The 55,969-nt window shown below is 58.8% G+C and carries 60 protein-coding genes and 1 pseudogene (2 of these 61 only partly in view); 36 read left to right on the forward strand and 25 right to left on the reverse strand.

Annotated elements, in window-relative coordinates; all coding sequences use genetic code 11:
• The 3 genes from aceB to WG78_RS21505 form a co-directional block, all read left to right on the forward strand.
• Positions 1 to 1,429: the 3' portion of a malate synthase A gene (aceB, locus tag WG78_RS21495; protein ID WP_053939900.1), read on the forward strand. It extends 167 nt beyond the left edge of the window; 1,429 of the gene's 1,596 nt are visible here — the last part of the coding sequence; the start codon falls outside the window, past its left edge; its stop codon occupies positions 1,427 to 1,429.
• A gap of 276 nt (positions 1,430 to 1,705) precedes the next feature.
• On the forward strand, positions 1,706 to 2,209 hold the full coding sequence (locus WG78_RS21500; RefSeq protein WP_053939901.1) for a glycine zipper 2TM domain-containing protein: 504 nt from the start codon (positions 1,706 to 1,708) through the stop codon (positions 2,207 to 2,209).
• A gap of 104 nt (positions 2,210 to 2,313) precedes the next feature.
• The gene (locus WG78_RS21505; protein ID WP_053939902.1) at positions 2,314 to 2,952 is read left to right on the forward strand and encodes a histidine phosphatase family protein; all 639 of its coding nucleotides are present in this window, start codon (positions 2,314 to 2,316) and stop codon (positions 2,950 to 2,952) included.
• Between the two features lie 91 nt (positions 2,953 to 3,043).
• Here the strand turns inward: WG78_RS21505 and adk are convergent, their stop codons facing one another.
• The 6 genes from adk to WG78_RS21535 form a co-directional block, all read right to left on the reverse strand.
• Positions 3,044 to 3,700 (reverse strand): adenylate kinase, encoded by a 657-nt coding sequence (adk, locus tag WG78_RS21510; protein WP_053939903.1) that lies wholly within the window; start codon positions 3,698 to 3,700, stop codon positions 3,044 to 3,046.
• A gap of 137 nt (positions 3,701 to 3,837) precedes the next feature.
• A complete protein-coding gene (gene kdsB / locus WG78_RS21515) occupies positions 3,838 to 4,593 on the reverse strand; it encodes a 3-deoxy-manno-octulosonate cytidylyltransferase (RefSeq protein WP_053939904.1) in 756 nt (251 codons plus the stop codon).
• Entirely contained in the window at positions 4,590 to 4,775 is a 186-nt protein-coding gene (locus WG78_RS21520) for a Trm112 family protein (RefSeq protein ID WP_053939905.1), read from the reverse strand. Before WG78_RS21520 ends, kdsB begins: the two co-directional genes overlap by 4 nt.
• Positions 4,756 to 5,811 carry a tetraacyldisaccharide 4'-kinase gene (lpxK, locus tag WG78_RS21525; protein WP_053939906.1) on the reverse strand — a complete coding sequence of 352 codons (1,056 nt, stop codon included), beginning with the start codon at positions 5,809 to 5,811 and terminating at the stop codon, positions 4,756 to 4,758. Before lpxK ends, WG78_RS21520 begins: the two co-directional genes overlap by 20 nt.
• 7 nt (positions 5,812 to 5,818) lie before the next feature.
• Positions 5,819 to 6,244, reverse strand: coding sequence for an ExbD/TolR family protein (locus WG78_RS21530; RefSeq protein WP_053939907.1), 426 nt, complete (start codon positions 6,242 to 6,244; stop codon positions 5,819 to 5,821).
• An 18-nt stretch (positions 6,245 to 6,262) separates the two neighbouring features.
• Positions 6,263 to 6,880, reverse strand: coding sequence for a MotA/TolQ/ExbB proton channel family protein (locus tag WG78_RS21535; protein WP_053939908.1), 618 nt, complete (start codon positions 6,878 to 6,880; stop codon positions 6,263 to 6,265).
• Positions 6,881 to 7,415: 535 nt separating this feature from the next.
• Between WG78_RS21535 and xseA the strand changes: the two genes are divergently transcribed.
• The 12 genes and pseudogenes from xseA to WG78_RS21585 all read left to right on the forward strand — a co-directional run bounded on the left by xseA (position 7,416) and on the right by WG78_RS21585 (position 17,712).
• Positions 7,416 to 8,774, forward strand: a complete 1,359-nt coding sequence (gene xseA / locus WG78_RS21540; RefSeq protein ID WP_152969346.1) for an exodeoxyribonuclease VII large subunit — start codon at positions 7,416 to 7,418, stop codon at positions 8,772 to 8,774.
• 124 nt (positions 8,775 to 8,898) lie between these two features.
• Positions 8,899 to 9,996, forward strand: a complete 1,098-nt coding sequence (locus WG78_RS21545) for a PLP-dependent cysteine synthase family protein (RefSeq protein ID WP_053939909.1) — start codon at positions 8,899 to 8,901, stop codon at positions 9,994 to 9,996.
• 138 nt (positions 9,997 to 10,134) lie between these two features.
• Positions 10,135 to 12,138: a UvrD-helicase domain-containing protein gene (locus WG78_RS21550; RefSeq protein WP_053939910.1), complete on the forward strand. Its 2,004-nt coding sequence runs from the start codon at positions 10,135 to 10,137 to the stop codon at positions 12,136 to 12,138.
• Complete coding sequence (locus WG78_RS21555) at positions 12,135 to 12,458, forward strand: SH3 domain-containing protein (RefSeq protein ID WP_053939911.1); 324 nt, start codon at positions 12,135 to 12,137, stop codon at positions 12,456 to 12,458. Before WG78_RS21550 ends, WG78_RS21555 begins: the two co-directional genes overlap by 4 nt.
• A gap of 302 nt (positions 12,459 to 12,760) precedes the next feature.
• The gene (locus WG78_RS22790; RefSeq protein ID WP_161805180.1) at positions 12,761 to 12,904 is read left to right on the forward strand and encodes a hypothetical protein; all 144 of its coding nucleotides are present in this window, start codon (positions 12,761 to 12,763) and stop codon (positions 12,902 to 12,904) included.
• Positions 12,905 to 13,015: 111 nt separating this feature from the next.
• Entirely contained in the window at positions 13,016 to 14,224 is a 1,209-nt protein-coding gene (locus tag WG78_RS21560; RefSeq protein WP_053939912.1) for a lactonase family protein, read from the forward strand.
• Between the two features lie 118 nt (positions 14,225 to 14,342).
• The gene (rlmD, locus tag WG78_RS21565) at positions 14,343 to 15,644 is read left to right on the forward strand and encodes a 23S rRNA (uracil(1939)-C(5))-methyltransferase RlmD (RefSeq protein WP_053939913.1); all 1,302 of its coding nucleotides are present in this window, start codon (positions 14,343 to 14,345) and stop codon (positions 15,642 to 15,644) included.
• Positions 15,645 to 15,757: 113 nt separating this feature from the next.
• Positions 15,758 to 16,051, forward strand: coding sequence for a type II toxin-antitoxin system RelB/DinJ family antitoxin (locus WG78_RS21570; RefSeq protein WP_053939992.1), 294 nt, complete (start codon positions 15,758 to 15,760; stop codon positions 16,049 to 16,051).
• A gap of 12 nt (positions 16,052 to 16,063) precedes the next feature.
• Positions 16,064 to 16,315, forward strand: a pseudogene (locus WG78_RS22250) (type II toxin-antitoxin system RelE/ParE family toxin); the annotation flags it as partial.
• Between the two features lie 63 nt (positions 16,316 to 16,378).
• The gene (pnuC, locus tag WG78_RS21575; RefSeq protein WP_053939914.1) at positions 16,379 to 16,951 is read left to right on the forward strand and encodes a nicotinamide riboside transporter PnuC; all 573 of its coding nucleotides are present in this window, start codon (positions 16,379 to 16,381) and stop codon (positions 16,949 to 16,951) included.
• Positions 16,951 to 17,451 (forward strand): AAA family ATPase, encoded by a 501-nt coding sequence (locus WG78_RS21580; protein WP_053939993.1) that lies wholly within the window; start codon positions 16,951 to 16,953, stop codon positions 17,449 to 17,451. Before pnuC ends, WG78_RS21580 begins: the two co-directional genes overlap by 1 nt.
• Positions 17,452 to 17,469: 18 nt before the next feature.
• Entirely contained in the window at positions 17,470 to 17,712 is a 243-nt protein-coding gene (locus WG78_RS21585) for a DUF2164 domain-containing protein (protein ID WP_053939915.1), read from the forward strand.
• Here the strand turns inward: WG78_RS21585 and WG78_RS21590 are convergent.
• Complete coding sequence (locus WG78_RS21590; protein WP_053939916.1) at positions 17,709 to 18,125, reverse strand: DUF1801 domain-containing protein; 417 nt, start codon at positions 18,123 to 18,125, stop codon at positions 17,709 to 17,711. The genes WG78_RS21585 and WG78_RS21590 overlap by 4 nt on opposite strands.
• Positions 18,126 to 18,173: 48 nt before the next feature.
• Entirely contained in the window at positions 18,174 to 19,388 is a 1,215-nt protein-coding gene (locus WG78_RS21595; RefSeq protein ID WP_053939917.1) for an ROK family transcriptional regulator, read from the reverse strand.
• A 157-nt stretch (positions 19,389 to 19,545) separates the two neighbouring features.
• On the opposite strand from WG78_RS21595, the gene WG78_RS21600 reads away from it, so the two are divergent.
• The 6 genes from WG78_RS21600 to WG78_RS21625 all read left to right on the forward strand — a co-directional run bounded on the left by WG78_RS21600 (position 19,546) and on the right by WG78_RS21625 (position 25,747).
• On the forward strand, positions 19,546 to 20,427 hold the full coding sequence (locus WG78_RS21600) for a sugar phosphate isomerase/epimerase family protein (RefSeq protein ID WP_053939918.1): 882 nt from the start codon (positions 19,546 to 19,548) through the stop codon (positions 20,425 to 20,427).
• A gap of 43 nt (positions 20,428 to 20,470) precedes the next feature.
• Positions 20,471 to 21,109: a nucleoside/nucleotide kinase family protein gene (locus WG78_RS21605; RefSeq protein ID WP_053939919.1), complete on the forward strand. Its 639-nt coding sequence runs from the start codon at positions 20,471 to 20,473 to the stop codon at positions 21,107 to 21,109.
• Positions 21,110 to 21,201: 92 nt separating this feature from the next.
• A complete protein-coding gene (gene alsB, locus WG78_RS21610) occupies positions 21,202 to 22,146 on the forward strand; it encodes a D-allose transporter substrate-binding protein (protein ID WP_053939920.1) in 945 nt (314 codons plus the stop codon).
• A gap of 83 nt (positions 22,147 to 22,229) precedes the next feature.
• Positions 22,230 to 23,738: a sugar ABC transporter ATP-binding protein gene (locus WG78_RS21615; RefSeq protein WP_053939921.1), complete on the forward strand. Its 1,509-nt coding sequence runs from the start codon at positions 22,230 to 22,232 to the stop codon at positions 23,736 to 23,738.
• Positions 23,739 to 23,753: 15 nt separating this feature from the next.
• Positions 23,754 to 24,764 (forward strand): D-allose ABC transporter permease, encoded by a 1,011-nt coding sequence (alsC, locus tag WG78_RS21620; RefSeq protein WP_083459531.1) that lies wholly within the window; start codon positions 23,754 to 23,756, stop codon positions 24,762 to 24,764.
• Positions 24,761 to 25,747 carry an aldose epimerase family protein gene (locus tag WG78_RS21625; RefSeq protein WP_053939922.1) on the forward strand — a complete coding sequence of 329 codons (987 nt, stop codon included), beginning with the start codon at positions 24,761 to 24,763 and terminating at the stop codon, positions 25,745 to 25,747. Before alsC ends, WG78_RS21625 begins: the two co-directional genes overlap by 4 nt.
• A 224-nt stretch (positions 25,748 to 25,971) precedes the next feature.
• Here WG78_RS21625 and WG78_RS21630 read toward each other — a convergent pair whose 3' ends face one another.
• Positions 25,972 to 26,862, reverse strand: a complete 891-nt coding sequence (locus WG78_RS21630) for a 2OG-Fe(II) oxygenase (RefSeq protein ID WP_053939923.1) — start codon at positions 26,860 to 26,862, stop codon at positions 25,972 to 25,974.
• Between the two features lie 265 nt (positions 26,863 to 27,127).
• On the opposite strand from WG78_RS21630, the gene purB reads away from it, so the two are divergent.
• Together purB and WG78_RS21640 are read left to right on the forward strand one after the other, a co-directional pair.
• Positions 27,128 to 28,498 (forward strand): adenylosuccinate lyase, encoded by a 1,371-nt coding sequence (gene purB, locus WG78_RS21635; protein WP_053939924.1) that lies wholly within the window; start codon positions 27,128 to 27,130, stop codon positions 28,496 to 28,498.
• A 64-nt stretch (positions 28,499 to 28,562) separates the two neighbouring features.
• Entirely contained in the window at positions 28,563 to 30,053 is a 1,491-nt protein-coding gene (locus tag WG78_RS21640; RefSeq protein ID WP_053939925.1) for a YdgA family protein, read from the forward strand.
• A gap of 212 nt (positions 30,054 to 30,265) precedes the next feature.
• On the opposite strand, the gene mnmA is transcribed toward WG78_RS21640, so the two are convergent.
• The 4 genes from mnmA to WG78_RS21655 form a co-directional block, all read right to left on the reverse strand.
• Positions 30,266 to 31,324 carry a tRNA 2-thiouridine(34) synthase MnmA gene (mnmA, locus tag WG78_RS21645; RefSeq protein WP_053939926.1) on the reverse strand — a complete coding sequence of 353 codons (1,059 nt, stop codon included), beginning with the start codon at positions 31,322 to 31,324 and terminating at the stop codon, positions 30,266 to 30,268.
• The gene (locus WG78_RS21650; protein WP_053939927.1) at positions 31,321 to 31,779 is read right to left on the reverse strand and encodes an NUDIX hydrolase; all 459 of its coding nucleotides are present in this window, start codon (positions 31,777 to 31,779) and stop codon (positions 31,321 to 31,323) included. Before WG78_RS21650 ends, mnmA begins: the two co-directional genes overlap by 4 nt.
• A 120-nt stretch (positions 31,780 to 31,899) precedes the next feature.
• The gene (locus WG78_RS22795) at positions 31,900 to 32,067 is read right to left on the reverse strand and encodes a hypothetical protein (RefSeq protein WP_161805181.1); all 168 of its coding nucleotides are present in this window, start codon (positions 32,065 to 32,067) and stop codon (positions 31,900 to 31,902) included.
• A gap of 152 nt (positions 32,068 to 32,219) precedes the next feature.
• Entirely contained in the window at positions 32,220 to 32,783 is a 564-nt protein-coding gene (locus WG78_RS21655) for a pseudouridine synthase (protein ID WP_053939928.1), read from the reverse strand.
• A gap of 121 nt (positions 32,784 to 32,904) precedes the next feature.
• Here WG78_RS21655 and icd point away from each other — a divergent pair, with 121 nt between their 5' ends.
• Complete coding sequence (gene icd / locus WG78_RS21660; protein WP_053939929.1) at positions 32,905 to 34,128, forward strand: NADP-dependent isocitrate dehydrogenase; 1,224 nt, start codon at positions 32,905 to 32,907, stop codon at positions 34,126 to 34,128.
• Between the two features lie 229 nt (positions 34,129 to 34,357).
• Here the strand turns inward: icd and WG78_RS21665 are convergent, their stop codons facing one another.
• Positions 34,358 to 34,561, reverse strand: coding sequence for a cold-shock protein (locus WG78_RS21665; RefSeq protein ID WP_053939930.1), 204 nt, complete (start codon positions 34,559 to 34,561; stop codon positions 34,358 to 34,360).
• Positions 34,562 to 34,818: 257 nt separating this feature from the next.
• On the opposite strand from WG78_RS21665, the gene clpS reads away from it, so the two are divergent.
• Together clpS and clpA are read left to right on the forward strand one after the other, a co-directional pair.
• Entirely contained in the window at positions 34,819 to 35,130 is a 312-nt protein-coding gene (gene clpS / locus WG78_RS21670) for an ATP-dependent Clp protease adapter ClpS (protein ID WP_053939931.1), read from the forward strand.
• Positions 35,127 to 37,394: an ATP-dependent Clp protease ATP-binding subunit ClpA gene (gene clpA / locus WG78_RS21675; protein WP_053939932.1), complete on the forward strand. Its 2,268-nt coding sequence runs from the start codon at positions 35,127 to 35,129 to the stop codon at positions 37,392 to 37,394. The genes clpS and clpA overlap by 4 nt, the downstream gene beginning before the upstream one ends.
• 105 nt (positions 37,395 to 37,499) lie before the next feature.
• Here the strand turns inward: clpA and WG78_RS21680 are convergent, their stop codons facing one another.
• Together WG78_RS21680 and WG78_RS21685 are read right to left on the reverse strand one after the other, a co-directional pair.
• On the reverse strand, positions 37,500 to 39,131 hold the full coding sequence (locus WG78_RS21680; RefSeq protein WP_053939933.1) for a diguanylate cyclase: 1,632 nt from the start codon (positions 39,129 to 39,131) through the stop codon (positions 37,500 to 37,502).
• A 2-nt stretch (positions 39,132 to 39,133) separates the two neighbouring features.
• Positions 39,134 to 39,529: a response regulator gene (locus WG78_RS21685; protein ID WP_053939995.1), complete on the reverse strand. Its 396-nt coding sequence runs from the start codon at positions 39,527 to 39,529 to the stop codon at positions 39,134 to 39,136.
• A 193-nt stretch (positions 39,530 to 39,722) separates the two neighbouring features.
• On the opposite strand from WG78_RS21685, the gene WG78_RS21690 reads away from it, so the two are divergent.
• On the forward strand, positions 39,723 to 40,373 hold the full coding sequence (locus WG78_RS21690; RefSeq protein ID WP_053939934.1) for a response regulator: 651 nt from the start codon (positions 39,723 to 39,725) through the stop codon (positions 40,371 to 40,373).
• Positions 40,374 to 40,467: 94 nt separating this feature from the next.
• Here the strand turns inward: WG78_RS21690 and WG78_RS21695 are convergent, their stop codons facing one another.
• From WG78_RS21695 to ffh, 9 genes are all read right to left on the reverse strand, one after another.
• Positions 40,468 to 41,031 (reverse strand): hypothetical protein, encoded by a 564-nt coding sequence (locus WG78_RS21695; RefSeq protein WP_053939935.1) that lies wholly within the window; start codon positions 41,029 to 41,031, stop codon positions 40,468 to 40,470.
• A 162-nt stretch (positions 41,032 to 41,193) separates the two neighbouring features.
• Complete coding sequence (locus WG78_RS21700; protein ID WP_053939936.1) at positions 41,194 to 42,018, reverse strand: mechanosensitive ion channel family protein; 825 nt, start codon at positions 42,016 to 42,018, stop codon at positions 41,194 to 41,196.
• Positions 42,019 to 42,096: 78 nt separating this feature from the next.
• A complete protein-coding gene (gene xerD / locus WG78_RS21705; protein WP_152969347.1) occupies positions 42,097 to 43,023 on the reverse strand; it encodes a site-specific tyrosine recombinase XerD in 927 nt (308 codons plus the stop codon).
• Entirely contained in the window at positions 43,013 to 43,528 is a 516-nt protein-coding gene (locus tag WG78_RS21710; RefSeq protein ID WP_053939937.1) for a methylated-DNA--[protein]-cysteine S-methyltransferase, read from the reverse strand. Before WG78_RS21710 ends, xerD begins: the two co-directional genes overlap by 11 nt.
• A gap of 96 nt (positions 43,529 to 43,624) precedes the next feature.
• Positions 43,625 to 44,008, reverse strand: coding sequence for a 50S ribosomal protein L19 (gene rplS / locus WG78_RS21715; RefSeq protein ID WP_053939938.1), 384 nt, complete (start codon positions 44,006 to 44,008; stop codon positions 43,625 to 43,627).
• Positions 44,009 to 44,012: 4 nt separating this feature from the next.
• Positions 44,013 to 44,813 carry a tRNA (guanosine(37)-N1)-methyltransferase TrmD gene (gene trmD / locus WG78_RS21720; protein ID WP_053939939.1) on the reverse strand — a complete coding sequence of 267 codons (801 nt, stop codon included), beginning with the start codon at positions 44,811 to 44,813 and terminating at the stop codon, positions 44,013 to 44,015.
• A gap of 28 nt (positions 44,814 to 44,841) precedes the next feature.
• Positions 44,842 to 45,390 (reverse strand): ribosome maturation factor RimM, encoded by a 549-nt coding sequence (gene rimM, locus WG78_RS21725; protein WP_083459535.1) that lies wholly within the window; start codon positions 45,388 to 45,390, stop codon positions 44,842 to 44,844.
• 5 nt (positions 45,391 to 45,395) lie between these two features.
• Positions 45,396 to 45,647: a 30S ribosomal protein S16 gene (gene rpsP, locus WG78_RS21730; RefSeq protein ID WP_053939940.1), complete on the reverse strand. Its 252-nt coding sequence runs from the start codon at positions 45,645 to 45,647 to the stop codon at positions 45,396 to 45,398.
• A gap of 129 nt (positions 45,648 to 45,776) precedes the next feature.
• Positions 45,777 to 47,120, reverse strand: coding sequence for a signal recognition particle protein (ffh, locus tag WG78_RS21735; protein WP_053939941.1), 1,344 nt, complete (start codon positions 47,118 to 47,120; stop codon positions 45,777 to 45,779).
• 81 nt (positions 47,121 to 47,201) lie between these two features.
• On the opposite strand from ffh, the gene WG78_RS21740 reads away from it, so the two are divergent.
• The 9 genes from WG78_RS21740 to WG78_RS21780 form a co-directional block, all read left to right on the forward strand.
• Positions 47,202 to 48,011: a cytochrome C assembly family protein gene (locus WG78_RS21740; RefSeq protein ID WP_161805182.1), complete on the forward strand. Its 810-nt coding sequence runs from the start codon at positions 47,202 to 47,204 to the stop codon at positions 48,009 to 48,011.
• 74 nt (positions 48,012 to 48,085) lie between these two features.
• Positions 48,086 to 49,360, forward strand: coding sequence for an HlyC/CorC family transporter (locus WG78_RS21745; RefSeq protein ID WP_053939943.1), 1,275 nt, complete (start codon positions 48,086 to 48,088; stop codon positions 49,358 to 49,360).
• Positions 49,361 to 49,522: 162 nt separating this feature from the next.
• Positions 49,523 to 51,232, forward strand: a complete 1,710-nt coding sequence (gene pilB / locus WG78_RS21750; protein ID WP_053939944.1) for a type IV-A pilus assembly ATPase PilB — start codon at positions 49,523 to 49,525, stop codon at positions 51,230 to 51,232.
• A 78-nt stretch (positions 51,233 to 51,310) separates the two neighbouring features.
• Positions 51,311 to 52,540, forward strand: a complete 1,230-nt coding sequence (locus WG78_RS21755) for a type II secretion system F family protein (protein ID WP_053939945.1) — start codon at positions 51,311 to 51,313, stop codon at positions 52,538 to 52,540.
• A complete protein-coding gene (locus tag WG78_RS21760; protein ID WP_053939946.1) occupies positions 52,540 to 53,418 on the forward strand; it encodes a prepilin peptidase in 879 nt (292 codons plus the stop codon). The genes WG78_RS21755 and WG78_RS21760 overlap by 1 nt, the downstream gene beginning before the upstream one ends.
• Before the next feature lie 70 nt (positions 53,419 to 53,488).
• Entirely contained in the window at positions 53,489 to 54,106 is a 618-nt protein-coding gene (coaE, locus tag WG78_RS21765) for a dephospho-CoA kinase (protein ID WP_053939947.1), read from the forward strand.
• A gap of 164 nt (positions 54,107 to 54,270) precedes the next feature.
• On the forward strand, positions 54,271 to 55,029 hold the full coding sequence (zapD, locus tag WG78_RS21770) for a cell division protein ZapD (protein ID WP_053939948.1): 759 nt from the start codon (positions 54,271 to 54,273) through the stop codon (positions 55,027 to 55,029).
• A gap of 4 nt (positions 55,030 to 55,033) precedes the next feature.
• A complete protein-coding gene (locus WG78_RS21775; protein ID WP_053939949.1) occupies positions 55,034 to 55,219 on the forward strand; it encodes a DNA gyrase inhibitor YacG in 186 nt (61 codons plus the stop codon).
• Between the two features lie 95 nt (positions 55,220 to 55,314).
• Positions 55,315 to 55,969, forward strand: the 5' portion of a protein-coding gene (locus tag WG78_RS21780) for a GNAT family N-acetyltransferase (protein ID WP_053939950.1). 95 nt of this gene lie beyond the right edge of the window; only the first 655 of its 750 coding nucleotides appear in the window; the start codon lies at positions 55,315 to 55,317; its stop codon lies off the right edge, out of view.

Genomic DNA, 55,969 nt, shown 5'->3' on the forward strand with positions numbered 1-55,969 from the left:
CGCGGGCAAGCGCCCGGATTTTCTGGCGGAAACCCGGGCCATCCGCGAAGGCGACTGGACCATCGCACCGCTGCCCGCGGATCTGGCCTGCCGCCGCGTCGAAATCACCGGCCCAGTGGAACGCAAGATGATCATCAACGCGCTGAATTCCGGCGCCGACAGTTATATGACTGACTTTGAAGATTCCAATACGCCTAATTGGGATAACCAGATTCAGGGCCAGATCAATTTAAAGGCGGCGGTGCGGCGCGAATTGGCGTTTCGCAACGAGGCGGGCAAGGAATACCGGCTTAACGACAAGATCGCCACGCTGATCGTGCGCCCACGCGGCTGGCATCTGGACGAAAAACACGTCACGGTGGATGGCCAACGCGTTTCGGGCGGTGTATTCGACTTTGCGCTGTTTCTGTTTCATAACGCCAAAGAACAACTGGCGCGCGGCACCGGCCCGTATTTTTATTTGCCGAAAATGGAATCGCATCTGGAAGCGCGTTTGTGGAACGATCTATTTGTGCTGGCGCAGCAGGAAATCGGCATTCCCCAAGGCACCATCAAAGCCACAGTGTTGGTTGAAACCATTCTGGCCGCGTTTGAGATGGACGAAATCCTGTATGAATTGCGCGAGCATTCGGCGGGCCTGAACGCGGGCCGCTGGGATTACATCTTTAGTTGCATCAAAAAGTTTAAAACCGACCAATCATTCTGCCTGGCCAATCGCGCGCAAATCACCATGAATGTGCCGTTTATGCGCGCCTATGCGCTCAACCTGGTCAAGACCTGCCACAAGCGCAATGCGCCAGCCATTGGCGGCATGAGCGCGCTGATTCCGATCAAGAATGATCCGCAAGCCAATGAGAAAGCGCTGGCGGCCGTGCGCGCCGATAAAACCCGCGATGCGGGCGATGGCTTTGATGGGGGTTGGGTGGCGCATCCGGGCCTGGTGGCGCTGGCGATGGAAGAATGGGTGAAGGTATTGGGCGATCGTCCCAACCAGATCGACAAGCAACGTCCCGATATAAATACCCAGGCGGCTGATCTGCTCAATTTCCAACCTGAGCAACCGATCACCGAAGCGGGCCTGCGCATGAATATCGACGTGGGCATCCAGTATCTGGGCTCGTGGCTGGCAGGCAATGGCTGCGTGCCGATCCACAACCTGATGGAAGACGCCGCCACCGCCGAAATCAGCCGCAGCCAGGTGTGGCAATGGATCCGCTCGGACAAGGGCGTGCTGGACGATGGCCGCAAGGTCAGCGCCGACATGGTGCGCGCGATGATCCCGCCCGTGCTGGAGGCCATCCGCGCTGAACACGGCGACGCAGTATTCCAGCGCACGCCGTATGCGCGCGCCGCACAAATCTTTGAAGCAATGAGCACCAGCGATGAATTCGCCGAATTTTTGACGCTGCCGCTGTACGAGGAAATCTGATTACGCGTGTGATGGCGAAGGCGATTAAAAACGGGATGCCGCAATGCATCCCGTTTTTTTATTTAGCGGGCAAATGCCAGCTTGAACCGACTGGTCAAATGGCAGATGTCTGACTCTGCTATGCGAACGGCATTGTTTACACAGGCATTGTGCGCCGGTTAACGTGCCCATATATGTCACCGGGTAACAGAGTGTGAAAACGTGAATATTATGTCAGCGGCGTAAAGCATGATGCGTTTTAATGCCCTGTGCATTCCACTAAAGGGGGATAAAACCATGAAAGCCCAATTCGCTGTTATTGCTACATTGATTGCCGCTTCTGCCAGCGGTGTATTTGCCGAATCGTATCCGGATACCGCACGCGTGGTCAGCTCCACCGCCATCGTGCAACGCGTTAACGTGCCACGTCAGGAATGCTGGACCGAAACCCAGCAAGTGCAAACCCAGTCCAGCGGCGGCAATGGCATCGCCGGTTCCATCATCGGCGGCGTGGCGGGTGGTTTGCTGGGCCATCAGGTCGGCGGCGGTCGCGGTAATACCGCTGCCACCGTGGCTGGCGCAATTGGCGGCGCAATGCTGGGCGATAAGGTCGCCACCAGCGGCCAACAAGGCGAAGTGCAACAACAAGAAATCCGTAAATGTCGCAATGTTGAACAATGGCAAGATCAGGTCACCGGTTATCAAGTGACTTATGAATACAAAGGCCACACCTTTGTAACGCAATTGCCGCAACAACCGGGCGACAAGCTGCCGGTTTCGGTGAATGTTTCGCCGCGTTAATACTGCGTAATCGCCGGTGCAAGGATGACGTAACGCCTTGCACTTGCTACGCTGCTGAAGGGTCGCCCCATGGCGGCCCTTTTCGTTTGCCGCAGGAGCCATCGATGACCGCAACAACCCTCTGGCTGATCCGCCACGGTGAAACCGCCTGGAACGCCATCGGCCGCATGCAGGGCCATACCGATATTCCCTTGAATGAAACCGGGCTGGAGCAAGCCGACCTGTTGGGGCGCCAGCTTCAAAAAGACAACGCGCAAGCGCATTTTGCGGCGCTCTACGTCAGCGATCTGGCTCGTGCGCGTCAGACGGCGCAGCCAGGCAGTCATGCCATCGGCCTGGCGATGGAACTCGACCCGCAATTACGCGAACGCAATTACGGCATCTATGAAGGCCTGACGCGCGAGCAGATTGCCGAGCAATATCCGGAAGGCTTTGCGCATATCAAAGCGCGCACGCCAGATTATCAAATTCCCGAAGGCGAAAGCCTGGTGCAGTTCTCCGCGCGCACGCTGGATGTACTCGGCCGCCTGGCCAACAAACATCCGGATCAACAGATTCTGGTGGTGGCGCACGGTGGCATTCTGGATTGCGCCTATCGCGCCGCCACCGGCATCGGCCTGGAAGTGCCGCGCGGCCATGCCTTGCTGAACGCCAGCATCAACCGTTTAAGCTTTGAAGATGGCCATTTCCGTTTGCTGAGCTGGGGCGATGTAGCCCATCTGGACCCGGGCATTCTGGAATAAGCCATGTGACATGCGCGCGCCCTGCCTGATCAGGCGCGCAAAAAAACCCCGCCGTAGCGGGGTTTTTTACGTCGAAGCACAAGCAGAACGCTCAAGCGCCCAGTTGGGCAAAGATGCTGTCGCGCACAACATTTACGTCGCCCACGCCATTTACCTTGATGTATTTCGGCGCTTTGGCGTCGCCACTGGCGGCCAGTTTGCCGTAGTAGCCCAGCAGTACTTCGGTTTGCTCGTGATACACGTCCAGGCGTTTCTTGACGGTTTCTTCTTTGTCGTCTTCACGCTGGATCAGCGCTTCGCCGGTTTCGTCGTCCTGACCTTCCACCTTGGGCGGGTTGAACTTGACGTGATAGGTGCGGCCCGACGCCACATGCACGCGGCGGCCCGCCATGCGCTCGATAATGCTGGAATCCGGCACATCGATTTCGACCACGTAATCGATATCCACGCCTGCTTCTTTCATCGCTTCCGCTTGCGGAATGGTGCGCGGAAAACCGTCAAACAGAAAACCATTGGCACAGTCCGCCTCGGTAATCCGTTCCTTAACCAGACCGATAATGATGTCGTCGCGCACCAGGCCGCCCGCATCCATGATGGACTTGGCTTCAAGGCCCAGCGGCGTGCCGGCTTTAACGGCGGCGCGCAGCATATCGCCGGTAGAAATTTGCGGGATATTGAATTTTTCTTTGATAAAAGTGGCTTGGGTGCCCTTACCAGCGCCCGGAGCGCCAAGCAGAATCAATCGCATCGTGTATTCCCTGTTTGTAAGTGGATTATCTGGTTCAGATCAGACCTCGCGCGCTGCCCTGTCGTGATCGCGTGCGGGCGGGATCGTGCCAGTGGCCGATCCGCAAAGCGGAAGTCTGAAGCGGCAAAGTCGTTGGCCTACGCGTATAGCGCGCGGACCCGTTCCAGGTCTTCGAGGGTATCGACACCGGGGGCCGGTGCGTGCGGTGCAACATGCACGCCGATGGCGTAACCATGCCATAGCACGCGTAATTGTTCCAGCGACTCCCAATGCTCCAGCGGCGATGGAGCCAACTGGTTGTAAATACGCAAGAAACCGGCGCGATATCCGTACAAACCGATATGGCGCAGTGGCAAAAAATCATCCGGCAACGCATTGCGGCTCTGCGCAAAAGCATCGCGCGCCCACGAAATCGGTGCCCGGCTGAAGTAGAGCGCGCGCTGGTTTTTATCCAGCACGACCTTCACCACATTCGGGTTGAAAAAATCTTGCGGATCGGTGAGCGGATGGCACGCGGTGGCCATCGGCAAGCTCTGGTCGTCGCGCAACAAGGCGGCCACATCGTCCAGCAACGCCGGTTCGATCAGCGGCTCGTCGCCTTGCACGTTGATCACGATGGTGTCGTCGGGCAGTTGCAGGATATCGGCGGCCTCAGCCAATCGATCGGTGCCCGAAGGATGATCAGCGCGCGTCATGATGGCTTCGTGGCCAGCGGCTTTAACGGCTTCCAGAATGCGGATATCGTCGGTGGCCACCACGGCGCGGCTGGCGCCCGCCTGGGCCACGCGCTCGGCCACGCGCACGATCATTGGTTTGCCCGCGATATCGGCCAGCGGTTTGTCCGGCAGCCGTGTCGAGCGCATGCGCGCCGGAATCAGGGCCACATAACTCACGCGCGGACTTCCTCATCAGCGGGCAGTTCGCGCGCTTCGCTTTCCAGCATGGTGGGGATGCCGTCGCGGATCGGATAAGCCAGGCGGTCGCCCTTGCAGATCAGTTCCAGCCGGTTTTTGTCATAGACCAGCGGGCCTTTGCACAGCGGGCAAACCAGAATTTCAAGCAGTTTGGCGTCCATTATTGACCTCGTCGATTCGTGCCGTGAGCCAGTCGATCAGACCGGCATCGACCTGTGCGTGCACAGGCAAAACCCGGATTCTAGCATCGACCGCCGCAATTCCGGGCAGTGCCGCGAGTTTGACCGCATCTTTGGCGGTCACCAGAATCAGCCCGTCAGCGGGCAGATCGGACAACTGATAGTTGTGATGGTCTGGCATTGCATGAGGCGTAAAGCGCAAACCCAATCCCAACAACGTGGCAAAAAACCGTGCCGGATTGCCGATGCCGCACACCGCGTGCAGGGGCCCGGACGCCGCCATCTCGGCCGCGCTAAACGTTCGCGTGGGCTGGCTTAGCGCCTGAAACGCCCCCGGCTGCAGTTGCATGCCATAACTGCGTGCATGCCAGCCCGCGCCCGCGCCACCGTTGACCACCACCGCACCCACTTCCGCCAGACGCTGGCGGTTTTCACGCAAGGGGCCCGCCGGCAAAAGCCAGCCATTACCCAGGCCGCGCGCCGCGTCGATCACGCACAATTCCACATCGCGTTGCAGCGCGTAATGCTGCAGACCGTCGTCGCATAACAACACATTGACTTCGGGATGCGCCGCCAGCAACGCCTTGCCCGCATCGGCGCGACGACGCGCCACAAACACCGGCACGCCGCTGCCTTGCGCCATCAGCACCGGCTCATCGCCCACTTCGGCGGGGTTGCTATAGGGATCAACCGCCGTGGGCACGGTGGCGCTACCGCCGTAGCCGCGGCTGATAATGCCGGGCCGGTAGCCGCTGTCGCGTAATTGCTGCGCCAAAAACAGCGTCAGCGGCGTTTTGCCACTGCCGCCCACGCTGACATTCCCCACCACCACCGTCGCCACCGGCAAGCGCGTGCTGCCCATCAAGCCGCTGCGATACAGGCGACGGCGCAGCGCTGTGATGGCGGCGTACAGCAAAGCCAGCGGCACAAAAAGTAAAACCCAGCCAGACAGGCCGGGTTTGTACCATGCACGCTGTAACCGATCGGCAAAACCGGTCTGGCGTTTTTCTTCGATCATGCCGCGCTTACTTGCCGGTCTGGCTTTGCGTTGCGAAGGTCAGCTTGCCATAGCCTGCCAACCGCGCCGCTTCCATCACATTGACCACGCTTTGATGCGTCGACTGCGCATCGGCATCAATCACCACCATCGGATCGGCATTGCCACCGGCGGCCTTGCGCAGTTGCAGCGCAAAGTCATCCACCGTGGTAAAGCCGGTCAGTTGGTTGTTGATGCTGTACTGGCCGTTGGCCGCCACCGCCACATTAATGCTCTGCGGCTGGCTGTCGGCGGGCTTTTCAGCATTGGCGGTCGGCAGGTTGATCTTGAGTTCGGCAAACTTCGAATACGTAGTCGTTGCCATTACAAAAATCAAAATCACCAGCATGACGTCGATCAACGGAACAAAGTTGATCTCGGGCTCTTCGCGCCGTTGTCTTTTACGGAAATTCATACCTGGGCTCCTGGCCGCTTATTTGCCCAAGTCGCGAGCGCCGTGCACTACTTCCACCAGTTTGATGGCTTGTTGTTCCATCTCAACCAGATAGCCATCCACGCGGGTGCGGAAATAGCGATAGAACATCAGGCTGGGCACGGCCACCATAATGCCGCAGGCGGTGTTGTACAGCGCCACCGAAATACCATGCGCCAGTGCGGCCGGGTTGGAACCGCTGGCGGGCGATTGCGCGCCAAAGATTTCGATCATGCCGATGACGGTGCCAAACAGGCCCAGCAGCGGGGTGATGGCGGCGATGGTGCCTAGCGCCGACAAATAACGTTCCAGTTCGTGCGTGACCACGCTGCCGACTTCTTCAATCGACTCTTTCATGATTTCACGCGAGCTTTTCACGTTTTTCAGGCCAGCGGCCAGCACCTTGCCCAGCGGCGAGGTCGCGCTGACGCGCGAGATCATGTCGGCGTTAACGCCATTAGCGCGGTATTCCTGCACCGTTTTAGCCAGCAGGCCTTCGGGCAGCACCAGCGATTTACGCAGGCTCAGCAGGCGTTCGATGATGATGGTCAATGCCACGATCGAAGCAATAATGATCAAGTAGATCGGCCAGCCAGCGGCCTGAATGATCTCGAGCATAAATATCCCTGTGTGTGCGGCTGGAAACCGGCACGTTTTCCTGTTTGTGCAGAAGGACCAGCGTTGCGCTGCAGCCCGCTACAATGCGGGGTTCAGGCGGCGCTGGATGAAGTCGCGTAACTTTAGCCGGAATGACTGTGGGCGTGAAGCGCTGAATCGCTGCACGGACGTCAGACAAATACGGACGGACTGATGGCAAAGATACTGGACGGGTAACGGCGTCGGCACCGAGTCCGTTGACGGGCAGTTAGTTCCAGTTACTGACAACATATGTAGGACAAACGGTAACTGCCCGCCCTGTCGGGGTTTTTTTGCCTTACCCACATATCTTGTGGATAACTTTGTTAACAAGCTGCGCCAGCGCGCCCCGATTGCCCGCAAATACTGGCTTCGGGTCGAATTGCCTGCAAATTAAGCATTCGCAAGAACTGTTTAAAATCAATAGCTTGCGCAATTTATGTGAACTACAACCCGCAATCAGGCCGCCAAGCCTTGATCGGCTTGGGTTTTGTGGATTATTCGGAGAATTCCAGGCGTGTTACGCAATTTGTCAAGTCTCTCAAATGTTGTAGTGACGGTCACCGAGTTGAACCGCACCGTACGGGAATTACTGGAAGGTTCCTTACCGGTGTTGTGGGTGAGTGGGGAAATCTCCGGTTTCAAGCGCTACGGATCCGGCCATTGTTACTTCAGCCTGAAAGACGCCAATGCTCAGGTGCGCTGCGTGATGTTCCGAAACCGCGCGGCATTAATCGATTTTGAGCCGCGCGAAGGCATGCATGTAGAACTGCGCGCGGTGGTGTCGTTGTATGAAGCGCGCGGCGACTTTCAGCTGACCGTCGAAGCCATGCGTCCGGCGGGCCTGGGCGCCTTGTTTGAGGCGTTTGAAAAGCTGAAGGCCAAGCTGCAAGCGGAAGGCCTGTTTGCCGCCGAACGCAAACGCGCCCTGCCCACGTTTCCGCGCGCGATCGGCATCGTCACTTCGCCGCGCGCCGCCGCCTTGCGCGACGTGTTGACCACGCTGGGACGCCGCATGCCGGGGCTGCCCGTCATCCTGTATCCGTGCCCGGTGCAAGGCGCGGCCGCTGCGGGCGAGATTGTCGCCGCCATCCAGCGCGCCAGTTCGCGCGCCGAAGTCGATACGCTGATCGTGTGCCGCGGCGGCGGCTCGATCGAGGATTTGTGGTCGTTTAACGAAGAGGCCGTGGCGCGCGCCATTGCTGCCTGCAGCATGCCGGTGATTAGCGGTGTAGGCCACGAAACCGACTTTACCATCGCCGATTTTGTCGCCGACTTGCGCGCCCCCACGCCCACCGCTGCGGCCGAACTGGCCAGCCCCGATCGCAACCAGTGGCTTAACCAGTTGCAACAGCAACGCCGCCATCTGGAGCGCAGTTTTGAGCGCTTGCTGCAAATGCGCATGCAACGGCTGGACAGTCTGGCGCGCCGTTTGCGCCATCCGGGCGAAGCGCTGGAACGACAGCGCGAGCGGCTGTTTACGCTGGCGCAGCGTTTAAGCGCCGCGCCCACCCGCTTGATCGAACGCCGCCAGGGCCAGCTGGCGCAAGCAAAACTGCGGCTGGCGCATGCGCGCATCGATCACGGCTATTGGCAAAACCAGCTCAGCCATCGGCAGCAACGTTTGCAACGCGCGCTGGACCGCACGCTGGAACAACGCCAGGCGCGTCTGCACAACCTGGCGTCGCGCCTGGCCGCGCTCAACCCCACTGCGGTGCTGGCGCGCGGTTATGCGCTAGTGGAAAAAACCGACGGCGCCGTCATCCAGCAAGCGGCGCAATTGCATGCGGGCGATCGTATCCGCGTGCGTTTTGCCGACGATGCAGTCGAAGCCGCTGTCACCAGCAAACCGGCACAGCAGCAAGATCTGTTCTAGAACGTCAGTCATACATTTAAAACGGCCGCGCGCGCTGTGCTGGCGCAGCACGGCCGTTACTGCGCCTTGTTGCCACGCGGGCCGCGTCGCATAGTCAGCGCCATTCTGATTGGACACCCACCGCATGACCCCAGACCGCCTATGGACCGCGCAAGCGATCCAGACCATCGAAGCCGACTACACCCGTTCCGCCGACACCCATTTGATTCCGCTGCGGCTGGCGGGCTTTGTGGATATCAACTTTTATCTGAAAGATGAATCCAGCCATCCCACTGGCAGCTTGAAACATCGCCTGGCGCGCTCGCTGTTTTTGTATGCGCTGGCCAATGGCTGGCTGCACGCGGGGCGGCCGGTGGTGGAAGCCTCCAGCGGCTCCACGGCGGTGTCGGAAGCCTATTTCGCGCGACTGCTCGGTCTGCCGTTTATTGCGGTGATGCCTGCCACCACCAGCCCCGAGAAAATCGCCGCCATCCAGTTTCATGGCGGCCAGTGCCATCTGGTGGCCGATCCGACCCAGTTGATTGCCGAATCGCAACGGCTGGCCGCCAGCAGTGGCGGCCATTTTATGGACCAGTTTACTTATGCCGAACGCGCCACCGACTGGCGCGCCAACAACAATATCGCTGAGTCGATTTTTGGCCAGCTCAAACTCGAGCGCTATCCCGAGCCCAGCTGGATTGTGGCCAGTTGCGGCACCGGCGGCACGTCGGCCACGCTGGGCCGCTATGTGCGCTATCGCCGCCACGCCACCCGCATCGCCTGCGCCGACCCCGACAATTCGGTGTTCTTTGATGCGTTTGTCACCGGCCAGCGCGATCTGACGCTCACGTCGGGTTCGCGCATCGAAGGCATCGGCCGCCCGCGCGTGGAGGCGTCGTTTGTGCCCAGCGTGATCGACAGCATGTTTCAGGTGCCCGACGAGATGTCGATTGCCGCCACGCGCTGGCTGGCGCATGCGCTAGGGCGCAAACCGGGCGGCTCCACCGGCTGCCAGTTTGTGGCGGTGCTGGCGCTGGCGTGCCAGATGCAGGCGCGCGGCGAGCGCGGCTCGATCGTCACTTTGCTGTGCGATGGCGGCGAGCGGTATGCGCATTCCTATTACAACGACGCCTGGCTGAGCGCGCATCGCTACGATATCGCGCCCGCATTGGCCGCCATCGACGCCACCTGCCGCACCGGCGCGGCCCTGCCCGACTTGCTGGCGCGCCACGACCACGTGTAACCGCCGACGCGCAGCACGGCGCAACGCGGCTCGCCGCGGAATCCGCCACCGGTCATTCCGCTGGTTTTCTGGCTGTCGCCTCGCGGCGTCCCCGGTAAAATGGCGGCCGTCGTCACCTGCCCTCTTCCCCGGAATCGCATGCAACTGGATCATCTCAACCCGCCGCAACGCGCCGCCGTCAAATATCTGGACGGCCCCTGCCTGGTGCTGGCTGGCGCGGGCTCGGGCAAGACGCGGGTCATCACGCAAAAGATCGCCTATCTGATCCAGGCCGCGCAGATGGACGCGCGCAATATCGCCGCCATCACATTTACCAATAAAGCCGCGCGCGAAATGCAGGAACGCGTAGGCGGGCTGCTGCCGCCCGATCGCTTGCGCGGGCTGACGGTCAGTACGTTTCACTCGCTGGGCATGCGCATCCTGCGCGAAGAGGCCAAACATCTGGGCTATAAGCCGCAGTTTTCGATTCTGGATAGCGGCGATCAGTGGAAGATCATCGGCGATATCCTGGGCACCACCGATAAGCAACTGGTGCGCTCTACCATCTCGCGCATTTCCATGCTCAAAAGTGATCGCGTTTCGCCCGACCAGGCCTTACTGGGCGCGGATTCGGAAGGCGAATTGCATCTGGCCAAGCTATATCGCACCTATCAAGACACGCTGCAGGCGTATCAAGCCGTCGATTTTGATGACCTGATCCGCTTGCCGGTCGATCTGTTTGAGCAAAACCCCGATGTAACGCAAAAGTGGCAACAGCGTTTGCGCTATCTATTGGTCGATGAATATCAAGACACCAATACCACGCAATATTCGCTGCTCAAGTTTTTGACCGGCACGTCGGGCAAGTTCACCGCTGTGGGCGATGATGATCAGTCGATCTACGCCTGGCGTGGCGCTAATGTGGAAAATCTGGCGCTGTTAAAAACGGACTTTCCAGCGCTGGAAATCATCAAGCTGGAACAGAATTACCGCTCCGTCGCGCGTATTCTGCGATGCGCCAATGCGGTCATTTCCAACAACCCCAAATTGTTTGAAAAGACATTGTGGTCCGACCTGGGCATCGGCGATCCGATTCAGGTGATCGAATGCAAAGGCGAAGAGCACGAGGCCGAAATGGTCGCGATGAGCCTGCTAAACCACAAGTTTATCAACAACACCAAATTTGCTGATTACGCGGTGCTGTATCGCGGCAATCACCAGGCGCGGATTATCGAAACGCAGCTGCGGGAACATCGGATTCCCTATCAGATGGCGGGCGGCCAATCGTTTTTTGATCGCGCCGAAATCAAGGACATCCTGGCCTATTTGCGTTTGCTGGCTAACGAAGACGATGACCCGGCATTTATCCGCGCCATCACCACACCCAAACGCGGCGTGGGCAATGTCACGCTGGAAAAACTGGGCAATTACGCCAACACCCGGCAAATCTCGTTATTCCAGGCGGCATTTGAAGAAGGCTTTATTCATCAAGTGCAACCGGCGCAATACGAGCCGTTGCAAACCTTCTGCGACTTTATCAACCGGCTGCAACCGCGCGCCACGCGGGAAAGCGCTGGCGCGTTATTGCGCGAGATGCTGGCTGCCATCGATTACGAAACCTGGCTTTATGACAGTGACGATCCAAAACCGGCCGAAGCCAAATGGAAGAACGTGCTGGACTTCTGTGGCTGGGTCGACAAAAAAGGTGAAGAGCAAGGCAAAAGCCTGATTGAAATCTCGCAGACCATCGCCTTGATTACCATGCTGGAAGGCCGCGACGAAGACGAAGTGGACGCCGTCAGAATGTCCACCTTGCATGCGTCCAAAGGGCTGGAATATCCGCATGTGTTTTTGATTGGCTGCGAAGAAGATATCTTGCCGCACGCCAACTCGATTGAAAGCGGCATGGTGGAAGAAGAGCGCCGCTTGATGTATGTCGGTATTACCCGCGCGCAACGCAGTCTGACCATTTCTTATTGCGGCAAACGCAAACGCGCGGGCGAGTGGCAAATCTCCGAACCTTCACGTTTTTTGCGCGAATTGCCGGCTGAGGATATCCGCGTCACGGGCCGTATGGCCGCCGATAAAGGTAATCAGGTCACTCGTTCCGAAGGCCGCGCCATGCTGGCCGGAATGATGGCCAAATTAGGGGAGATGAAATGAAAGCAATCGCCGTCGATGCACACGTGGGTGAAGGCCAGTTTCCTGAATTTGCTCGGGGCACGCCGGTCACCTTGATCGCACCGAACGACAAATATCCGCACTGGTGGTCTTGCACCATTGAAGGGCATAACACCTATGTGCCCGACTATTACATCGTGGATGACAAGCTGGACCGCGGCTATAACCCCACCGAATTGCAAGCCGAACCCACCGATGAACTCGAAGTCTTTGCCATCAGTTACAGCTGGCTGGTGGCGCGCAATAACCGTACTGGCAAAGTGGGCTGGATACCGGCTGATAAAGTCGCCTCACCTTTGTAAACCTTTGTATATCAATACGCTTGCTCGTCAGTAAATGTGTATCGGATGTCCTGGAACCTACATCCGGCGTTGGCAATAACTGACGGCAAGCGCCTGGCCCCGAAAGCTCCCGTTAATGCTTTGCACCGTTTATCGGAAACGTCTTAAAACGATGCAACACAACGCATGTTTCTGGTGCGTTGCAAGGTGACAAACCGGTTAAAACGCGGTGTGATGGTTCTCACCAAGTCAGCCAGCACAGAGCCGACTGGATTCCACACAGCACGCGGAGCTGTTCATCGGTTTTGCTTACGGGGCATGTTATGTCGTTCTCATCCGTTCGTTTCTATCTGGTCCGTGAATGGCGCTGGTTTTGCTGGGCGCTGTCGTACAACTTTTTGCTGCGTTCCGAACCGCAACGCCGCGTCGCGTTTGATGAGATGAATCACCCGCCGCAGGCGCACTGACCGCGCTGAAGGCTACACGCTGATTGTGCCGGCGCTGCCCTGCAGTGCCGCAACGGTTGCCGCGCGCTGGCGCAATCGCAGATACTCGGCGCTCTTGTCTCTGGAGCCGCCATGACCTTCGCCCCCACCCTTGGCCGCTGGACCCAGCGCCTGTTACCGATTGCCGCCGCCCTGGGCGTTGCCAGCATTGTGCCCGCCAGCCACGCCGCGCCAGACCAACCCGCCGCATCCGATAGCCCGCCGGTGTTTGCCTATGTCGGCACCTATGCACCCAACGGCCAAGGCGTGTATCTGCTGCGCCAGGACCCGCAAACCGGCGCGTTGCAGCAAGTGGGCGTCTACCCCAGCGTGCCCAATCCGGCGCAATTTGCCATCAGTAAAGACACGCTGTACGTCGGCAGCGAATCGCCCAAACACGGCGAAGTGGCGGCGTATGCCATCGACCGGCGCACAGGCGCGCTGACACTGCGCAACCAGGTTGATGCCCAAGGCAAACAAACGGTGTATCTGGGATTGATCAACAACCAGCGCCAGCTGCTGGTGGCCAATTACGGTTCGGGCAGCGTGGCCCTGTTTGCGCTGGCGCAAGACGGCAGCCTGGGCGCAGCCAGCGATGTGCATCAAAGCGTTGGCCAACCCGGCGCGGCGCACCCCGCCGCAGCGGTGGAAGGCAGCTTTGCCGCCAGCGACCACAATGGCCCGCACGCGCATATGATCGCCGCCGACCCGAGCGGCCAGTTCGCCTTTTCCACCGACTTGGGGCTCGATCGCATCTACCAATGGCGCATCGACGCCGAGCACGGCAAGTTGCTGCCCAATGACCCGCCGTTTATCAACGCCAGTTCAGCCGGCGCTGGCCCGCGCCACTTTGTGTTTGGCGCGGATGGCAAACAGCTGTACCTGGTTAACGAAGAAGCCTCCACGCTAACGCACTACCGCCTTGATACCGGCAAGGGCACGCTGACCGAAGCCGCCTCGCTGTCCACGCTGCCGCCCGGCTTTAAAGGCACCAGCTTTGCTTCCGACATCCTGATCACGCCCGATGGCCGCTTTGTGTACGTGCTGAACCGCCTGCACGACAGCATTGCGCGCTTTGCGGTGGCGGCCGACGGATCGCTAAGCTGGCAAGACGACACCTGGACACGCGGCAGCTATCCCCGCACGCTCACGCTCGACCCCGCGGGCCGCTTTATCTATGTGGCCAACCAGCGCAGCGACCATATCGCCACCTTCAAGCTGGATGCCGCCAGCGGCAAGGTCGAATTTACCGGCCAGTACACCCCGGTGGGCGCGCCGTCGCAGCTGATCTTTTTGCGCTAACCGGCCGCTCGCGCTCTGCTCACGCCGCCTTGCCCACCCGCGCCCTCCAATCGGGCGCCGCAGGGCGGGCCGCGGCTGCTATAATTGCGCGTTTTTTCAGACCGTTAGCCCATTCCCCATGCCGCAAGCCCGGATCGAATCGCTGGACCATGAAGGTCACGGCGTTGCCCACGTAGAGGGCAAAACCATCTTCATCGACGGCGCACTGCCGTTCGAAACCGTTAGTTACACCAGCTATCGTCGCAAACCGACTTTCGAGAACGCACAGGCGACCGAAATCCAGAGCGAAAGCTTTATGCGCGTTAAGCCCAAGTGCCCGCACTTTGGCGTTTGCGGTGGCTGTTCGTTGCAGCACATGGAGTTCACTGCGCAAGTGGCGGCCAAACAACGCGTGCTGGAAGACAATCTGCAACGCATCGGCAACGTCAAAGCGCAGGCCATGATGCCGGCGCTGTACGGCTCGGAATGGGGTTATCGCCATCGCGCGCGGCTGTCCGTGCGCCACGTCGCCAAAAAAGGCGGCATGCTGGTCGGCTTTCATGAAAAACGCTCGTCGTTTATCGCCGATATGACCGAGTGCCACGTGCTGCCCAAGTCGATGTCGGACCAGCTGCCCGCATTACGCGAACTGACGCGCAAGCTGAGCATTTTTGATCGCATGCCGCAGATCGAACTGGCCATCGGCGAGAACATCACCGTGCTGGTGTTCCGCAATATGGAAGCGATTACGCCCGAAGACGAAGCGCACTTTGCCGCCTACGCCGACCAGTGGGGCGTGCAGATCTGGCTGCAACCCAAAGGCCCGGATACCGCCTACCCGCTTTATCCCAAAGACGCGCCCGCGCTGACGTATGAGATGCCTGAATTCGGCATCACCATGCCGTTCAAGCCCACCGAATTTACTCAGGTGAACCACGGCGTAAACCGCGTGATGGTGGAACGCGCCATCAATCTGCTCGACCCGCAACCGGGCGAAGTGATCGCCGACATGTTCTGCGGCCTGGGCAACTTTACCCTGCCCATCGCGCGTCGCGGCGCCAGGGTATTGGGCATGGAGGGCCTGCAACAACTGGTCGACCGCGCCTTTGAAGGTGCCCGCTTTAACGGCCTGCAAGACCGCACCGATTTCAAAGTGGCCAACCTGTTCGAGATGACCGAAGAGTGGCTGGATAAACTGGGCCACTTCGACAAAATGCTGATCGACCCGCCGCGCGACGGCGCCATGGAACTGGTTAAATCGATTAGCGCGGAAACCGGTCCGAAGCGGATTGTTTATGTGTCCTGTAACCCGTCGACGCTGGCGCGTGACGCCAATGTGCTGGTGAATGTGAAGGGCTATACGCTGAAATCGGCGGGGGTGGTGAATATGTTCCCGCATACGGGGCATGTGGAATCGATGGCGTGGTTTGAGAAAGAGTGATCAACGTTCTACCCGCCACAAGCCTCGACATTGCTCGGGGCTTTTTTACGTCCGCGCGCTTGCCTAAGCTCTCAATTGAGAGACAAAATACTCTCTCTATCGAGAGGCCCGAAATGTCGACCCATACCTCAATGTTGCATGTCCGCGTAGACGATCAGATCAAGAATCAAGCCGCCGAAACCTTGGCAAAATTTGGCCTGACCTTATCAGATGCCGTGCGTATTCTCCTGACTCGCGTCACAGAAGAAGGCGGTTTGCCGATCGGCTTGACCACCTCTGCCGACGCGTACGATGCCTGGTTTCGCGCCAAGGTCCATGAGGCGCTCACTGATCCAGGCCCCACGGTGGAACACGACAAGGTAATGGCAGATGCTTACGCGCTCATCAGGAGGATTGAAGAAAGTTGAGAGTGGGTCAGCCAGGCGCGCCAGGATCTTCAAGCAATCCTGCAATACATTGCTGCGGCCAATCCCCGTGCAGCGCGCGCCTTAGCCGACGATATTTCCCGCAAGGTTTCCGACCTTCGATCACAGTCGAAAATTTATCGCGTGGGTCGTGTCGCCGGGACACGTGAGTTGGTGGTCCGGTCCTGCTATTGCCTGATCTACCGCGACGAAGAGCACTGCATATACATCCTTCGGGTGTTGCACACCGCAATGGCATGGCCATAACGCGCAGCGGCACGTTCTAACCTGCCCGTATAATCCGCCTCATTCTCTTCCTCCGAGCCCCGCATGAGCGTCCTCGAAATCATCGGCTTTATCACCACGCTGTTAGCCATCTGGCTAGCCACGCGCGAGCATGTTTTAACCTGGCCATTGCAGCTGATCGCCAGCCTGCTTTATGTCTATCTTTTCGTCGATGCGCATTTGTTTGGCGAGAGCGTATTGCAATTTATCTATGCCGCATTGGCTATCTACGGCTGGTGGTGTTGGCGCAAGCCCAAAACGAATGAGGTGGTGGTGCCGGTATTGCCGGTCAGCCGACTCACGCGCCAACAATGGCTGCTTTATAACGGCTTGGGCATTGCTGGCACTTTGATTGTGTCGCAGCTGCAGGTTAATTTTTTGCCGACCGATGTGCCTTATCTGGATTCAACCCTGTTTGTCTTTGGCTTGATTGCGCAATGGATGCAGGCGCGCAAGCAGATTGAAAACTGGCCGTACTGGATTGTGCTGGATGTGATTGGCGCGGGCGTTTATCTGCACAAAGCGCTTTATTTAACCGCCGTGTTGTATCTGGTATTAGCCGCGTTGGCGGCGTGGGGCTGGCGGCAATGGCGGCGCGATTTGCAGGCGCAGGCCTGATGCGCAAAATCGCCATTGTCGGGCCGGAATCGAGCGGCAAGACCACGCTGGCGCAAGATCTGGCGCAGCGTCTGGCCTGCCCGTGGGTGGCCGAGTATGTGCGCGAGTATTTTGCGGCGCGCGCTGACGCGAGCTACGACTTACAAGACATTATCGAAATCGCCCGCGGCCAGTTAGCGGCGGAACACGCCGCGCCCGCCTCAACCGATCTGGTCTGCGATACCAACGGTCTGGTCTGCAAAATCTGGGCCGAAGTGCGTTTCGGCGTTTGCCCACCCGAGCTCGCCACGCTGTGGCCCGCCGCCAATTACGCGTTGCACGTACTGGTGCGCCCCGATATCCCATGGGAACCCGACCCGTTGCGCGAAAATCCGACTGACCGCGACTGGTTGTTTGGCTTGTACGCGACGGCGCTGGATGCGGCCGGCGTGCCGTGGATCAGCGTTGGCGGCTCAAGGTCCGAACGCGTCGATGCGGTGCTGGCCGCGCTGCAACACTGAAGATCGAGGATCCCGAAGATGGCTGACATCACCTTCTCCGCCGAGCAAAGCCGCGTGCTTAAACATAAACTGCGGCGTTATCTGGAAACCGAACTCGACATTGAGCTGGGTGATTTCGACGCCGAGTTCTTGCTCGAATTCATCAGCAAAACGCTGGGCGCGCATTACTACAACCAGGGCGTCGCGGATGCGATGGCCGTGCTGGAAGACAAGGTGGATGTATTGCGCGACGGCTTGATGATGTTGGAAAAACCGGTTTAACCCTTAGCCTTCTTTGGCTTGGCCTTGCTGGTCACATTGTGGTCAATGGCGGCCCGGATTAACGCTTTGAACGCCTCGGCATCCACCTCTTCGCCTTCGCGGATATTGATGGCGCGGCGGGCGTTGCCATCCAGGCTGGCATTAAACAGGCGGTGCGGATCAGGCAGTGCTGCCCCCTTGGCGAACGTCAGCTTGATCCACTGTTTATAAGATTCGCCCGTGCAGAGGATGCCAGCATGTTCAAACACGGGCGTACCCATCCATTTCCAGGTTTCCACCACCTCCGGATCGGCTTCGTGGATCAGCGCACGCATGCGCGCCAGCGTGGCGCCGCGCCAGTCGCCCAGGTCGGCGATTCGCTGGTCGATCAGCTCGCTGGCGGGCGCAGTGGAACTGCTTTCGGCTTTACTCATGCTTCGCAACTCCCCAAGGGCTATTGCGAAACATTGTAGACAGCGAGACTACCCCCGCGCAGCCAGATATCGTTCCACCGCCGCATCAACTACAGCCGGGGCAAAAATCGCGTCGCTGACGAGGTGCGCCGCGCCCAGCAATCCGGCGTCTTGCCCCAGCACGCTGTTCACGATCTGCAGATTCCGCGTGGCCAGTGGCAACGAGCGCCGGTACACCGTCTCGCGCACGGCCGCCAGCAAATAGCCTTGGCGTTGCGCCAGTTCGCCGCCCAATACCACCAGCGACGGGTTGAGCAAGCTGACCGACATGGCGATGGTTTCGCCGATCAGGCGGCCGGAATTTTGCAGTGCCGCCACCGCATCGGGTTCGCCGTCGTTGGCCAGTTTGGCCAGATCGCGCACGTTGCCGCAGGCGTGGCCGCCATCGTTCATTTGCCGCGTTAGCGCCCAGCCCGCTGCATACGCTTCCAGGCAGCCGCGATTACCGCAACGGCACACCGGCGGCTCGCCGCCGACCAGATTGCCGATATAAAAATGGCCCAGATCGCCCGCCGCGCCTTGCGCGCCGCGTTGCAGGTGGTTGTCCAGGATGATGCCCGCGCCGATGCCGGTGCTGATCTTGATGAATAACAGGTGGCCGGTGGCCGACGCCACCTCACGATGTTCACCCAGCGCCATCACGTTGACGTCTTTATCGACGATCACCGGGCAGGCGTAGCTGGCGGCAAAAAAGTCGGGGACGCGATAGCCATCCCAGCCCGTCATGATCGGCGGGCGCACCACTCGGCCTTGCGCAAATTCAACCGGGCCGGGCACGCCGATGCCAATACCGCGCACATCGCTGGCGCGGTGTTTTGATTCTTTCAGCACGTCCTTGAACTGGCGCGCCACTTCGCCCAGCACGATGTCGGGGCCGTCGGCGATGGTAATGCCCATTTGCCGCCGCGCCAGAATGCCGCGCTGCATATCGGTGACGGCGACTTGCATCGCGCCCGCGCCGATGGCGGCCAGCAGCATCACGCCGCCTTCGCGGTTGAGCTGAAAAGACCCGGTGGGGCGGCCGCCGGTGCTGTTTTCATTGGCGGCAGGCGCGATATAGCCTGCACCGACCAGGCCGTCGATGCGTTGCGCCACGGTGGAGCGCGAAAGACCGGTGGTGTCCATGATCTGCGCTCGCGTGATGGCCACGCCGTTGCGGATCAGCGCCAGTATCTGGCCGGGTCCATCGATCAAACCCGCGGTTTCGTTGGGCTGAAGGCTCATTGTGTAGATGTGTTCTAAGGCTGATGCGACGAATTGTAGCGCAAGAAAACGGCATTTGCGTTTTTCTTTGTTGACTTATGCGTAACCGTTACGCATTATGTGCTCACGATTTGTGCATTACCCCATTTTTGTTGGTGCATTTACAGGAGCACGAGTGATGAATCCATTAGGCATACACGCATTGGTCTGGGCCGGCGACCTGACCCCCGAAGGCGCACGCAAGGTAATCACCCAGAGCAAGGCGGCTGGTTTTGATCTGGTGGAATTGTCACTGCATGACCCGAAAGTGATGGACGTTGCGTTAACCCGCAGCCTGCTGGAAGAACACGGCCTCAAGGTGGGCTGCTCGCGCGGTCTGGCTTTCAGCGCTGATGTGTCCAGCGATGATCCGGCCATCGTGGCCAAAGGCGTGGCACTGCTGGAAGAAGCGGTCAACCTGACCCACGCCTTGGGCGGTTCTTATTACGGTGGCGTGCCATACAGCGCGCTGGGCAAATATGGCCAGCCGGTGACGGCTCTGGGCCGCAAACACGTGGTGGAAAGCCTGCGTCGCTTGTCTGATCTGGCTGCGGCCAAAGGCGTCACCATCGGCATCGAAGTGGTGAACCGCTATGAAAGCAACGTCATCAACACCGCCCGTCAGGCGCTGGCCTTGATTGATGAAGTGGGCGCGTCCAACCTGGTGGTCCACCTCGATACCTATCATATGAATATCGAAGAAGTGGACTTTGTGCAGCCGGTGCTGGAATGCGGCGACCGTCTGGGTTACGTGCATATCGGCGAAAGCCATCGCGGTTACCTCGGCTCGGGCACCATCGATTTCACCAGCTTCTTCCATGCGCTGGCCGCCATTAATTATCAAGGCCCGATCACGTTTGAAAGCTTCTCCTCCACCGTGGTGGCGCAGGGCTTGTCCAACGATCTGGCCGTGTGGCGCAACTTGTGGGATGACGGCATGGATCTGGCCACGCATGCGCGCAGCTTTATTCTGGCGCAGGCCAAAGGTGCGGGCCTTGGCGTGACGGGTCGCGCATACTAAGCGTCCTTTTTTTGCGTCCGTAACCCAATCCAGGATCAATACGATGTCCAATCCTACCGTTTCTGTGCAGATCGCCGCGCATTACATCGAGCGGATCGAGGCCCTGTTGGCCGACGGCCAACGCCACATCCTCGGCCTGGTCGGTGCGCCGGGTTCTGGCAAATCGACGTTGTCGGCGGCCTTGCTGGCGCATTTTGGCGAGCGTGCAGTGGTGGTGCCGATGGATGGCTATCACCTGGCCAATGTCGAGCTGGCGCGTCTGGGCCGGGCCCAACGCAAAGGCGCGGAAGACACGTTCGACAGCGCGGGCTATGTCAGCTTGCTGCGCCGACTGCGCGAACCGGTGGCGGGCGAGATCGTCTATGCACCGGAATTCCGCCGCGAGATCGAAGAACCCATCGCTGGCGCGATTCCGGTCTTCCCCGACACGCAACTGGTGATCACCGAAGGCAACTATCTGCTGCTGGATCATGGTCACTGGACGCACGTCTACGGACTGCTGGATGAAGTCTGGTATGTCGATGTGGACGACGCCCTGCGCCAGCAACGGCTGGTGCAACGCCATATGCAGTTTGGTCGCGACGAAGCGGCCGCCAAAGCGTGGGTGATCAACACCGACGAACCCAATGCCGTACGCATCGCCGCAACCCGCGCGCGGGCCGATGTGGTGTTTAGCGTTTAGCGGGCAACGACTGCGCCCGCCTGGCCAACGCCAGCGGGCCGGTTTCCAATAAACCGGGCCTTAATGCAGCCCGGAACCAGGAGCGACGTACGATGAAGCAATTCAAAAAAATGACGCTGGCACTGACCGGCGCAATGCTGATTTCCGGTATGGCCCAAGCGGCCGATGTGGCCATGGTGCTGAAGACCTTGTCGGGTCCGTACTGGGTGGCCATGCGCGACGGTATTCAGGCCGAAGCCAAAAAACGCAATGTGCAAGTCGATATCCTGGCCCCGGCCAGCGAGGACGATCTGCAAGGCCAGCAACGCCTGGTTGAGGACGTGGTTAACAAAAGCTACAAGGGCATCGGTGTTGCGCCGATTTCGCCGGTAAACCTGGTGCAGGCGATTGCTCGCGCCAACAAGAAAGGCACGTATGTAGTCAACATCGACGAGAAAGTCGACGTTAACCAGTTGCGTGCCCTGGGCGGCAGCGTCGTGGGTTTTGCCAGTACCGATAACGTGGCGCTGGGCGAAAAAGCCGGCAAGTACATCGCCTCGTTGCTGGGCAAAGGTCCGCATAAAGTGGCGGTCATCGAAGGCAAGGCCGGCAATGTGTCGGGCGATGCGCGCCGCACCGGTGTCGACAAGGCGTTCAAGGATGCGGGCATTACCGTGGTGTCCAGCCAGCCCGCTGACTGGGACCGCGCCAAGGCGCTGGATGTGGTGACCAACATCCTGCAACGCAACCCGGACCTGAACGCGATCTACGCCGCCAACGACACGATGGCGCTGGGCGCAGTGCAGGCGGTTAAAAACGCCGGCAAGTTGGGCAAAGTGATTGTGGTAGGTACCGATGGCGTGCCGGAAGCGCTGGATAGCGTCAAACGCGGCGAACTGACCGCCACCGTGGCGCAAAACCCGGCTGCGATTGGCGCCAAGTGCCTGGATATGCTGCTGGATGCCGTCGCCAAAAAACCGCCGATGGACCCGAAAGCCGAGCCGAACTTCGCCCCGGTCGATTCGTATGTGGTTAACAAGAGCGGCCGCGTCAACTAAGTTGGCCTGACCGTAAAAAGCCGCGGCTACGCACGCCCCCGCGTGCGTGGCCCGGCTTCATCCGAAGTACGGGAGTACGCGCCATGGTTGCATTGGTGGCAGTCAAAGGCATTACCAAGCGGTTTCCGGGCACCGTTGCGTTGCAGGATGTCAGCTTTGATATCCGCGCTGGCGAAGTGCACGTGCTGCTGGGCGAAAACGGCGCGGGCAAATCCACGCTGATGAAAATCCTCAGCGGCATTTACCAGCCTACCTCGGGCCAGATTACGCTGGGCGACACCACGTATGAGCAGCTGACGCCCAATCTGTCGAAGGCCTACGGCATCCGGCTAATCTATCAAGAATTGTCGGTGGTCGACTATCTGAGCATCGAAGAAAACCTGTTTATCGGCAATCTGCCCACCTGCAAAAAGTGGGGCCTTAATGTCGTTGACCGCGTCACCATCCGCAAAAAGGCGCAAGAAGCGATGCGCCGCGTGGGCCTGAAGCGGCATCCGGCCATGCTGGTGGGTGATCTGTCGATCTCGGAAAAACAGCAGGTCGAAATTGCCAAGGCGCTGGCCAGCGACGCCCGCGTCATCATCATGGACGAACCCACGTCATCGCTGACCGATGAAGAAGTGGCGCATTTGTTCAAGGTGATTCAGGAGCTGAAGGCCCAAGGCATCGGCCTGGTCTACATCTCGCACAAGCTCAAAGAAATTCCGATTGTGGGTGACCGTGTTTCGGTGCTGAAAGATGGCCGTTACGTGGGCACCTATGACGCCCGCACCACCTCCACCGACAAACTGGTGGCCGCCATGGTGGGCCGCGAAATTACCCACAGCCGGCCCGATCCCACGCGAGAAGCCGGGGCCAGCACCGTGTTTGCGGTGGACAAGGTCAGCTCCAAAGATGGCCGCGTGCGCGATGTCAGTTTTCAACTGCGCCAGGGCGAAATCCTCGGCTTTGCCGGGCTGATTGGCTCGGGCCGCAGCGAGCTGATGGAAACCATTTTTGGCGCACGTGAACGCAACGGTGGCGACATCACGCTCAACGGCAAGGTGATCAACCCGGACAGCCCGTATGCCGCCATCAAGGCGGGCCTGGCGCTGGTGACGGAAGACCGTCGTCACACCGGCTTTTTCCACAATTTTTCGATTGCGGAAAACATCTCGATTTTGCCGATGCTGAAAACCGCACACCGGCAACTGTCGCTGGAACGCATCGACTTTGCCGAAGAAAAACAGTTTGGCGACGACTACAAGGCGCGTTTGCGCATCCGCTGTTCGTCGCCCGCGCAAAACATTACCGAGCTGTCTGGCGGTAATCAGCAAAAGGCCATCATCGCCAAATGGCTGGCCGCCAAAAGTGACCTGTTTATTTTTGACGAGCCCACGCGCGGTATCGACGTGGGCGCCAAAAGCGAGATCTATCAGATTTTGCGAGAGCTGGCCGATGCCGGCAAAGGCATCATCGTGGTCTCGTCCGAACTGCCCGAACTGCTGAGTGTGTGCGACCGCATCGCGGTCTATCGCAACGGCAGCATTGCCGAGGTGTTTAACAACGCCGACGCCACCGAAGAAAACATCATGCATGTGGCCACGGCTTGACGCCTGGCCTCGGAGATGAAGATCATGATTCAGACCGAAACCGCAGTGGAAACCGCCGCTGTGACACCCTCCCCCGCAAAACGCGACTTCGCCCAGCTGTGGCAGAACTACGGCACCTTTGGTGTGCTGGTGATTCTGCTGGTGTTATCCAGCGCGCTTAGCCCGCAATACTTTCTGACCACCGACAACCTGCTGCAGGTATTGCTGCAAAGCTCGGTGATGGTGCTGCTGGCATGTGGCGTGTTCTTTACCATCCTGATTGCGGGCATCGATTTGTCGGTGGGCTCGATGCTGGCGCTCACCGGCATGGTTACCGCGCAACTGATGATGGCGGGCTGCCCATTCTGGCTGGCCATTTTGCTGGGCGGCGTATTGTTGGGCGGCCTGTTGGGCGCGGTGAATGGCTTGCTGGTTAATTTAACCGGGCTGCATCCCTTCATTATTACGCTGGGCACGGTGGCGATTTATCGTGGCGTGACGCTGATTATCTCCAACGCGGCGTCGGTGTTCGGCTTTGATCCGCGCTTTGGCGACATCATCGCGGGCCGGGTGGTTGGTGTGCCGGTGCCGGTGCTGATTGCGCTGGTAGTGGCCGGGGTGCTGTGGTTTGTCACCAAGTACACGCGCCTGGGTCGCAATATCTATGCGCTGGGCGGCAACGCGCAGGCGGCTTACTTCTCCGGCATTAACGTCAAGCTGCACACGCTGGTGGTGTTTGTGATCTCGGGCATCTGCGCGGGGATTGCCGGTGTGATTACCGTGGCGCGCACCTCGGCTGCCGAACCGAACGCCGGCGTGGGCTTTGAAACCTTTGCCATCGCCTCGGCCATTATTGGCGGCACCAGCTTCTTTGGCGGCCGCGGCAAGATTCCGGGCGTGGTGGTCGGTGGTCTGATCATTGGTGTGATCAACAACATTCTTAACCTGCTGAATGTGCAGTCGTACTACCAGCAGATCGTGATGGGCGCGCTGATTATCGCTGCCGTCACCGTTGATAAATTCTTTGGCAAAAAGAACGCGCGATGAGCACGTCAGCCGCACTCACCCAGTGGGATCTGGTATGGCCGCATGGTTCGCTCAGCGTGCAAGCGCTAGGCGGCATGCTGGCCCCGGTGACCTTTTATTTGCACGATGCCGCCGGCGAACGCGCGGTGTCGCCGCTGCAAGTGACGCCATGGCAGCCCGACCCCGCCTTGCCCGGCATCTTGCGTAGTTTGCGCGGCAGTTGGCCGTGCGTGCCGTTTGGCATGACCCAGCCGCCCGCCGATCTGCCCGCCAGTTGGGCCACGCATGCCAGTGACAGCCCGTGGGACCACGGCTTTGCTGCCAATCACGAATGGCAACTGGTGGCGCGAAGTGATTCCAGCCTGACCATTGCGATTGATCTACCTGCCGCCGAGCCGATTGCGCGGCTGGAGCAGTGCATTGCGGTGGACCCGGATGCCGCCGCGGTCAGCGTTACCTTGCTGGTACACGCCCGCCGCGCCGTTACCTTGCCGGTGGCGCTGCACCCGACCTTTACCGTACCGGCGGACGGCGTGGACGTGCTGGGCTGCGGCTTCAGCCACATCGAAACCTATCCGGTGCCGCAAGAACCGGGGGTTTCGCGCATCAAACCAAACACGCAAGCGCAGGGACTGAACGCGCTGCCGACTGCTGACGGCGCGCTGGATCTGACGCGTTTGCCGTTGCCGATCAAGACGGAAGAGCTGTTCCAGTTGGTCGATTGCAAACCGCCGTTTGTGTTGCGCTACCCCACCGGCACAGTGGAGCTGGAATGGGATAGCAAACAGTTGCCCGATGCGCTGGTGTGGATCAGCAATGCGGGGCGTGACCACGCGCCGTGGAATGGTCGGCATTACGCCATCGGGATTGAGCCGGCTAATAGCGTGTTTGATCTGGCGCGGGTTGCGACGCCGCCGGCGGAGCATGGGCTGGCGCAACGCCAGGGCATCGCGTTTAGCCCTGAGCGCGTCACCGAAATCACGTGGCGGTTATCCGCACGATAGCGTCTTGAGAGTAGGGTGCGTTACCCCGGAGGGGCAACGCACATTTCGGTTATGCCATGGACGGTGGATGGCCCCTTGGGGGCCGAGGCTGGCGCCTCAAAATGTGCGTTGCCTCCCGCGGGGGTAACGCACCCTGCGCAGCATTCTTTTTAGATGCGGGTCGGATAACAAAACACCGCCGGTTTTGCCTGGCGGTGTTTTGTTGTAAAGCTAGTGGGCAAAGCTCAAGAGAACTTGCGCTGGCGCATCCACTTGGTGGCAATCCATTTCTCGCCCTTCTCCACCGGTGCGCCGCCGTGCAGCGTTAGCGGGTCCACCTGGCCGCTGCTGTTGGTGTACTCAAAATACACCGCCGCGCCTTTCTTCGGCCCTACCTGCATCCCCAGTTCCGGGAAAGTGGTGGCGCCGCCCTCTTCCACATCATTGAGATACATTACCAGCGTGGAAACGCGCTGGCCGCCGTTGCGCAAATGCACCTGGCTGCCCGGATCGGTTTCGGGGAAGTAATCAAAGTGCGGTTTGTATTCGCCGCCCACTTTGTAGTTAAGAATCTGCAAGCCCTCACCGTTTTCTACCGGCCAGTTCATCAGCTCAGCGATACGGCGATCCAGCTTGGCGATGAACTCGGTTTCGTTAACGGTAAAGAACGTGCCAAAGCTGGTGCGGTCGTCGATCACCGCGTCTTTGCCCGTGGTGGGGTCCACGATGGTGGAGCGCTTGAGCCGCGCTTCGGACAAGCGAATCAGCTCATCACATTCTTCGTGGCTAAGCACATTGTCAAAAAACGCCACCACCGGCTTGGCCACGCGTTGCACCACATGGATGGCGCGGTCATTGGTGTGGATTACGTTGCCGGGCAGCAAGCGCGGGGTTTCGTATTGATAACCGCCGCTGGCGGCTTTTTCCTTGATGGACTGTGCGCCTGCCTTGGCTGCGACAGCCGGGCGCGCCTGATTATTGCTACTGGAAAAATGAAACACTATGGCGCTGGCAAACATCGGGTCGAAGTTTTTCTCGACCATTACATCAATCAGCGATTGCGGCGTGCAGCCGCGCCCCAGGTTTTCCAGAAGCCAGTTCTGCCATTCCGGCGAAATACTGGTGATTTTCTCCATGGACTCTCCATCCTCGATCTGTTTGTGGTACGGCTTGTTGTGACGTCTTTGTAACCTGGCGATAGCCGCCTGTCATCCTCTGCCTGCGCTGCAGTACAGCAAAGTCCGCCGGGCGGCCCGGCATTGTGGCCTGCGCTACATGCCACCATCGGGCTGCGCCGCACCACGCGCGCAACGCCACCTGTAAGTGCGACCAAGCGCCGGGCCGGGCTGTGTTAAAATTCCGGCCTTCGATTCAACCGCTTAACCGGGCATTTTCATCAAAATGGATCTTTCCGCACTCACCGCACTCTCCCCGCTCGACGGCCGCTATGAAAAACAACTGGCTGACCTGCGTCCTTTCTTCAGCGAATACGCGCTGATCAAACACCGTGTCACCGTCGAGATTGCATGGCTGAAAGCGTTGGCGGCCGATCCGGCCATCACCGAAATTGCCCCGTTTTCCGCCGCCACCATCGCCGAGCTCGATCACGTGGTGGACCAGTTCTCGGTGGAGCACGCGCTCGAAGTCAAAACCATCGAACGCACCACCAATCACGATGTGAAGGCGGTGGAGTACTGGATGAAAGAGCGTCTGTCTGGCAACCGCGAAATCTCGGCCGCGAGCGAGTTCATCCACTTTGCCTGCACCTCGGAAGACATCAACAACCTGTCGCACGCGCTGATGCTCAAAGGCGCGCGCGATGCCGTCACCGCGCCCAAGCTGCGCGAGATTGTGGCCAAGCTGAAAGAACTGGCGCACGACCTGGCCGATGCCGCGATGATGAGCCGCACGCACGGCCAGCCCGCCACGCCCACCACCATGGGCAAAGAACTGGCCAACGTGGCGTACCGGCTGGAGCGCCAGCTGGCGCGCGTCGAAAAAATCGAAGTGTTGGGCAAAATCAATGGCGCCGTGGGCAACTACAATGCGCACCTGTCCGCCTACCCCGATGTGGACTGGGAACAATTCTGCCAGCGCTTCGTCGAAAGCCTCGGCATCACGTTCAATCCGTACACGGTACAGATCGAGCCGCATGACTACATGAGCGAACTGTTCGACACCGTGGCGCGCGTCAACACCATCCTGATCGACCTTAATCGCGACATCTGGGGCTACATCTCGCTGGGCTTCTTCAAGCAACGCGTTAACAAGAACGAAGTGGGCAGCTCGACCATGCCGCACAAGGTCAACCCGATCGATTTCGAAAACGCGGAAGGCAATCTGGGTATGGCCAACGCCATGCTCACGCACTTGTCGCAGAAGCTGCCGATCTCGCGTTGGCAACGCGATCTGACGGATTCGACGGTCCTGCGTAATATGGGCGTCGGTCTGGGCTATGCGCAGCTGGGTTATGTGTCTTGCCTGAAGGGTCTGAACAAGCTGCTGGCCGACCGCCAGGCCATGCTGGATGACCTGAACGACAACTGGGAAGTGCTGGCTGAACCGATCCAGACCGTAATGCGTCGTTACGGCGTGCCTAATCCGTACGAGCAACTGAAAGAACTGACGCGTGGCAAGAGCGGCATCACCCGCGAAGCGCTGGCGGTCTTCATTGAAGGCCTGGCGATTCCGGAAGCCGAAAAAACACGCCTGAAAGCGCTGACGCCGTGGACGTATATCGGCAAAGCGGTCGAACTGGCTAACAAGATCTAAAAACAGATCGTCGCCAACGCGGCCAGCCTATGCTGGCCGTATTGGTTTGCGGGAGAACATTTCGGTGAAACGTAAAGTACTGGTTGGCGGCTCTCTGGCCGTGGTGCTGCTGGGCGCGGCTTATGTCGGCAGCTCCTGGATGGCTGGACGCTCGGTGCAACAAACGCTCGACAAGCAAAACCAATGGCTAAGCAGCCTGCCGTATTTCATCGTCAAGAACCGCGATTATCAACGCGGCTGGTTCTCGTCTACCGAGCATGTAACGCTGCAGATCAACCCGCAGCTGTATCGCTTTTTTCTGGAAAAAGAAGGCGAGCCACTGCCGAAATTTGAAGTGACCTACACGCAGCATATCGAGCACGGCCCGCTGCCGCTGATTAGCCACTTCAACCCGCATCCGTATAAAGCGGTGGTCACCACCGAGTTTAATTTCACGCCGGATACGCAAAAATTTCTGACGCGCTTTTTTGGCACGCAAAAGCCCATCCAGATGGAAAACCGCATCGCGTTTAACGATGACGGCATCATCCATATCACCGTGCCCGCCTTCGATTACGAAGAAGCGATTTCGGGCGTCAAGATTAAATGGCAAGGGCTGGATTCCACGCTGGATTACGGCGGCGACTTTAATCGCGTCAAGTTCCTCGCCACCGCGCCGGGCTTGTCGGGCGAAGCCAAAGGCCACGCAAAGTTTGATCTGACCAACCTGACGCTGACCGCCGACCACGTGCGCGGCAAGACCGGTTTGATGATCGGGACCTCAGGCACCAAGGTGGCGACGTTCAACCTGGATATGGCGGGCGACAGCCCGTTTAAACTGGCGCTGCAAAATTTCGAATATCAGGGCAAGTTAACCGAGAACGGCGAACTGGTGGACGGCAGCGCGCATTTCCTGCTCGACAAACTGGTGCTGAACGACCAACCGTACGGCCCCGCGGAACTGCTGGCCGAAGCCACGCATTTGCATGGTCCGACCTTGTCGCGCCTGGGCGATGAATTCAACCGTCTGCAAAAACAGCAACTGACCCGCGAGCAACTGTCGGCTGAACTGGTGAAACTGGCCAAGAGCAACGGCATGCCGCTGCTGACGCATGATCCGCGCCTGGCCATCAAGACGCTCGATATCAAATTGCCGGACAGCAGCATTCATCTGAATGCCGAAGTGGGCCTGAAAGGCTTTGAGCCGGGCGATCTGGACCAGCCTGCGGTGTTTATGCGCAAACTGGTGGCCAAAGCCAATTTCCATGTGCCACGCAAAGTGGTGGCGAACATCGTGACCTGGCAAGCGCGCAATATGTTTGGCAACAACGGCAACGGCGTGTCGCAGGCGGATCTGGATTATCTGGCGGGGCAATTTGTGGAAGGCCAGATCAACCGCATGGCCGATCAAAAACTGATCAATGTGGATGGCGATAATCTGTCGGCCGATGCGTCGCTGGATGCCGGCAAATTTGTGCTCAACGGCGTGGATGTGCCGCTGCCGTGGGAACAAGCGGCTGCGGCGGCCGGGCTAAAGACCACACCGTCGAATGCCTCGGGCGCGGCGGCCAAATAAGCGGCTGTCGTCAGACGTCGACATAAAAAAAGCGTGGCCGTGTGCCACGCTTTTTTACGTATAGGGTGGGTCAAGACCCACCCTTCAACGCCGTGACACGATTCGCGAGCTCTGCGTTTTTCGCCCGGCTTTGGTTGGTGGGGCACGACCCACCCTATGCGTGGTGGATCGCCTTGTGGCAATCTGGCCATCCATACCGAACGGCCCATGTTTTATTGGATAATGCCGCCACCCAGGCACACGTCGCCCTGATACAGCACCATTGATTGGCCCGGCGTCATTGCCCACTGTGGCTCGTCAAAATGCAGCGCCACACCACCGTCCACATGCGTTAACGTGCAGGCCGCATCTTGCTGGCGGTAACGCGTCTTGGCGGTGTAACGCCCTTCCGCCGGCAGCTCGCCCAGGATCCACGAGCAGTCCAGCGCCAGCAGATCGTGCTTCAACAAACTGGGGTGATCATGCCCTTGCACGACGATCAGCTCGTTCTTGTCCATGTCTTTGCCCGCGACAAACCATGGCAGCCCTTCCCCGCCTATGCCCAAGCCCTGGCGCTGGCCGATCGTGTAATACATCAGGCCCATATGCTCGCCCGTCACGCGGCCTTCTGGCGTCACCATCGCACCTGGCACTTTGGGTAGATAGCGATTGAGGAAATCGCGGAACGGCCGCTCGCCAATAAAACAGATGCCGGTGCTGTCTTTCTTTTTGGCGTTGGGCAGGCCGATTTCTTCCGCGATCACGCGTACTTGCGACTTTTGCAATTCGCCCAGCGGAAACACCGCCTGGCTGACTTGCGCCTGGCTTAGCCGATACAAGAAATACGTTTGGTCTTTGCTCTGATCAGCCGCGCGGATCAGTTCGGTGCGGCCATCAGGGCGCACCCGGTTGGCGGCGTAATGGCCCGTCGCCATTTTGGCGCCGCCCAGCTCAATCGCGTAATCCAGAAAGCATTTGAACTTGATTTCGCTATTGCACAGGATGTCCGGGTTGGGCGTGCGGCCCGCCGAGTATTCCGCCAGAAAATAGCTGAACACACGGTCTTTATACTGACCGGCAAAGTTGACCAGTTCGATATCGATTCCCAACAGATCGGCCACCGCAATGGCGTCCATGCTGTCTTCTTTGATCGAACAGTATTCGTCGTTGTTGTCGTCTTCCCAGTTCTGCATAAAGACGCCGACCACGTCGTAACCCTGCTGTTGCAGCAGATGCGCCGTCACCGAAGAATCAACGCCGCCGGACAAACCCACTACGATTTTCTGGGTCATGTCTCGCTCCGGTCGTAATCATGCAGCAGGGCCAATGCATAACGCTGACCCGCCAGGTAATCGCGAATACAGCCATTCAATAAGGGGCTGCGATGTTCTTGCGCGCGTGCTGCCAGTTCGGCCTGCGTTAACCACACGGCGCGCACGATACCCTCGTCGAGCGCACGCTCGGCATCAAAGCCGGTGATCTCGCCGGTGAATGTAAAGCGCAAATAGGTCAGCTCGGGACGCTCGGGCGGCGACCATTGATAGATGCCGGTGAGCGCGGTGGGCACAAAATGATGGGCCGTTTCTTCAAGCGTTTCGCGGATGACGGCGTCGATCAGCGACTCGCCTTGTTCGAGGTGGCCGGCGGGCTGGTTAAGGCGCAGCTGGCCGGCGATCATTTCTTCTACCACCAGAAAACGGCCGTCACGTTCAATCACTGCCGCGACCGTCGTGTTGGGTTTGAACATCGTTACCACTCTGAAAGCAAAGCGGAATTCTACCCGATGGTCATCGTGGATAACAGCGCAGACAACAACGGGCAGGTGTGGCCTGCCCGTTGGTTCAAGCTTCTGGCTGTGTGGCGCCGATCAGGACGCGCTGGCTGCCGCGGCCGAAGCCTTCTTGGTCTTTTTGTGTTTAACGCGTTGCTTCTGCGTTTTCTGCACGCTGTCGGGTGTGGCCGTCGCCGGCATTTCTTCGGCCAGCGCCGAACCACCAAAGCACAACACGACTAAAGCAGCGATCACGTACTTCATCTGTTTTCTCCTGGTTTGCGAATGTTCGTTTCCAACCGATAGCTGTCGACTAACTGCCATCAGCAATCAAGTTAGGTGACAAACCTCATTCCAGCAAACCCGCCTGCACGGGGTGAGACTATGGCGCAACACCGGCAAAATCCCGTGCTGGATCAGCGTCTTCCAGATGTCGTGGCCGGTACTTCGCGCCACTGGCCAGGCGCGAGGCCTTCGAGGGTCCAGTCGTCGCCGATGGCCGCGCGGATCAGACGCAAAGTGGGGAAACCCACCTTGGCCGTCATGCGCCGCACCTGACGGTTTTTACCTTCGTGTATGCGGATTTCCAGCCAGTGCGTGGGGATATGGGCGCGGTGGCGGATGGGGGGATTGCGCGGCCACAGATTGGCGGGCTCTTCAATAATGGCGACGGCGGCGGGCCGGGTGACAAAATCGCCAAGGTCCACGCCATGGCGCAGCGGCTGCAAGCGCGCATCGTCGGGTGCGCCTTCGACTTGCGCCCAGTAGGTCTTCCACTTTTGCGCGCCCGGGTCGGTGATCCGATGCTGCAGACGGCCGTCATCGGTCAGCAACAACAACCCTTCAGAATCGGTGTCCAGACGCCCTGCCGGGTACACATCTTTAACCGGCACATAGTCGGCCAGGCATTGATGCGGCGGGCTGGGCGAAAACTGGCAGATCACGCCGTACGGTTTATTCAATAAAATCAATTTGCTCATTACGATAACGTCCATTCAACCGGGGCGGTGCTGTATCTAACCTTGGCATCAGGCGGGCTTCACGCGATAATCCCTGGTCTACACGCCGCTGAGGCGTTGTCCAACCTGTATGGGAATTCACATGAGTCACATTCAAGTACCCAAAGAGGGCGCTCGGATTGTAGCCAACCTGGCTACGCCCGATAACCCGATCATTCCGTTCATCGAAGGTGATGGTATTGGTGTGGACATCACCCCGGTGATGAAAGATGTGGTGGATGCGGCCGTCAAGAAGAGCTACGGCGGCGCCCGCAAGATTCACTGGATGGAAATCTACTGTGGCGAGAAAGCTTCGCGCGTGTACGGTAACGACAATTACCTGCCCGAAGAAACGCTGGCCGCACTGAAAGAATACGTGGTTTCGATCAAAGGCCCGCTGGCGACACCGGTCGGCGGCGGCATCCGCTCGCTGAACGTGGCCCTGCGCCAACAGCTCGATCTGTATGTGTGCTTGCGCCCGGTGCGTTACTTTGAAGGCGTGCCTTCGCCGGTGAAGCAACCGCATCTGATCGATATGGTGATCTTCCGTGAAAACACCGAAGACATCTACGCCGGTATCGAATGGGACGCGCAATCCGATGGCGCCAAAAAAGTCATCGAATTTCTGCAGACCGAAATGGGCGTCAAGAAAATCCGCTTCCCGGACAGCAGCAGCATCGGCATCAAGCCGGTCAGCAAGGAAGGCACCGAGCGCTTGGTGCGCAAGGCCATCCAGTACGCCATCGACAACAACCGTAAATCCGTGACGTTGGTCCATAAGGGCAACATCATGAAATTTACCGAAGGCATGTTCCGCACCTGGGGCTATGAGTTGGCCAAGCGCGAATTTGGCGGCGTCGAGATCGAAGGCGGCCCGTGGCTGCAATTGCCGAATGGCATCGTCATCAAAGACGTGATCGCTGATGCATTCCTGCAGCAAATTCTGCTGCGCCCGGCCGAATACGACGTGATTGCCACGCTGAACCTGAATGGCGATTACATCTCGGACGCGCTGGCGGCAGAAGTGGGCGGCATCGGTATTGCACCGGGCGCCAACCTGTCGGATAACGTGGCGTGCTTTGAAGCCACCCATGGCACCGCACCGAAATACGCAGGCCAGGACAAAGTGAACCCGGGTTCGCTGCTGCTTTCGGCTGAAATGATGCTGCGCCATATGGGCTGGAAAGAAGCGGCCGATCTGATCATTACCGCGATGGAAGCCACCATCAAAGACAAGATCGTTACGTACGACTTTGCCCGTCTGATGGATGATTCGAAAGAAGTCAGCTGCTCGGAATTCGGTAAGGCCATTATCGAGCGCATGTAATGGTGATCAGGTCGAATTGACCGCGTCATTAAAGCCCCGCCACGTGCGGGGCTTTTTGTTGCGCGAAAGTCGCAATTGCCGCAGGCTGATCCTGCCGTTCAGCCGGAACGACCGGATTGATGATTGTTTTTTTGTGGCAGCGCACCATCTGCCATTGGGTACAACAGACAGACGGCAATAAAAAAACCCCGCCGAAGCAGGGTTTTTTATAACAAACAAACGGCGCGGTTTATGCAGCCTGGATGTTTGCTGCTTGCTTGCCCTTCGGGCCTTGTGCAACTTCAAACGTTACACGTTGGCCTTCTTTCAGGGTCTTGAAGCCGGGCATATTGATCGCGGAGAAATGAGCGAAGATGTCTTCGCCGCCTTCGTCCGGAGTAATGAAGCCAAAGCCTTTAGAATCGTTGAACCACTTGACGGTACCCGTTGCCATATTAGGTCTTTCTCCAGGATAAACAGTTAAAGCGTGCGCCCATCTCCGGGCCGGATGTTTGAAGTCAAGACCTGCACAACGGGTTAGACCGGAACTGCATGTTTACTTGTCCATCAAACGCGCATTCGTTTTACGCGACATTTACGCACAAGGTCAAGCATCTCAAAGGGCCGTTTCGCAAACTGTTGTTTCCAGGAAACGCTTGAAAAAGCGCTCCAACGGGCCAAAATGAAATCGTGAATAACGAATGGATTGTTATGGCGCAACAGCATCAGATTGAGCGGGAATTGCTGGAGAAAGAAGTCCGTAGTGGACCCCCCTCCATGTATACGGTCGTTTTATTGAACGACGATTTCACGCCTATGGAATTTGTGGTCGCAGTGCTGCAAGGTTTTTTTGGAATGCAGCTTGAACAAGCGACCGTAGTCATGCTCAAAGTCCATACTGAAGGACGAGGCATCTGTGGCGTGTATCCCAAAGATATTGCCGCAACGAAGGTGGCGCAGGTGATCGAGCATGCCCGCCAACATCAGCACCCGCTCCAATGCATCATGGAGGTAAATGAATGATCGCCCAGGAACTGGAAGTAAGCCTGCACATGGCTTTCATGGAGGCGAGACAGAAGCGCCACGAGTACATCACCGTGGAGCACCTCCTGCTCTCCCTGCTTGATAACCCCTCCGCCGCTGAAGTTTTGCGCGCATGCGGCGCTAACATGGATGACCTGCGTCGCCAGCTCTCTGACTTTGTCACCGAGCACACGCCCGTGGTGTCTGGCACCGGTGAGGTTGAAACCCAACCTACCATCGGTTTTCAGCGCGTTATCCAGCGCGCCATTCTGCACGTGCAGTCGTCGGGCAAGAAAGAAGTGACCGGCGCTAACGTGTTGGTGGCCATCTTCGGCGAGAAAGACAGCCATGCCGTGTACTTCCTGCATCAGCAGGGCGTAACGCGGCTGGACGTGGTCAATTTTATCAGCCATGGCATCAGCAAGAGCGGCCCGGTGGCGTCCACCCCGCCGCGCCAGGAACAAGGCGAAGATCACGAATCCGAAGTGGGCCCAGGCGGCGCACTCGAGAGCTTTACGCAGAACCTTAACCAGCAGGCGCTCACCGGTCGCATCGATCCGTTGATTGGCCGCGATGCCGAGCTGGAGCGTGTGGTGCAGATTCTATGCCGCCGCCGCAAGAACAACCCGCTGTTGGTGGGTGAGGCTGGCGTGGGCAAAACCGCGATTGCCGAAGGGCTGGCGCGTCGCATTATCGAAGGCGATGTGCCCGATATTCTGGCCGATGCCACCGTCTATTCGCTCGATATGGGCGCATTGCTGGCGGGCACCAAATATCGCGGCGACTTTGAGCAACGCCTGAAAGCCGTCATCAAGCAATTGTCGGAAGAGCGCAATGCCATTCTGTTTATCGACGAGATTCATACTCTTGTTGGTGCGGGCGCTGCCTCGGGCGGTACGCTGGATGCCTCCAATTTGCTGAAACCGGCGCTGTCCAACGGCACGCTGAAATGCATCGGCGCCACCACGTATCAGGAATTCCGCGGCATCTTCGAAAAAGACAACGCGCTGTCGCGTCGCTTCCAGAAGATTGATGTGGTTGAGCCGACCGTTGAGCAGACCATTGAGATTCTCAAAGGCCTGAAAGACAAGTTCGAGAAACACCACAGCGTTAAATACACCGTTGCGGCTTTGACCACGGCGGCAGAACTGGCGGCCAAGTATATCAATGACCGACATTTGCCCGATAAAGCCATTGATGTAATTGACGAAGCCGGTGCCGCGCAAAAGATTCTGCCCAAGTCGCGTCAGAAAAAGACGATCGGCAAAGGCGAGATCGAAGAAATCGTGGCCAAGATTGCCCGAATTCCGCCGAAGAGCGTGTCCAATGATGACAAGAGCACCTTGAAGACGCTGGACCGCGATCTGAAGAACGTGGTGTTTGGCCAGGATAACGCAATTGATGCATTGTCCAGTGCGATCAAGATGTCGCGCGCTGGCTTGGGCAACCCGCAAAAACCGATTGGCGCCTTTTTGTTCTCGGGCCCGACCGGTGTCGGTAAAACCGAAGTGGCACGGCAGCTCGCTTATACATTAGGCGTGGAGCTGATCCGCTTTGATATGTCCGAATATATGGAACGCCACGCCGTATCGCGTTTGATCGGCGCGCCTCCGGGCTATGTTGGTTTTGAGCAAGGCGGTTTGTTGACCGAACAAGTCACCAAGCATCCGTATAGCGTGTTGTTGCTGGACGAAATTGAAAAAGCGCATCCCGATATCTTTAACGTGCTGTTGCAGGTGATGGACCACGGCACGCTAACGGATAACAACGGGCGTAAAGCGGATTTCCGTAACGTGATTCTGATCATGACCACCAACGCGGGTGCCGAATCGCTGAACAAAGCCATCATTGGCTTTACAGCGAAGAAGGAAACCGGCGACGAAATGGCCGAGATCAAACGCCTGTTTACGCCGGAATTCCGTAACCGCCTGGATGCCACGATTTCGTTTGCACCGCTCAGCCAGGAAATCATTCTGCAAGTGGTCGAGAAATTCTTGATGCAGCTGGAAATGCAGTTGCAAGAGAAGAAGGTCGATGCGCATTTCTCGGACAAGCTGAAGGCTTATCTGGCCGAGAAGGGTTTCGATCCGTTGATGGGCGCCCGCCCGATGTCGCGTCTGATTCAGGACACGATCCGCAAGGCGCTGGCCGACGAGTTGCTGTTTGGTCGCCTGGCCAACGGCGGCGAAGTGACCATCGATCTCGACGACGACGACAAAGTGGTGCTCAATATTCACGAGCAAGAAAACGTGGTGCCGGCGTAATCGTTAGAACCACGCCGCGCAAAAACAAAGCCCCGACCAGTGCAAACTGGCCGGGGCTTTTTGATGTTGAATGCTCAGACGTCGCCAAGGCGACGCCAGGCCGGTTTATTCGAAGCTGGTAAACACGCGATTGCGCCCCGCTTCCTTCGCCAGCACCAATGATTGTTCGGCGCGGCCCACCACGCCCTCCACCGTTTCGCCCGCGCGCAAAGTGGAGATGCCGGCGCTGAAGCTGAACGCCACGGCGGGCATCGCAAACGGAAAACGGATCTGCACAAAGCGCGCGCGCAAAGCCTCCACCAACGCAATCGCGTCGCTCTGGCTGGTGTTAGGCAACACCAGCAGAAACTCTTCACCGCCGTAGCGCCCGATGGCGTCGCTGGCGCGCAGGCGCTGCCGCAGCAAGGAACACAGCGCGCGCAAAACCTGATCGCCCGCCTGGTGGCCGTATTGATCGTTGCCGAGCTTGAAATCATCGATATCGAGCATCGCCACCGTCAGCGGCTGGCTGTTGCGACGGCACCGCGACTCCTCGATCTCCAGTAATTGCATCACCGCATTACGATTCAGCGCGCGCGTTAAACCGTCCCGCGTCATCTGCTCACGCAAAGCGCGGTAGCGCGCCGCGCGACACTGAATGGCGGTGACTAGATAATGCGGATCAATCGGCTTGACCAGAAAATCATCCGCGCCGCGGCGCATGGCATCCAGCCGGCTGGACGCCGTCTGGTCGCTCGACAAGAACACAATCGGGATGCTGACGTAAGTGGACTGCTGACGGATCACGCTAGCGATTTCCAGACCGTTCCAGCCGGGCAAATACAAGTCGAGCACGATCAGCTCGGGCCGGAATTCGGCCAGCTTTTCAAACATATGCACCGGTCCGGTGACCACGGCCGTATGCATGCCCGCTTCTTGCAAGACCAGCGCGTAGTACTCGGCCAGTTGGCGTTCGTCATCGACGATCAGCACGCGATAACCGGGCTGCCGACGACCTTCGTCCAGCCGCTGCATCAAATCCGTGAGTTCTTCGGTCAAGACGGGCTTGTGCAAAAACGCCTGCGCGCCCAACCGCGCCGCAATCAACCGCGTCGACACATCCGCATTTTTGGACAGGCAAACCATGCGCGCGGGCGCGCCGGGCATACCGGGCAACCAGCCGGCAAAGAAATCCAGCGGCTGCGAAACGCCATCCAGATCGACGATCAGCAGATCGATCGGACCTTGCGGCAGCGTATCGCGCGTCATGCTGATGCTGTCGATACCCAACAGCGACAGCTCGATCTGCATCAGCTCGGCGGTGGCGTCATCCTGACTGAAAATAACGGTCTGGCGCGGCTCATCGGCACCCGGGCTGGCACGGGTGCCAGCCAGGCCCAATGGGTCGATAAACTGCGCTGCCGCTTGAATCAGCCCGTCAAAGTACTGCCATAACTGTGCGGCCCGGTCTTCGTCCGGGCGCTCCAATGGGGCCAAATGTGCGCGGTAAAATTTCTCCAGCTCGCGCGAAGTGCGTGTCAGCTCCGGCGCGCCAAAGGTGGTGCCTGATCCGGTCAGGCTGTGAATCTGACGCTGCAGGTCTTCGCGCGTGGTGGCGTCCAGGCCTTCGGTAACAAACGTTTCGATCTGCGCGCGGATGCCCGCCAGCCGGGCTGGCAATTCGGTTTTGAACCGCAGCTGTAATTCGGCCAGCGCGGCCTGGAACTGCTTGAGTTTATCGTCGCGGGCATCGGCCACGGCTAGTCCCCTTTGGTGATGGCGTGTTGCCAGAGCGTGCGCACCTCGTCCGCCAGTGTCATGGGATCAAACGGTTTCGGAATCACGCCACTGGCGCCCAGCGCCAGCAGATTGGCCACCTCGGCCGGTTGGGCTTTGGCAGTCATGAAAATAGCCGGTATGCCGGCCAGCGCCGGTTGTTCGCGCAGCCGCCCCAGCGTGGTGGGGCCGTCCATGCCGGGCATCATCACATCCAGCAAAAACAGGTCGGCTTGCGCAGTGGGTGCGGCGTCGAGCGCAGCCTGCCCCGACGAGCATAGTACGATCTGAAACCCACCAATCATCTCCAGCGCCATGCGCGCCACCAACTGGATATCAGGTTCGTCTTCGACGTACAGAATACGTTGCAACTGGGGCATGACGGTTTCCATCGGGGGCCACAAACGGCGCGGCGTTTACCTAGGGTAGCAGAGACATTGCCGCACCACGGGTACAGGCGGTTATCCCTGCCTGGAAAGATCGCAAATTTAGCTTATACTAACTCTGTTCCTTACATGAGTCTGTAGCCGCAGCCGCATCTGCTGCGCCGATCATCTACTAACTCTGCGCCCTATGCCGACCCCACACCGCATCATCATCGCCGACGACCACCAACTGCTGCGTCTGGGCATACGCGCCGTACTCGCTACCCGAACTGACCTCGAAATTGTGTCCGAGGCCGCGGATGGCGATACCGCATTGAACGACATCATGACGATGCGGCCCGACCTGGTGGTACTGGATATCACCATGCCTGGTAAATCCGGGCTCGACATCCTGCAAGAAGTCCGCCTTAACGCGCCCGATATCCGCGTAATGGTGCTGTCTTCGCACGATGAGCCGCACGTGGTGCTGGATGCGCTTAAACGCGGCGCGCGCGCTTATCTGCTGAAGGACTGCATGCTGGAAGATCTGCATGCGGCGATTATCGCGGTGCTGGATGGCCATGTGTTTTTAAGCCCGCAAATCGAAGCACTGGCCAGCGCGGCCAACGACACGGGCACCGAAACGCTGACCACACGCCAGCAAGAAATCCTGCGCTGGATTGCCCTTGGCAAATCCACCAAGGAAATTGCGCGTTTGCTTGGGATTAGTCCTAAGACCGTGGAGTTCCACCGCGGCCAGTTGATTCAGCGGCTGGGTTGTCGCGATGTGGCCAGCCTCACGTTAAAGGCGGTACGCAGCGGGCTGGTTGACCCGGCGCGCGATCAGATCTCGGCGTAAAGCGCGGTTTCATCGGCGCGGGCCGGGATGATGGCGAATAAAAAAGGCGAGCCGCAGCTCGCCTTTTTTACGTCTATTGATACTCATCCGCCCATCACCCTTCCGGCGTCACGCCGGTATCGCCAGCCAGCAGCAACTGCGGCACCTGGCGGAAATACCACGGCTGCGCATGCTCCATCTGTTCCAGCAGCCAGATCACATCAAAACGATCGCTGGGCCAGTGCTCGGGCACGCTGACATGCTTGCCCACAATCGCGCGGGCGAGCATCGGCAACGCTTTATGTTCCCATGCGATCAACACCGTGCCTTCGGTCTCGGTGGCGGCGATCGCCAGCGCGGCTTCATCACCGCGACCAAAGCGCGTATTGATCTCGATGCCCAGTTTGGCCGCCAGCGGTTGCAGCGTTTGCACGGCGCGCTCGCTCTCGCCAGGTTTGCGCGCGGGGCAGGCAAACAAGGCGTTAGGAATGGCAATGCGCGCATCGACGATCATCTCGCTGGACGGGGCCAGCAGCACCGCCAATGCCCCGGCGCGCGCCCAGCCTCGCACCGACAACGCCTCGGTATTGGCACCGCCATCCAGGTTAACGCCACCGGACAACGGCGTGGCTTCCGGTTTTTCCGCATGGCGAATCAACATGATCCGGTTGGCCGACATCGTTTACTCCTCAGGATGGCCCCGGCCGAAAGTCCGGGCGCACATACCAGCATAGTGCCCGCCGGAGCCTTGTAACTGGCATCGGCCGCACGCCTATGCCGCTGTGGGACAGGCCGCGCCGCATCCGTCACGTGGCAAACCGGCAGCCGCGCGCGGCGGCGGTCAGGCTGCTTGTTGCACCACGACAGTCTGCGCGGGCATGGGCGCGGCAAAGCCAGCCTGGCCAAAGCTCTCGCGGATGACGCGATTGGTCTCGAAATACACCTGCCAGTAATTGTCGTTATGGCAATAGGGCCGCACCGCCAGCACTGGCCCCACCAGATTGAATTCCAGAATCTCGACATCCACCGCCGGCTCGGCCAGCACATTCGGGATCGCGCCGATCTGTTGCTTCAGCAAGGCAATCGCAGCCGCGGGGTCGGTGGAGCCCGCCAGTTGCGCTTTCAGGTCGACGCGGCGGTACGGATTGACGGTGAAGTTCTGAATGCTGTCTGAGAAGATCTTGTTGTTGCCCACCAGGGTCAGCACGTTATCGGGCGTGTTGATGGCGGTGACGAACAGACCGATTTCCTTCACCGTGCCGGTAATACCCGCGGCGGTAACAAAGTCGCCCACCTTGAATGGCCGTAACACAATCAGGAATGCCCCTGCGGCAAAGTTGGCCAGCAAGCCCGACCACGCCAGCCCGATGGCGACACCACCGGCTGCAATCAATGCCGCAAAGGTCGTGGTCTGCACGCCAAAGTAACCAAGGATGCCGATCACCAACAATACATTCAGCGTAACCGTGATGACCGAGCCGATATAGCGCAGCACGGTGGGGTCCAGCTTTTGTCGTTCGAGGGACTTTTCGACCAGGCGCACCGCCAGCCCGATCAGATAGCGGCCCACCACCCAGAAGGCGACGGCGGCCAGAATCTTGATGCCGAACGCGGTGGCATACGCCACGAAAATATCGCGGTAATGCGTGACAGAAGTCGAGTCCATAACCAGTACTCCAGGGGCCAGTTTTCGTTTTTACAAACAGGAGGCAAGCGCCTCAGCCTGGCACATGGTTGGCGGAACTCAACCCCGAGGATGGTTGGCTTTGTGCAGCGCCTGCAGCCGCGCCGTGGCCACATGCGTGTAAATCTGCGTAGTACCGATATCAGCGTGCCCCAGCAGCAACTGCACCACACGCAAATCGGCGCCGTGGTTGAGCAGATGGGTGGCAAAGGCATGTCGCAACACATGGGGCGATAGCTGCTCGGCATTGATCCCCGCCGTGATGGCATACCCCTTGATGATGTACCACGCCCCCTGGCGGGTAAGCGCATGACCATCGCGCTGGTTAACCAGCACTTGCGGCGCGTGCGAACCGGCCAGCAACAGCGGCCGCGCTTGCGTGATATAGCGTTGCAGCCATATGCGCGCTTCTTCGCCCAACGGCACCAGGCGTTGCTTGCCGCCCTTCCCGCCCATCACTTGCACATAGCCTTCAGTTAAATGCAGATCGGCGATATCCAGCCCCACCAGTTCGGAAACGCGCAAGCCGGTGGCATACATCAACTCCAGCATGGCGCGGTCACGCAGACCGGCCGGAGTTTCGACATCGGGGGCCGCCAGCAGATTTTCGACTTGCTCTTCCGATAAGCCCTTGGGCAGCGGCCGCACGCGCGGCGGTGCCGTCAGCGTGACGGTGGGGTCGTGCTGGATGCGGCCGTCGTTTAGCCAGTGCTGGTAAAACTTGCGCAGACTGGCCATGCGCCGCGCCAGCGTCGCCGCTTTGGCGGTGCGTGCCGACTCAGCCAGAAAGCTTTGCACATCGTCACGCTGCGCAGCCAATACCCCGCGCCCACGCGCTTCCAGCCAGAGGGCCCAAATGACCAGATCGCGCCGATAGCCATCGGCGGTGTTACGCGCCAGACCATCGGCCAGCCAGGCCTGATCAACAAAGCGGTCGATCAGCGCCTGATTGGCTTCGTTGGCCACGGCCGCCGCATTACGCGCCACGCGATTCTCCGGCAAACAGATCCTGCATTTCGTGCGTCAGCAGCCAACGCTTGATCGGCAACCAGTCCCGGCCATTACGATTGGCGTTAAAGCCGCCGAGCCCGTTGGCGGCCACCACACGATGGCACGGAATGATGATGGGGATCGGATTCATGCCGCACGCGCCACCCACAGCGCGCGCCACCGAGCCGACTTCGTGTGCGATCTCCGCATAAGTGCGGGTTTTGCCCACGCCAATCGCGTAAATGGCCTGCCACACACGTTGCTGATGCGGCGAGCCATCCGCGCGCCACGGAATATCGAACACCACGTCCGGATCGGCAAACCAGGCATGCAGCTGGCGCTCCACCTCGCGCAGGATGGCGCTTTGCGTCGGCCGCAACGGCAGGGATTCGGGTAGAAAATCCAGCCGCACCAGCACATCGCCATCGGCAGCCAAGCCTATCGGCCCTACCGGCGTGGCAATCACGGCTTGATATTCGGGATATTGATCAGGACGGGGCATGAAGAACGCCAAAGCAGAACAAGCGCTGATGTTAGCAAACGCTGGGCGAAAAAAAACGCGAGGACGAGCCTCGCGTTCTTATCGGAGCGGCAAAAATTATTTTGCAGCAACCGGAGCGGCCTTGCGAGCCGGCAACTTTTCCTTGATACGTGCGGACTTGCCCGAACGATCGCGGAGGTAGTACAGCTTGGCACGGCGTACATCACCACGGCGCTTCACTTCGATCGAAGCAACCAGCGGCGAGTACAGCTGGAACGAACGCTCCACGCCGGTACCAGCGGAAATCTTGCGCACGATGAACGCGCTGTTCAGGCCGCGATTGCGCTTGGCAATCACAACACCTTCAAACGCCTGCAGACGTTCGCGGTTGCCTTCCTTCACCTTGACTTGCACAACGACGGTGTCGCCGGGTGCAAATTCGGGGATGGTTTTGTCCAGACGTGCAATTTCTTCTTGTTCGAGCTTTTGAATCAGGTTCATGACCTTACTCCTTTACGAAACTTGTACCTTCTTCTTCACCGGAAGCAGCACGTTGCTCAGCAGCATGCTCGGCCTTGAATTCGGCCAGAAGACGAGTTTCTTCTTTTGAAAGCGGGCGGTCTTTCAGCAAGTCAGCGCGCCGCAACCAGGTGCGGCCCAGCGACTGCTTAAGGCGCCAGCGACGTATGTTGGCATGATTACCCGAAAGCAGAACTTCCGGGACCGCCATACCGCGGTAATCTTCGGGACGGGTGTAATGCGGGCAATCCAGCAACCCATCCGCAAACGAATCTTCTTCTGCACTGGCCGCGGTATTGAGTACGCCAGGCAAATGTCGCGCCAACGCATCGATCAACACCATGGCAGGGAGCTCGCCCCCTGACAGCACATAATCGCCGGCCGAGATTTCGAGGTCGACCTGGCGTTGCAGAACGCGTTCATCCACGCCCTCGTAACGCCCACACAACAGGATCAGGCCAGGTTCCGCCACCAGCTGCAGCACACGCTGATGCGTGAGCGGCGCGCCTTGCGGCGACAGATACACCACTTTGGGTGTCAGCCCGAATGCCGCTTGCCGCGCTTTGGCCGCCGCAATGGCGTCTTCCAGCGGCTGCGGCAGCATCACCATGCCAGGCCCACCGCCATACGGACGGTCGTCCACGCGGCGGTAATTGTCGTGCGTAAAATCACGCGGATTCCACGCGGCAAAATCGATGATGCCCTGCTCCACCGCGCGCTGCGTAATGCCGTGCCGCGTGATGGCGTCAAACATATCGGGGAACAGCGTAATCGCGTCGAAACGCATGCTTACCGCCGCCCCCGCTGCTGTGGCCTCAGTAGTCAAGGCCCCAATCCACCGTGATGAGTTTTGCTGCAAGGTCTACCTTGAGCACCACTTGCGCCACAAACGGCAGCAGGCGTTCTACCTTGTCATCACGGGCCACGAGCACATCATTGGCGCCCGTTTCGAACAACCGGTCGACCACGCCCAGGCTTTCACCCTGCGTATTGACGACGGCCAGACCGATCAGATCGGCCCAGTAGTATTCATCGTCTTCGGCAGCCGGCATCAGACTGCGCGGTACAGCCACCAGCGCACCTTTCAGTGCAGCGGCGATATCGCGGTCATTAATGCCTTCAAGTTGCGCAGCCAGTTTTTTGGGCTGCACATTGCCTTCGACCAATGTATACGGCTTGAACGCGCCGTCACGTCCGATCCACCACGTTTTGTAGTCGAACAGACTGTCGGCATATTCGGTATCCGCAACCACGTTGATCCAGCCGCGAATACCAAAAGCCCCGCTGATGTAACCCATCACCACCAGATCATCTGGTGTGGCAATGGATTGCGATTGCGGGGCCGTCGGTTTGATGCCAGCCATGAAGCTCAGGCAGCAGCCGGCTTGTAGCCTTTGAGCAGGCGAGCCACGGTGTCGCTGACTTGTGCGCCAACGCCAACCCAGTGGTTCACGCGGTCCAGCTTGAAGCGGACGCCTTCAGCGCCTTCTTTAGCGGACGGGTCATAGAAACCAACGCGCTCGATGAAACGGCCATCGCGACGGTTGCGCGAATCGGTCACCACGACGTTGTAGAACGGACGGTCTTTGGCGCCGCCACGGGAAAGACGAATCACAACCATGATTTGATACCCAGTTTGAAATCGGTTTACGCGAAACCAGCGAGTGTATCTGAAAAGTCAAGGCTTTACAAACCACTGCCGGCAATAAATCTGAATGCCGTTGCATTCATGGGCCGCAGGGCCCGGGTTTTACATACCGGGCAACATGCCCTTCATACCGCGCATGAGCTTCATCATGCCGCCCTTGCTGAACTGCTTCATCATCTTCTGCGTTTCTTCAAACTGCTTCAGAAGACGGTTTACTTCTTGCACCGACACCCCCGCGCCCTGCGCAATGCGGCGTTTACGGCTGGCCTTGATCAGTTCGGGCTTGCGGCGCTCCAGCGCGGTCATCGAATTGATAATGCCTTCGATGCGCGTCACGGCTTTATCGGTGACCTGATTATTGGCCATTTCGCTAAGCTGGCCCGGCAGCTTGTCGAGCAACGCGCCCATGCCGCCCATTTTTTTCATCTGGCCGATCTGGGCTTTAAAGTCTTCAAGATCAAAGCCCTTGCCGGACTTGACCTTCTTCATCATCTGCAGCGCTTCTTGCTCGTTGACGCTCTTTTGCACGTCTTCGATCAGCGACAGCACATCACCCATGCCCAGAATCCGGCTGGCCATCCGGTCGGGGTGGAACGGCTCAAGGCCGGTGAGCTTTTCGCCCACGCCAATAAACTTGATCGGCTTGCCGGTGACCTGGCGCACCGACAGCGCCGCGCCACCACGCGAATCACCATCAAGCTTGGTCAGGATCACGCCGGTCAGCGGCAGCGTTTCGCTAAACGCGCGCGCCACATTCACCGCATCCTGGCCCTGCATCGCATCCACAACAAACAGTGTTTCGACCGGGTTGATGGCGGCGTGCACGGCCTTGATTTCGGCCATCATCGCTTCGTCAATGGCCAGGCGACCCGCCGTATCGACAATCAGTACATCGTGAAAATGCCTACGCGCGTAATCCAGTGCGGCCAGTGCGATATCGACCGGCTTTTGGGTGACGTCAGACGGAAACCATTCCACGTCGATCTGCGCCGCCAGCGTTTTAAGCTGTTCAATAGCAGCCGGGCGATATACGTCGCCCGACACCAGCAGCACTTTCTTTTTGTTCTCTTCTTTAAGACGCTTGGCCAGCTTGCCCGACGTGGTGGTTTTACCTGCGCCCTGCAAACCCGCCATCAGCACCACGGCGGGCGGTACGGCGGCCAGATTGAGCGCATCGTTTTGCGCGCCCATCAGCTTGGTCAGTTCTTCATACACCACGCCAATAAAGGCCTGCCCTGGGGTCAGGCTGCCGACCACTTCCTGGCCCATGCCGCGCGTCTTGACGTCGGCAATAAACTGTTTGACCACGGGCAACGCCACGTCGGCCTCCAGCAACGCCATGCGCACTTCGCGCAGGGCATCCTGAATATTGTCTTCGCTCAGGCGGGCCTGGCCGCGCAGTGTTTTGACAACACTACTCAAACGGTTGGATAAGTTATCCAGCATAAAAACTTTCCCTGCCGGGCTCGCTGCGCGAGTCGGCTCTGTTAGACTGTGAATCCCGCAATTCTAACCGATTTAGCCCCCGTGTCCTGGCTCGCTTTGATCGCTCTGTTCTTGTACCTGGCACTTGGCTGGCATTTCTGCCGCACGCGCCTGGCTGGCCGCGGCACTGTGCACGCGGGGATTGAACACGGGCTTTTGTTGCTGGCACTGGCGTTGCACGGCTTTGCATTGTGGCCCGCGCTGGCGGTGCCGCCCTTGCATTTTGGCGCAGGCGAAGCATTGTCGGTGACGGCCTGGCTGGCCTTGCTGATCTACCTGGTGGGTCATCTGGCGTTCCAGCTCGAAGGTATGGAGCCGCCGGTACTGGCGCTGGCCGTGATACTGCTGGGCGCCTCGATTTTGCTGCCGCCCGGTCACGCGCTGACCTACCCGCAAAACGGTGTGTCGCGTTTGCATTTTCTGACCGCGATGCTGGCCTATGGCCTGTTCGCCAACGCGTCCGGCGTTGCCTTGCTGATGCGCCTGGCCGACAAGCGCCTGCATCACGCCACCGCCAGTTTGTTAGTGCAGAAACTGCCACCGTTGTTGGCGCTGGAACGCTTGTTGTTTGCCTGCGTCTGGGTCGGTTTTTTGCTGTTGACCGTGGCCTTGATTACTGGCGCCACCTTCAGCGAAGAAATCTTCGGCAAGGCACTCGAATTCAATCACAAAATTGTGTTTTCGATTGCCGCGTGGCTGGTGTTTGGCGGCTTGCTGATCGGCCGCAAAGTGCGCGGCTGGCGCGGTCTGGTGGCCACCCGCTGGACGTTGTTCGGCTTTATTCTGCTGCTGTTTGGCTATATCGGCACTCGCCTGGTGCTGGACGTCATTCTGCATCGCGCGGGCGCATAACCAGGTCGTTTGCCTGAAAGTGACGATGGCGCGGGCTGTTATACTCAGGCCATTGCCATTTCCGGATTGCCGCCTTGGACGACATCCCCCTGAGCGAACTGATCATAGCCCTGGTCGTTTGCCTGCTTTCTTCCGCTTTCTTCTCCGCTTCTGAAACCGCCATGATGGCGGTCAACCGCTTCCGCCTGAATGCCCGCGTGCAGCAAGGCCATCGCGGCGCCATTCGCACCCGCGGCTTGCTGGACCACACCGACCGCCTGCTGGGCGTTATCCTGCTGGGCAATACGCTGATCAACACCGCCTCGGCCGCGCTTTCCACCGTGATCACCGCGCGCATGTTTGGCACCAATCAATATGCACTGCCGATTGCCACGCTGATTGTGGCGTTTGCGATTCTGGTGATTTCCGAAGCCACGCCCAAAGTGCTGGCCGCCAATTACGCCGATAAAGCCGCGGTTGCCTTCAGCTATCCGCTGGCGGTATTGCAAAAGGTGTTTTATCCGGCGGTGTGGTTTATCAATCTGTTTGTAAATGGCTTTTTAAAGCTGACCCGGCTCTCTGGCAAAGGCCATGAGCACACGCCATTAAGCCCGGAAGAATTGCGTTTGCTGGTGCTCGAATCCGGCCGCTTTATGGAAAAGAAACACCAGACCATCCTGCTTAATCTGTTTGAGCTGGCCAATATCACGGTCGATGACGTCATGACGCCGCGCCACCATATTGAAGCACTGGATCTGGGTGCACATGCTGAAGAATTGCGCCGCCAGCTGTATACCTGCCACCACACCCGCCTGCCGGTGTACGACGATAATCCCGACAATATGGTGGGCATTCTGCATACGCGCAAAGCGTTGTCTTTGCGCGAAGAAGAAGTCGATGGCGAAACCATCCGCACGCTGATCCGCCCGCCGTATTTCATTCCGTCCGGCACACCGCTATTTACCCAGCTGCAAAATTTTCAGGAAAACCGCCGCCGTATTGGCCTGGTGGTGGATGAATATGGCGAATTGGCCGGCCTGGTCACGCTGGAAGATATTCTTGAGCAAATCATCGGTGAATTCACCACCAATGCCCCCAATGCGGCATCGCGTTATGAGCCGCAAGCCGATGGCAGCTATTTGCTGGATGGCGCCAGCAGCCTGCGCGAGCTGAATCGCAAGCTCAAGCTGGGTTTCCCGCTGACCGGCCCCAAAACACTGAATGGTTTGATCCTCGAATATTTTGAGGATATCCCCGACGCCGGCACCTGCCTGACCATCGCGGGCGAGCGGCTCGAAGTCGTGCAAACGCAAGACCGCAGCGTCAAGGTCATCCGCTTGTATCCGCACGTAGCCAGCCGCACCGGCTGAGCTGTGGCAAATCGCCGCCTGGCGGTGTGCGCCCCTGCAACGGCTTGCCGCAGAATATGTCCCAGCGAGTAATCACTTTTGCTAGACTGCGGTGAACACGGGGGCCCCGCGGCCCTTCCTCTCGTTGTCTTGACCTGGCCTGGTTGAATCCTTAACGAATCTATGTCTACTGCTACCGTTCCCATTTCGGGCCTTGCGCGGCTGCTGGTGCAGCATGGACGCCTGGCCGAAGCCGACGCCGAAGCGCTGCAAAGTGCGGGCAGCGATGGTCGCACCAGCTTCATCGAACGCCTGCTCTCCAGCAAAAAACTGACGGCCAAAGACGTTGCCGAGTTCAGCTCGCAAGCGTTTGGCTATCCTTTGCTTGATCTGGACCAGATCGATTCCAGCTACATCCCGCCCAATGTGCTGGACGCCAAGCTGATGCAGGCGCAGCGCATCGTGCCGCTATTCAAGCGCGGCACGCGGCTGTTTATCGGTATTTCCGACATCACCAACATGCAGGCCGTTGAAGAAGTTCGCTTCAAGACGGGCCAGCAGGTTGAGCCGATTGTTGTTGAAGACAACAAGCTGCTGGTGCTGATGAACAAGCTGGTGGAGGCCACCGGTAGCAATCTGCGTGATCTGACCGTTAGCGAAGCCGATCTTGATATCAGCGGCGGCGACGACAATTCGCAAGAAGAAGCGGTCAACGTCGAAGTCGACGACGCCCCGGTGGTTAAATATATCCAGAAGATTTTGCTGGATGCCATTAACGCCGGCGCATCGGATATCCACTTTGAGCCGTACGAAAAGTTTTATCGCATTCGCTATCGTCAGGATGGCGTATTGCGTGAAATTGCCCAACCGCCGTTGGCGATCAAGGAAAAGATCGCTTCGCGGATCAAGGTGATTTCAAAGCTCGATATTTCGGAAAAGCGCGTACCGCAAGATGGCCGGATGAAACTGGTGTTGTCAAAAAGCCGCGCCATTGATTTCCGGGTCTCCACGCTACCTACGCTGCATGGCGAGAAGATTTGTATCCGGATTCTGGATCCAACGTCCGCCACGCTGGGTATTGATGCACTGGGTTATGACCCCGATCAGAAAGAATTGCTGCTGGCGGCCATTGGCCGTCCGTATGGCATGGTGCTGGTGACGGGTCCGACCGGCTCGGGTAAGACCGTGTCGCTGTATACCTGCCTGAACATCCTGAACCAGCCCGGCACCAATATTTCGACGGCGGAAGATCCAGCCGAAATCAACTTGCCTGGCGTAAACCAGGTCAACGTTAACGAGAAAGCGGGCCTGACCTTTGCCGTCGCCCTCAAGGCGTTCCTGCGGCAGGATCCTGACGTGATCATGGTCGGTGAAATCCGTGATCTGGAAACCGCCGACATCGCGATCAAGGCGGCGCAAACCGGTCACATGGTGTTCTCCACCTTGCACACCAACGATGCGCCGACCACGCTGACGCGGATGATGAACATGGGTGTATTGCCATTCAACATTGCGTCTTCGGTGATCATGATTACTGCGCAGCGGCTGGCGCGTCGCTTGTGCGCACATTGCAAACAACCCGCCGATATCCCGCACGAAGCACTGCGCAGCGCCGGCTTTAAAGAAGAAGAACTGGACGGCAGCTGGGTCACTTATCGCCCCGTAGGTTGCGATCAGTGTAAGGACACAGGCTATAAAGGCCGGCTGGGTATCTACCAGGTGATGCCGATTTCAGACGAAATGAACCGGATCATCATGAAAAACGGTACGGCTATCGATATTGCGGACCAGGCACGTCTCGAAGGCGTGCGTGATCTGCGACAATCCGGGTTGATCAAGGTACGCCAGGGTTTGACCTCGCTGGAAGAAATCCTGGCCGTGACCAACGAATAACCGGACACCGGTTTCCTATAACGCCGCGCGCCTTTGCCGCGTGCGGCGACACAGTGTTTCCAGGGAGAGCAGCGCATCATGGCCACAGCAGCAAAAGCGGCCCCGGTCAAGGTCAAGGAATTTACCTATGCCTGGGAGGGCAAAGACCGGAATGGCAAGATCGTCAAAGGCGAAATGCGCGCCAGCGGCGAAGCGGTTCTAAAAACCCATTTGCGGCGTCAGGGCGTAAACGTGTTGCGCGTGAAGCAACAACGTATGCGCGGCGGCAAGCGGATTACCGATGAAGATCTGACCATGTTTACCCGGCAACTGGCCACCATGCTCAAATCGGGCGTGCCGTTGTTGCTGGCTTTCGATATCGTCGCCAAAGGCCATAGCAATCCGTCGGTCACCAAATTGCTGCTGGATATCAAATCGGATATCGAATCGGGCTCATCGCTGACGCAGGCATTCCGCAAGCATCCCAAGCATTTCGATACGCTGTATTGCAACCTGATTCAGGCCGGTGAGCAGGCCGGTATTCTGGATACATTGCTGGCCCGTCTGGCTTTGTATAAAGAAAAAATGCTCAGCGTTAAAAAGAAGATCAAATCGGCAATGTTTTACCCGACCGCCGTGATCGTGGCCGCATTTGTTATTACGGCCGTGATCATGATCTTTGTGATTCCCGCATTCAAAAGCCTGTTCTCCAGCTTTGGAGCCGATTTGCCGGGCCCCACGTTGCTGGTGATGGCGATTTCGGATTTCTTTGTTTCGTATTGGTGGGCCATTTTTGGCGGCATCTTTGGCGGGTTCTGGGCGTTTATGAAAGCCTGGCGGCGTTCCGAGGCCATGCAGATTGCCATCGACCGCTTTGTGCTCAAGCTGCCGGTATTGGGCGAGATCATGCGTAATTCGGTGATCGCACGCTGGAGCCGTACGCTGGCGACGATGTTTGCCGCCGGTGTGCCGCTGGTGGAATCGTTGGAATCGGTGGGGGGCGCGGCCGGCAACTATGTCTATCGCCTGGCCACACGCCGCATCCAGCAAGAAGTGAGCACCGGTACCAGCCTGACCATCTCGATGCAGAACGCCAATGTGTTTCCCAATATGGTGATGCAGATGGTCTCGATTGGTGAAGAATCGGGTTCGCTGGACGCCATGCTGGGCAAAGTGGCCGACTATTACGAGGAAGAGGTCGACAACGCGGTAGAGGCGCTGTCCAGCCTGATGGAGCCGATCATCATGGTGGTGTTGGGTACGCTGATTGGCGGCCTGGTGGTGGCGATGTATCTGCCGATTTTCAAGATGGGCGAGGCTGTGGGTTAATGAACCAGCTTGTCTTCGTGTTTCAACAAAGCCCGCTGGTTTTCAGCGGGTTTTTGTTGGTGCTGGGTTTGCTGGTGGGTAGTTTCCTCAACGTGGTCATCCACCGGCTGCCCATCATGATCGAGCGCCAGTATCGCCAGGAATGCGCCGAACTGGATCGCCCGGACGATTTTGTCGAGCCGATGCCGCCGCGTCCGCGCTACAACCTGGTATTGCCGCGCTCCGGCTGTCCGCACTGCGGCCATATGATCACCGAGCTGGAAAATATTCCGCTATTCAGTTGGCTGGCATTGCGCGGCAAATGCAGTGAATGCAGGGCGCCGATCAGCGTGCGCTACCCGCTGGTGGAACTCATCACCGGCTTGATGACTGCGGTTGTTGGTTGGCACTTCGGTTTTGGCATGACAGCTGCAGGCGGCGTGGTGCTGACGTGGGCGTTGATCGCACTGTTCTTTATCGATGCCGACACCTTTTTACTGCCCGATTCCATCACCTTGCCGCTGGTGTGGCTGGGACTGCTGTTCAATCTGGATGGCCATTTTGTTCCATTGACATCCGCGGTGCTGGGGGCGGTGGTGGGCTATCTGATGCTCTGGAGCGTCAACCACGTTTACCGGTTGGTGCGCGGCCACGACGGTATGGGCTACGGCGACTTTAAATTGCTGGCGGCGCTGGGCGCATGGTTTGGCTGGCAAAGCATTCCTGCGATTGTGCTGTTTGCCTCGGTCGCTGGCGTTATCATCGGCGGCTATACGCTGTGGGCGCGATATCGCGGTTTTGGCCGGGAGTTTCCGTTTGGGCCATACCTGGCGGTGGCGGGCTGGCTGACGCTGTTGTGGGGCAATCGGGTGCAGGACTTTATCTTCGGCCTGAGCTGATCCAGCGCCCCACCGCGCTCGCGCTGCCGTTACAATCGCCCCACTGAAGCAACGGCAGCGTGGAGCGCAGATGAAGGTGTTCGGACTCACCGGTGGCGCGGGCAGCGGCAAATCGGCAGTGGCGGCGCTGCTGCAGCAATATGGCGCGGCTATCATCGATACCGATGTGCTGGCCCATCAATTATCCACGCCCCCTTCTGCCGCGCTCGACGCCATCGCCACGCAATTTGGCGTGCAGTTTATTACCGTTAGCGGCGAAATGGATCGCGCCGCCATGCGCGATCTGGTCCTCGCCGATCCGGCAGCGCGCGCCCGCCTTGAAGCCATTTTTCATCCCCTGATATTGCAAGCCGCCCGGCAACAGTTGCTGGCATTGCCGCCGGAACTCTCCTATGCAGTATTAGTCGTACCGTTGCTGTTTGAAACGGCGCAATTTATTGATCTGATCGATCTGGCGATTGTGGTCGATTGCCCCGAAACCCTGCAACGCCAACGTCTGCGATTGCGCCCTGGCCTTACCGAAACCCGGATTAACCAATTACTCGCAGCGCAATGTTCGCGCGCTGCACGATTGGCCCGCGCCGATATCGTGATCGACAATTCAGGCGATCTGCTACAACTTGAGTTGGCGGTTAAGCAATTACATGCACGATTAACCGCGTATTCGGGCACCATTGCGCAGCCTTGATTAGCGTTATATGAAGTGGATTGCGGCCTGCAGATTACGGGCCGGTACGCAGCTTGATTCAAACTCTTACCCCAATCCGGAAAGGCAAACTTACTAATGGGTTTTCAAACCACCTGCCTTGCTGCAGAATTGCACATCTTTGCCTGCAAACGGCCTCACGTACCGTGATTAGCTACGAATTCCCCATCAACGAGCGCATCCGCACCCTGCTGCGGCTGGAAGACCTGTATGACCGCACCGCTGTGCTCGCAGCGCGCGATCATGCACTCGACCACCATATGGCGCTGACCGGGCTGTTCGAGATCATGGAAGTGGCCAGCCGCGCCGATCTTAAATCGGATTTGCTGCAGGAACTCGAACGCCAACGCCAGGCATTGGCCGCGCTACGCCACAATCCGCATATTTCCGAAGACGCGCTGGAACGTATTCTTGCCGATATCGAAGATACGCACGGGCAATTACTGCAAATGACGGGCAAAGTGGGCCAATATTTGCGGGAAAACGAATGGCTGATGGCCATCAAACAACGGATGGCGATTCCGGGCGGCGCCTGCGAATTTGATTTGCCGTCTTATCATTTCTGGCAACAACAAGCGCCCGATCGCCGTAAAGCGGATCTGGATCGTTGGTTATCGCCATTGATGCCGATACGCCAGGGCATTTCAATTGTGCTGCGTTTGCTGCGTGATTCGGCCAAGGTGTCGCATTTTACGGCGCGGCAAGGGGCTTTCCAGCAGATGTCCGGCGGCAAAACCATCCAGATGTTGCGCGTGACATTACCGACTGATTTGCCAGTGGTGCCGGAATTGTCGGCTAACCGCTATGCCATCAATATCCGCTTTATCCAGCCCTCCACGTCGGGCGAGCGCACCCGCCTGGTGGAAGCCGATATTGAATTTGCGCTCAGCTACTGCAATCTATAACGCCATGACTGAACGCCTCGTAGCCTGCCCCATTTGCGGCAAACAAACCGCCTTCGCACCGTCCAACCCGCATCGACCGTTCTGCAGCGCGCGCTGCCGCGCGATCGATCTGGGCCAGTGGGCCAGCGAAGGTTACAAGGTTCCTGCCAACGACAACACGCCCGATGAGGGCGATTATCCGCACGACTGAGCCGCGCCAGCACGTCATCTGCTGTTCAAATATTTGTCATGGTCTAGTCATCGTTGACGCTTACCTTCTGCGATTATTCGAGGAGGAAAACAACGATGCTTCAAGTACAAAGCAATCCGGCCAAAGCCCCCCGCCGTCAACTCTCTGTCGCACTGGCCCGGTCTGAGGATCACGTGCGCGCCGCACAGGCCCTGCGCTACCGCATTTTTGCCGAAGAAATGGGTGCGCGCATCGTTACTCGCGAACTCGGCCTCGATCAGGATCTGTTTGACGCCTGGTGCGACCATCTGCTGGTGATCGATGACCAGACCGGCGACGTGGTGGGCACCTACCGCATCCTCGCACCACATCAAGCCCAGAAACTGGGCAGCTATTACTCCGACACTGAATTCGATCTGACCCGCCTGCAACATCTGCGCCCGCAGCTGGTGGAAATCGGCCGCTCTTGCGTGCACCCCGATTACCGCACCGGCGCGACGATTACGCTGCTGTGGAGCGGCCTGGCGGCCTATATGCGCGAGCGCAATTACAACTACCTGGCAGGCTGTGCCAGCGTGTCGCTGGTGGACGGTGGCCACACTGCGGCCAGCCTGTACCGCAAGCTGACCGAGACCGCGCTGGCCCCAGTCGAATATCGCGTATTTCCGCGATGCCCACTGCCTTTGCAGGCGCTGGACCAGAAACTGGACACCGAAGTGCCCGCGCTGATCAAAGGCTATCTGCGCGCCGGCGCCCAAGTATGCGGCATGC

The organism is Amantichitinum ursilacus, from assembly GCF_001294205.1.
Classification (GTDB): Bacteria; Pseudomonadota; Gammaproteobacteria; order Burkholderiales; family Chitinibacteraceae; genus Amantichitinum; species Amantichitinum ursilacus.

Excerpts from the sequence above, each read along its gene's own strand:
- lpxK (WP_053939906.1), bottom strand. The coding sequence starts at position 5,811 with ATGATCGAAGAAAAACGCCAGACCGGTTTTGCCGATCGGTTACAGCGT.
- mnmA (WP_053939926.1), bottom strand. The coding sequence starts at position 31,324 with ATGACCCAGAAAATCGTAGTGGGTTTGTCCGGCGGCGTTGATTCTTCG.
- alsB (WP_053939920.1), top strand. The coding sequence starts at position 21,202 with ATGAAGCAATTCAAAAAAATGACGCTGGCACTGACCGGCGCAATGCTG.
- WG78_RS21585 (WP_053939915.1), top strand. The coding sequence starts at position 17,470 with ATGGCTGACATCACCTTCTCCGCCGAGCAAAGCCGCGTGCTTAAACAT.
- WG78_RS21530 (WP_053939907.1), bottom strand. The coding sequence starts at position 6,244 with ATGAATTTCCGTAAAAGACAACGGCGCGAAGAGCCCGAGATCAACTTT.
- WG78_RS21700 (WP_053939936.1), bottom strand. The coding sequence starts at position 42,018 with ATGGACTCGACTTCTGTCACGCATTACCGCGATATTTTCGTGGCGTAT.
- WG78_RS21605 (WP_053939919.1), top strand. The coding sequence starts at position 20,471 with ATGTCCAATCCTACCGTTTCTGTGCAGATCGCCGCGCATTACATCGAG.
- WG78_RS21665 (WP_053939930.1), bottom strand. The coding sequence starts at position 34,561 with ATGGCAACGGGTACCGTCAAGTGGTTCAACGATTCTAAAGGCTTTGGC.
- WG78_RS21500 (WP_053939901.1), top strand. The coding sequence starts at position 1,706 with ATGAAAGCCCAATTCGCTGTTATTGCTACATTGATTGCCGCTTCTGCC.
- WG78_RS22795 (WP_161805181.1), bottom strand. The coding sequence starts at position 32,067 with ATGAAGTACGTGATCGCTGCTTTAGTCGTGTTGTGCTTTGGTGGTTCG.
- WG78_RS21570 (WP_053939992.1), top strand. The coding sequence starts at position 15,758 with ATGTCGACCCATACCTCAATGTTGCATGTCCGCGTAGACGATCAGATC.
- WG78_RS21550 (WP_053939910.1), top strand. The coding sequence starts at position 10,135 with ATGCAACTGGATCATCTCAACCCGCCGCAACGCGCCGCCGTCAAATAT.
- rlmD (WP_053939913.1), top strand. The coding sequence starts at position 14,343 with ATGCCGCAAGCCCGGATCGAATCGCTGGACCATGAAGGTCACGGCGTT.
- WG78_RS21615 (WP_053939921.1), top strand. The coding sequence starts at position 22,230 with ATGGTTGCATTGGTGGCAGTCAAAGGCATTACCAAGCGGTTTCCGGGC.
- rimM (WP_083459535.1), bottom strand. The coding sequence starts at position 45,390 with ATGGCTGGCATCAAACCGACGGCCCCGCAATCGCAATCCATTGCCACA.
- WG78_RS21520 (WP_053939905.1), bottom strand. The coding sequence starts at position 4,775 with ATGGACGCCAAACTGCTTGAAATTCTGGTTTGCCCGCTGTGCAAAGGC.
- icd (WP_053939929.1), top strand. The coding sequence starts at position 32,905 with ATGAGTCACATTCAAGTACCCAAAGAGGGCGCTCGGATTGTAGCCAAC.
- WG78_RS21625 (WP_053939922.1), top strand. The coding sequence starts at position 24,761 with ATGAGCACGTCAGCCGCACTCACCCAGTGGGATCTGGTATGGCCGCAT.
- WG78_RS21650 (WP_053939927.1), bottom strand. The coding sequence starts at position 31,779 with ATGTTCAAACCCAACACGACGGTCGCGGCAGTGATTGAACGTGACGGC.
- alsC (WP_083459531.1), top strand. The coding sequence starts at position 23,754 with ATGAAGATCATGATTCAGACCGAAACCGCAGTGGAAACCGCCGCTGTG.
- rplS (WP_053939938.1), bottom strand. The coding sequence starts at position 44,008 with ATGAACCTGATTCAAAAGCTCGAACAAGAAGAAATTGCACGTCTGGAC.
- rpsP (WP_053939940.1), bottom strand. The coding sequence starts at position 45,647 with ATGGTTGTGATTCGTCTTTCCCGTGGCGGCGCCAAAGACCGTCCGTTC.
- WG78_RS21710 (WP_053939937.1), bottom strand. The coding sequence starts at position 43,528 with ATGCCCCGTCCTGATCAATATCCCGAATATCAAGCCGTGATTGCCACG.
- ffh (WP_053939941.1), bottom strand. The coding sequence starts at position 47,120 with ATGCTGGATAACTTATCCAACCGTTTGAGTAGTGTTGTCAAAACACTG.
- WG78_RS21775 (WP_053939949.1), top strand. The coding sequence starts at position 55,034 with ATGACTGAACGCCTCGTAGCCTGCCCCATTTGCGGCAAACAAACCGCC.
- adk (WP_053939903.1), bottom strand. The coding sequence starts at position 3,700 with ATGCGATTGATTCTGCTTGGCGCTCCGGGCGCTGGTAAGGGCACCCAA.
- WG78_RS21560 (WP_053939912.1), top strand. The coding sequence starts at position 13,016 with ATGACCTTCGCCCCCACCCTTGGCCGCTGGACCCAGCGCCTGTTACCG.
- WG78_RS21760 (WP_053939946.1), top strand. The coding sequence starts at position 52,540 with ATGAACCAGCTTGTCTTCGTGTTTCAACAAAGCCCGCTGGTTTTCAGC.
- WG78_RS21690 (WP_053939934.1), top strand. The coding sequence starts at position 39,723 with ATGCCGACCCCACACCGCATCATCATCGCCGACGACCACCAACTGCTG.
- WG78_RS21535 (WP_053939908.1), bottom strand. The coding sequence starts at position 6,880 with ATGCTCGAGATCATTCAGGCCGCTGGCTGGCCGATCTACTTGATCATT.
- WG78_RS21755 (WP_053939945.1), top strand. The coding sequence starts at position 51,311 with ATGGCCACAGCAGCAAAAGCGGCCCCGGTCAAGGTCAAGGAATTTACC.
- trmD (WP_053939939.1), bottom strand. The coding sequence starts at position 44,813 with ATGCGTTTCGACGCGATTACGCTGTTCCCCGATATGTTTGACGCCATC.
- WG78_RS21505 (WP_053939902.1), top strand. The coding sequence starts at position 2,314 with ATGACCGCAACAACCCTCTGGCTGATCCGCCACGGTGAAACCGCCTGG.
- WG78_RS21595 (WP_053939917.1), bottom strand. The coding sequence starts at position 19,388 with ATGAGCCTTCAGCCCAACGAAACCGCGGGTTTGATCGATGGACCCGGC.
- WG78_RS21590 (WP_053939916.1), bottom strand. The coding sequence starts at position 18,125 with ATGAGTAAAGCCGAAAGCAGTTCCACTGCGCCCGCCAGCGAGCTGATC.
- clpA (WP_053939932.1), top strand. The coding sequence starts at position 35,127 with ATGATCGCCCAGGAACTGGAAGTAAGCCTGCACATGGCTTTCATGGAG.
- WG78_RS21580 (WP_053939993.1), top strand. The coding sequence starts at position 16,951 with ATGCGCAAAATCGCCATTGTCGGGCCGGAATCGAGCGGCAAGACCACG.
- WG78_RS22790 (WP_161805180.1), top strand. The coding sequence starts at position 12,761 with ATGTCGTTCTCATCCGTTCGTTTCTATCTGGTCCGTGAATGGCGCTGG.
- pnuC (WP_053939914.1), top strand. The coding sequence starts at position 16,379 with ATGAGCGTCCTCGAAATCATCGGCTTTATCACCACGCTGTTAGCCATC.
- WG78_RS21655 (WP_053939928.1), bottom strand. The coding sequence starts at position 32,783 with ATGAGCAAATTGATTTTATTGAATAAACCGTACGGCGTGATCTGCCAG.
- WG78_RS21555 (WP_053939911.1), top strand. The coding sequence starts at position 12,135 with ATGAAAGCAATCGCCGTCGATGCACACGTGGGTGAAGGCCAGTTTCCT.
- coaE (WP_053939947.1), top strand. The coding sequence starts at position 53,489 with ATGAAGGTGTTCGGACTCACCGGTGGCGCGGGCAGCGGCAAATCGGCA.
- purB (WP_053939924.1), top strand. The coding sequence starts at position 27,128 with ATGGATCTTTCCGCACTCACCGCACTCTCCCCGCTCGACGGCCGCTAT.
- clpS (WP_053939931.1), top strand. The coding sequence starts at position 34,819 with ATGGCGCAACAGCATCAGATTGAGCGGGAATTGCTGGAGAAAGAAGTC.
- WG78_RS21685 (WP_053939995.1), bottom strand. The coding sequence starts at position 39,529 with ATGCCCCAGTTGCAACGTATTCTGTACGTCGAAGACGAACCTGATATC.
- WG78_RS21695 (WP_053939935.1), bottom strand. The coding sequence starts at position 41,031 with ATGTCGGCCAACCGGATCATGTTGATTCGCCATGCGGAAAAACCGGAA.
- WG78_RS21630 (WP_053939923.1), bottom strand. The coding sequence starts at position 26,862 with ATGGAGAAAATCACCAGTATTTCGCCGGAATGGCAGAACTGGCTTCTG.
- pilB (WP_053939944.1), top strand. The coding sequence starts at position 49,523 with ATGTCTACTGCTACCGTTCCCATTTCGGGCCTTGCGCGGCTGCTGGTG.
- WG78_RS21600 (WP_053939918.1), top strand. The coding sequence starts at position 19,546 with ATGAATCCATTAGGCATACACGCATTGGTCTGGGCCGGCGACCTGACC.
- WG78_RS21545 (WP_053939909.1), top strand. The coding sequence starts at position 8,899 with ATGACCCCAGACCGCCTATGGACCGCGCAAGCGATCCAGACCATCGAA.